Annotated in this window: 58 protein-coding genes and 1 other annotated feature (2 of these 59 only partly in view); of the genes, 40 read left to right on the forward strand and 18 right to left on the reverse strand. The window is 58.3% G+C overall.

Annotated features, from left to right (window positions below):
- A protein-coding gene (locus tag ACOMDU_RS01195; protein WP_421128663.1) for a putative DNA modification/repair radical SAM protein crosses the window boundary here: on the reverse strand, positions 1-529 show its 5' portion. 752 nt of this gene lie to the left of the window's left edge; only the first 529 of its 1,281 coding nucleotides appear in the window; the start codon lies at positions 527-529; its stop codon lies off the left edge, out of view.
- Positions 530-817: 288 nt separating this feature from the next.
- On the opposite strand from ACOMDU_RS01195, the gene ACOMDU_RS01200 reads away from it, so the two are divergent.
- Entirely contained in the window at positions 818-3,280 is a 2,463-nt protein-coding gene (locus ACOMDU_RS01200; protein WP_421128664.1) for an ATP-dependent helicase, read from the forward strand.
- Positions 3,281-3,317: 37 nt separating this feature from the next.
- Complete coding sequence (locus ACOMDU_RS01205; protein ID WP_421128665.1) at positions 3,318-3,791, forward strand: DUF2500 domain-containing protein; 474 nt, start codon at positions 3,318-3,320, stop codon at positions 3,789-3,791.
- A gap of 116 nt (positions 3,792-3,907) precedes the next feature.
- On the opposite strand, the gene rpmB is transcribed toward ACOMDU_RS01205, so the two are convergent.
- Positions 3,908-4,096: a 50S ribosomal protein L28 gene (gene rpmB, locus ACOMDU_RS01210; protein ID WP_421128666.1), complete on the reverse strand. Its 189-nt coding sequence runs from the start codon at positions 4,094-4,096 to the stop codon at positions 3,908-3,910.
- Positions 4,097-4,295: 199 nt separating this feature from the next.
- Here rpmB and hprK point away from each other — a divergent pair, with 199 nt between their 5' ends.
- From hprK to ACOMDU_RS01260, 10 genes are all read left to right on the forward strand, one after another.
- Positions 4,296-5,270, forward strand: coding sequence for an HPr(Ser) kinase/phosphatase (gene hprK, locus ACOMDU_RS01215; RefSeq protein ID WP_022135926.1), 975 nt, complete (start codon positions 4,296-4,298; stop codon positions 5,268-5,270).
- Positions 5,267-6,229, forward strand: a complete 963-nt coding sequence (locus ACOMDU_RS01220; protein WP_421128667.1) for an ROK family protein — start codon at positions 5,267-5,269, stop codon at positions 6,227-6,229. Before hprK ends, ACOMDU_RS01220 begins: the two co-directional genes overlap by 4 nt.
- 62 nt (positions 6,230-6,291) lie before the next feature.
- A complete protein-coding gene (gene murB, locus ACOMDU_RS01225) occupies positions 6,292-7,209 on the forward strand; it encodes a UDP-N-acetylmuramate dehydrogenase (protein ID WP_421128668.1) in 918 nt (305 codons plus the stop codon).
- Between the two features lie 192 nt (positions 7,210-7,401).
- Positions 7,402-8,256 (forward strand): RNase adapter RapZ, encoded by an 855-nt coding sequence (gene rapZ, locus ACOMDU_RS01230; RefSeq protein ID WP_421128669.1) that lies wholly within the window; start codon positions 7,402-7,404, stop codon positions 8,254-8,256.
- Between the two features lie 44 nt (positions 8,257-8,300).
- Positions 8,301-8,510, forward strand: coding sequence for a hypothetical protein (locus tag ACOMDU_RS01235; RefSeq protein ID WP_022135930.1), 210 nt, complete (start codon positions 8,301-8,303; stop codon positions 8,508-8,510).
- Positions 8,511-8,521: 11 nt separating this feature from the next.
- Positions 8,522-9,427, forward strand: coding sequence for a DNA-binding protein WhiA (gene whiA / locus ACOMDU_RS01240; RefSeq protein WP_421128670.1), 906 nt, complete (start codon positions 8,522-8,524; stop codon positions 9,425-9,427).
- Positions 9,424-9,852, forward strand: a complete 429-nt coding sequence (locus tag ACOMDU_RS01245) for a C-GCAxxG-C-C family protein (protein WP_421128671.1) — start codon at positions 9,424-9,426, stop codon at positions 9,850-9,852. Before whiA ends, ACOMDU_RS01245 begins: the two co-directional genes overlap by 4 nt.
- 12 nt (positions 9,853-9,864) lie before the next feature.
- Complete coding sequence (locus tag ACOMDU_RS01250) at positions 9,865-13,359, forward strand: DNA polymerase III subunit alpha (protein ID WP_421128672.1); 3,495 nt, start codon at positions 9,865-9,867, stop codon at positions 13,357-13,359.
- Between the two features lie 98 nt (positions 13,360-13,457).
- Complete coding sequence (locus ACOMDU_RS01255) at positions 13,458-14,294, forward strand: hypothetical protein (protein ID WP_421128673.1); 837 nt, start codon at positions 13,458-13,460, stop codon at positions 14,292-14,294.
- Between the two features lie 107 nt (positions 14,295-14,401).
- The gene (locus ACOMDU_RS01260) at positions 14,402-14,923 is read left to right on the forward strand and encodes a DUF4364 family protein (protein WP_022135935.1); all 522 of its coding nucleotides are present in this window, start codon (positions 14,402-14,404) and stop codon (positions 14,921-14,923) included.
- Positions 14,924-14,999: 76 nt separating this feature from the next.
- Here the strand turns inward: ACOMDU_RS01260 and ACOMDU_RS01265 are convergent, their stop codons facing one another.
- The 3 genes from ACOMDU_RS01265 to gltX form a co-directional block, all read right to left on the reverse strand.
- Positions 15,000-17,102: a glutamine synthetase III family protein gene (locus ACOMDU_RS01265; RefSeq protein ID WP_421128674.1), complete on the reverse strand. Its 2,103-nt coding sequence runs from the start codon at positions 17,100-17,102 to the stop codon at positions 15,000-15,002.
- Positions 17,103-17,175: 73 nt separating this feature from the next.
- Positions 17,176-17,778: a stage II sporulation protein M gene (locus ACOMDU_RS01270; RefSeq protein WP_421128675.1), complete on the reverse strand. Its 603-nt coding sequence runs from the start codon at positions 17,776-17,778 to the stop codon at positions 17,176-17,178.
- Positions 17,775-19,256 carry a glutamate--tRNA ligase gene (gene gltX / locus ACOMDU_RS01275; protein ID WP_421128676.1) on the reverse strand — a complete coding sequence of 494 codons (1,482 nt, stop codon included), beginning with the start codon at positions 19,254-19,256 and terminating at the stop codon, positions 17,775-17,777. The genes ACOMDU_RS01270 and gltX overlap by 4 nt, the downstream gene beginning before the upstream one ends.
- A 229-nt stretch (positions 19,257-19,485) precedes the next feature.
- On the opposite strand from gltX, the gene ACOMDU_RS01280 reads away from it, so the two are divergent.
- Both ACOMDU_RS01280 and ACOMDU_RS01285 read left to right on the forward strand, forming a co-directional pair.
- On the forward strand, positions 19,486-20,178 hold the full coding sequence (locus ACOMDU_RS01280) for an iron-sulfur cluster assembly scaffold protein (protein WP_321044869.1): 693 nt from the start codon (positions 19,486-19,488) through the stop codon (positions 20,176-20,178).
- An 18-nt stretch (positions 20,179-20,196) separates the two neighbouring features.
- On the forward strand, positions 20,197-21,195 hold the full coding sequence (locus ACOMDU_RS01285) for a GGGtGRT protein (RefSeq protein ID WP_022135940.1): 999 nt from the start codon (positions 20,197-20,199) through the stop codon (positions 21,193-21,195).
- Positions 21,196-21,417: 222 nt separating this feature from the next.
- On the opposite strand, the gene ACOMDU_RS01290 is transcribed toward ACOMDU_RS01285, so the two are convergent.
- From ACOMDU_RS01290 to ACOMDU_RS01300, 3 genes are read right to left on the reverse strand one after another with little or no spacing between them, the layout of a single operon-like run.
- The gene (locus ACOMDU_RS01290) at positions 21,418-21,732 is read right to left on the reverse strand and encodes a hypothetical protein (RefSeq protein ID WP_421128677.1); all 315 of its coding nucleotides are present in this window, start codon (positions 21,730-21,732) and stop codon (positions 21,418-21,420) included.
- Entirely contained in the window at positions 21,689-22,060 is a 372-nt protein-coding gene (locus ACOMDU_RS01295) for a hypothetical protein (RefSeq protein ID WP_421128678.1), read from the reverse strand. Before ACOMDU_RS01295 ends, ACOMDU_RS01290 begins: the two co-directional genes overlap by 44 nt.
- Before the next feature lie 18 nt (positions 22,061-22,078).
- Positions 22,079-22,327 carry a hypothetical protein gene (locus ACOMDU_RS01300; RefSeq protein ID WP_421128679.1) on the reverse strand — a complete coding sequence of 83 codons (249 nt, stop codon included), beginning with the start codon at positions 22,325-22,327 and terminating at the stop codon, positions 22,079-22,081.
- A 433-nt stretch (positions 22,328-22,760) separates the two neighbouring features.
- Here ACOMDU_RS01300 and dxs point away from each other — a divergent pair, with 433 nt between their 5' ends.
- The 21 genes from dxs (at position 22,761) to ACOMDU_RS01405 (ending at position 41,308) form a co-directional block, all read left to right on the forward strand.
- On the forward strand, positions 22,761-24,608 hold the full coding sequence (gene dxs, locus ACOMDU_RS01305) for a 1-deoxy-D-xylulose-5-phosphate synthase (RefSeq protein WP_421128680.1): 1,848 nt from the start codon (positions 22,761-22,763) through the stop codon (positions 24,606-24,608).
- Complete coding sequence (locus ACOMDU_RS01310) at positions 24,605-25,423, forward strand: TlyA family RNA methyltransferase (protein WP_421128681.1); 819 nt, start codon at positions 24,605-24,607, stop codon at positions 25,421-25,423. Before dxs ends, ACOMDU_RS01310 begins: the two co-directional genes overlap by 4 nt.
- Complete coding sequence (locus ACOMDU_RS01315; protein ID WP_421128682.1) at positions 25,420-26,298, forward strand: NAD(+)/NADH kinase; 879 nt, start codon at positions 25,420-25,422, stop codon at positions 26,296-26,298. Before ACOMDU_RS01310 ends, ACOMDU_RS01315 begins: the two co-directional genes overlap by 4 nt.
- Entirely contained in the window at positions 26,288-26,740 is a 453-nt protein-coding gene (gene argR, locus ACOMDU_RS01320) for an arginine repressor (RefSeq protein ID WP_421128683.1), read from the forward strand. The genes ACOMDU_RS01315 and argR overlap by 11 nt, the downstream gene beginning before the upstream one ends.
- A gap of 15 nt (positions 26,741-26,755) precedes the next feature.
- Entirely contained in the window at positions 26,756-28,432 is a 1,677-nt protein-coding gene (gene recN, locus ACOMDU_RS01325) for a DNA repair protein RecN (RefSeq protein ID WP_421128684.1), read from the forward strand.
- A 72-nt stretch (positions 28,433-28,504) separates the two neighbouring features.
- Positions 28,505-28,753, forward strand: a binding site (T-box leader).
- 73 nt (positions 28,754-28,826) lie between these two features.
- On the forward strand, positions 28,827-30,053 hold the full coding sequence (gene tyrS / locus ACOMDU_RS01330; protein WP_421128685.1) for a tyrosine--tRNA ligase: 1,227 nt from the start codon (positions 28,827-28,829) through the stop codon (positions 30,051-30,053).
- Positions 30,054-30,223: 170 nt separating this feature from the next.
- Complete coding sequence (gene queA / locus ACOMDU_RS01335; protein ID WP_421128686.1) at positions 30,224-31,249, forward strand: tRNA preQ1(34) S-adenosylmethionine ribosyltransferase-isomerase QueA; 1,026 nt, start codon at positions 30,224-30,226, stop codon at positions 31,247-31,249.
- 15 nt (positions 31,250-31,264) lie between these two features.
- The gene (gene tgt, locus ACOMDU_RS01340) at positions 31,265-32,401 is read left to right on the forward strand and encodes a tRNA guanosine(34) transglycosylase Tgt (RefSeq protein WP_421128687.1); all 1,137 of its coding nucleotides are present in this window, start codon (positions 31,265-31,267) and stop codon (positions 32,399-32,401) included.
- A gap of 67 nt (positions 32,402-32,468) precedes the next feature.
- Positions 32,469-32,918 (forward strand): preprotein translocase subunit YajC, encoded by a 450-nt coding sequence (gene yajC / locus ACOMDU_RS01345; RefSeq protein ID WP_421128688.1) that lies wholly within the window; start codon positions 32,469-32,471, stop codon positions 32,916-32,918.
- Between the two features lie 128 nt (positions 32,919-33,046).
- A complete protein-coding gene (locus ACOMDU_RS01350; protein WP_421128689.1) occupies positions 33,047-33,481 on the forward strand; it encodes a hypothetical protein in 435 nt (144 codons plus the stop codon).
- Between the two features lie 351 nt (positions 33,482-33,832).
- Positions 33,833-34,426: a stage II sporulation protein M gene (locus ACOMDU_RS01355; RefSeq protein ID WP_421128690.1), complete on the forward strand. Its 594-nt coding sequence runs from the start codon at positions 33,833-33,835 to the stop codon at positions 34,424-34,426.
- 22 nt (positions 34,427-34,448) lie between these two features.
- Entirely contained in the window at positions 34,449-35,333 is an 885-nt protein-coding gene (xerD, locus tag ACOMDU_RS01360; protein WP_421128691.1) for a site-specific tyrosine recombinase XerD, read from the forward strand.
- A gap of 96 nt (positions 35,334-35,429) precedes the next feature.
- Positions 35,430-35,942 carry a crossover junction endodeoxyribonuclease RuvC gene (gene ruvC / locus ACOMDU_RS01365; protein WP_421128692.1) on the forward strand — a complete coding sequence of 171 codons (513 nt, stop codon included), beginning with the start codon at positions 35,430-35,432 and terminating at the stop codon, positions 35,940-35,942.
- 1 nt (position 35,943) lies between these two features.
- A complete protein-coding gene (ruvA, locus tag ACOMDU_RS01370; RefSeq protein WP_421128693.1) occupies positions 35,944-36,549 on the forward strand; it encodes a Holliday junction branch migration protein RuvA in 606 nt (201 codons plus the stop codon).
- 13 nt (positions 36,550-36,562) lie between these two features.
- Positions 36,563-37,603: a Holliday junction branch migration DNA helicase RuvB gene (ruvB, locus tag ACOMDU_RS01375; protein WP_022135956.1), complete on the forward strand. Its 1,041-nt coding sequence runs from the start codon at positions 36,563-36,565 to the stop codon at positions 37,601-37,603.
- A 126-nt stretch (positions 37,604-37,729) separates the two neighbouring features.
- Entirely contained in the window at positions 37,730-38,353 is a 624-nt protein-coding gene (locus ACOMDU_RS01380) for a sigma-70 family RNA polymerase sigma factor (RefSeq protein WP_022135957.1), read from the forward strand.
- Positions 38,354-38,389: 36 nt separating this feature from the next.
- Positions 38,390-38,668 carry a zinc-ribbon domain containing protein gene (locus tag ACOMDU_RS01385; RefSeq protein ID WP_321044474.1) on the forward strand — a complete coding sequence of 93 codons (279 nt, stop codon included), beginning with the start codon at positions 38,390-38,392 and terminating at the stop codon, positions 38,666-38,668.
- 156 nt (positions 38,669-38,824) lie between these two features.
- Complete coding sequence (locus ACOMDU_RS01390; RefSeq protein ID WP_022135959.1) at positions 38,825-39,037, forward strand: DUF1858 domain-containing protein; 213 nt, start codon at positions 38,825-38,827, stop codon at positions 39,035-39,037.
- A 58-nt stretch (positions 39,038-39,095) separates the two neighbouring features.
- Positions 39,096-39,788 carry a class I SAM-dependent methyltransferase gene (locus ACOMDU_RS01395; protein WP_421128694.1) on the forward strand — a complete coding sequence of 231 codons (693 nt, stop codon included), beginning with the start codon at positions 39,096-39,098 and terminating at the stop codon, positions 39,786-39,788.
- Positions 39,785-40,570, forward strand: a complete 786-nt coding sequence (locus tag ACOMDU_RS01400; RefSeq protein ID WP_421128695.1) for a Nif3-like dinuclear metal center hexameric protein — start codon at positions 39,785-39,787, stop codon at positions 40,568-40,570. The genes ACOMDU_RS01395 and ACOMDU_RS01400 overlap by 4 nt, the downstream gene beginning before the upstream one ends.
- Positions 40,571-40,573: 3 nt before the next feature.
- Positions 40,574-41,308, forward strand: coding sequence for a YebC/PmpR family DNA-binding transcriptional regulator (locus ACOMDU_RS01405; protein WP_022135962.1), 735 nt, complete (start codon positions 40,574-40,576; stop codon positions 41,306-41,308).
- Between the two features lie 196 nt (positions 41,309-41,504).
- Here ACOMDU_RS01405 and ACOMDU_RS01410 read toward each other — a convergent pair whose 3' ends face one another.
- Complete coding sequence (locus ACOMDU_RS01410; RefSeq protein WP_421128696.1) at positions 41,505-42,077, reverse strand: TetR/AcrR family transcriptional regulator; 573 nt, start codon at positions 42,075-42,077, stop codon at positions 41,505-41,507.
- A 190-nt stretch (positions 42,078-42,267) separates the two neighbouring features.
- Here ACOMDU_RS01410 and spoIVA point away from each other — a divergent pair, with 190 nt between their 5' ends.
- From spoIVA to ACOMDU_RS01425, 3 genes are all read left to right on the forward strand, one after another.
- Positions 42,268-43,746: a stage IV sporulation protein A gene (spoIVA, locus tag ACOMDU_RS01415; RefSeq protein ID WP_421128941.1), complete on the forward strand. Its 1,479-nt coding sequence runs from the start codon at positions 42,268-42,270 to the stop codon at positions 43,744-43,746.
- A gap of 283 nt (positions 43,747-44,029) precedes the next feature.
- On the forward strand, positions 44,030-45,070 hold the full coding sequence (gene gap, locus ACOMDU_RS01420) for a type I glyceraldehyde-3-phosphate dehydrogenase (protein WP_421128697.1): 1,041 nt from the start codon (positions 44,030-44,032) through the stop codon (positions 45,068-45,070).
- 125 nt (positions 45,071-45,195) lie between these two features.
- Positions 45,196-45,972 carry a type III pantothenate kinase gene (locus ACOMDU_RS01425; protein WP_421128698.1) on the forward strand — a complete coding sequence of 259 codons (777 nt, stop codon included), beginning with the start codon at positions 45,196-45,198 and terminating at the stop codon, positions 45,970-45,972.
- 93 nt (positions 45,973-46,065) lie between these two features.
- Here the strand turns inward: ACOMDU_RS01425 and ACOMDU_RS01430 are convergent, their stop codons facing one another.
- Complete coding sequence (locus tag ACOMDU_RS01430) at positions 46,066-47,304, reverse strand: 6-phosphofructokinase (RefSeq protein WP_022135967.1); 1,239 nt, start codon at positions 47,302-47,304, stop codon at positions 46,066-46,068.
- Positions 47,305-47,474: 170 nt separating this feature from the next.
- Between ACOMDU_RS01430 and fba the strand changes: the two genes are divergently transcribed.
- On the forward strand, positions 47,475-48,443 hold the full coding sequence (fba, locus tag ACOMDU_RS01435; RefSeq protein WP_421128699.1) for a class II fructose-1,6-bisphosphate aldolase: 969 nt from the start codon (positions 47,475-47,477) through the stop codon (positions 48,441-48,443).
- 82 nt (positions 48,444-48,525) lie between these two features.
- Here fba and ACOMDU_RS01440 read toward each other — a convergent pair whose 3' ends face one another.
- The 4 genes from ACOMDU_RS01440 to ACOMDU_RS01455 form a co-directional block, all read right to left on the reverse strand.
- A complete protein-coding gene (locus ACOMDU_RS01440; RefSeq protein WP_421128700.1) occupies positions 48,526-49,269 on the reverse strand; it encodes a zf-HC2 domain-containing protein in 744 nt (247 codons plus the stop codon).
- Positions 49,259-49,753: an RNA polymerase sigma factor gene (locus tag ACOMDU_RS01445; protein WP_421128701.1), complete on the reverse strand. Its 495-nt coding sequence runs from the start codon at positions 49,751-49,753 to the stop codon at positions 49,259-49,261. Before ACOMDU_RS01445 ends, ACOMDU_RS01440 begins: the two co-directional genes overlap by 11 nt.
- A gap of 141 nt (positions 49,754-49,894) precedes the next feature.
- Positions 49,895-50,821: a transketolase family protein gene (locus ACOMDU_RS01450; RefSeq protein ID WP_421128702.1), complete on the reverse strand. Its 927-nt coding sequence runs from the start codon at positions 50,819-50,821 to the stop codon at positions 49,895-49,897.
- Positions 50,822-50,824: 3 nt separating this feature from the next.
- A complete protein-coding gene (locus ACOMDU_RS01455) occupies positions 50,825-51,634 on the reverse strand; it encodes a transketolase (RefSeq protein ID WP_421128703.1) in 810 nt (269 codons plus the stop codon).
- A 151-nt stretch (positions 51,635-51,785) separates the two neighbouring features.
- On the opposite strand from ACOMDU_RS01455, the gene ACOMDU_RS01460 reads away from it, so the two are divergent.
- A complete protein-coding gene (locus ACOMDU_RS01460; protein WP_421128704.1) occupies positions 51,786-52,289 on the forward strand; it encodes an amidase domain-containing protein in 504 nt (167 codons plus the stop codon).
- A 191-nt stretch (positions 52,290-52,480) separates the two neighbouring features.
- Here the strand turns inward: ACOMDU_RS01460 and ACOMDU_RS01465 are convergent, their stop codons facing one another.
- The 4 genes from ACOMDU_RS01465 to ACOMDU_RS01480 form a co-directional block, all read right to left on the reverse strand.
- The gene (locus ACOMDU_RS01465; RefSeq protein ID WP_421128705.1) at positions 52,481-53,974 is read right to left on the reverse strand and encodes a recombinase family protein; all 1,494 of its coding nucleotides are present in this window, start codon (positions 53,972-53,974) and stop codon (positions 52,481-52,483) included.
- A 43-nt stretch (positions 53,975-54,017) separates the two neighbouring features.
- Complete coding sequence (locus tag ACOMDU_RS01470) at positions 54,018-54,167, reverse strand: hypothetical protein (protein ID WP_418505937.1); 150 nt, start codon at positions 54,165-54,167, stop codon at positions 54,018-54,020.
- A gap of 153 nt (positions 54,168-54,320) precedes the next feature.
- Positions 54,321-55,646: a relaxase/mobilization nuclease domain-containing protein gene (locus ACOMDU_RS01475; protein WP_421128706.1), complete on the reverse strand. Its 1,326-nt coding sequence runs from the start codon at positions 55,644-55,646 to the stop codon at positions 54,321-54,323.
- 5 nt (positions 55,647-55,651) lie between these two features.
- On the reverse strand, positions 55,652-55,664 hold the 3' end of the coding sequence (locus tag ACOMDU_RS01480; RefSeq protein ID WP_421128707.1) for a MobC family plasmid mobilization relaxosome protein. The gene runs 293 nt beyond the window's last position; 13 of the gene's 306 nt are visible here — the last part of the coding sequence; the start codon falls outside the window, past its right edge; it ends in the stop codon at positions 55,652-55,654.

Raw genomic sequence — 55,664 nt, forward strand, 5'->3', positions numbered from 1 at the left:
GCAAACCCTGCTGACTGGGCAGCTCGATGTTCACACTGAGCCGGTCGGCCAGCAGTCCCAGCTGATGCACCAGCTCCGGCGCCGCACCGGGGATAGCTTTGGCGTGGATGTAACCGTTGAAACGATACTCCTCCCGCAGGATACGCAGGGCCCGGATTATCTGTTCCATGGTGTAGTCCGGATCGCGCAGTACGCCGCTGGAGAGGAACAGACCTTCTATGTAATTCCGCCGAAAGAAGCCGATGGTCAGTTCCGCCAGTTCACGGGGCGTGAAGGCGGCGCGGCGCGTATCATTGCTGCGTCGGTTAACGCAGTACTTGCAGTCGTACACGCAGGCATTGCTCAACAGCACCTTCAGCAGCGTGATGCACCGCCCATCGGCCGAAAAGCTGTGACAGCAGCCGGCGATGGAAGAGGAGGTGTTGCCGATCATACCCGGCCGGAATCCGCGGCGCACGCCGCTGGACGTACACGCCGCGTCATATTTGGCCGCATCCGACAATATCGCCAGCTTGTCCAGCAGCTCCATGCTTTTATGCCATGCGGCGGCGCCGGGGCGCCGGCCTGTCAATACAGTCGATGAGCCGCAGTACATTGGCGGCGATGGAACCCGCGCCCAGCAGCGTGATAATGAGACCAAAAGTTGTCATAGTTGTGTCCTCCTTGCTCGAACTGTTGTTCTGGTAATAGTATAAATCGAACAAGCGTTCTTGTCAAGTGAAATCGAACAAAAATTCTATAAATTTCATTTGCGGTTGACCGGGCGCGGAAGTTGTATTAAAATGAGAGCAACGAACGAGAAAGACGAGGCCCCTCTATGACGGATCTGGAAAAACGCTTTATCAAGGCCCGGCGCGATGCGATCGCGGTGGATTATCAGAATTTGAACGACTGCCAGCGCCAGGGCGTGCTGGCCACGGAGGGGCCGCTGCTTCTGTTGGCGGGCGCTGGCTCCGGTAAGACGACCGTGCTGATCCACCGGGTGGCCAATCTGCTGCGGTATGGTCGTGGCAGTGATACCGAGGAGATACCGATTCCCATCAGCGAGGACGAGGTATCGTTTCTGGAGCAGTATGCCAAGGTGCCGGACTCGGCGCAGCACGCTCTCGTGGAGTATCTCTGCGCGGTGGAACCGGCCCGTCCCTGGGAGGTGCTGGCTATCACCTTCACCAACAAGGCTGCTAACGAGCTGAAGGATCGCCTGGGGCGGATGCTGGGGGAGGAAGCTGCCGCCGATGTGTGGGCGTCCACGTTCCACTCCGCCTGTGTGCGTATCCTGCGGCGAGACATCGACCGCATCGGTTTCGACCGCAGCTTTACCATCTATGACAGTGATGACAGCAAGCGTGTGGTCAAGGACATTCTCAAGGAGCTGGGGCTGGAGGAGAAGTCGTTTCCGCCCCGCGAGGTGCAGTCGGTCATCTCCCGCGCCAAGAACGATATGCAGTCGCCGGAGGAATTTCTGGAGCAGTGGCAATCGATCAACGACTGGCGGAAAATAAGGATGGGTAAAGTATATACACTTTACAATAAAAAGCTTCGTGAGGCCAATGCGCTGGACTTTGATGACCTGCTGTGGCACACGGTGCGCCTGCTGCAGACGGCGCCGGATGTGCGGGAGTACTACCAACGGAAGTTCCGCTATGTCCTCATTGACGAGTATCAGGACACCAACGCGCTGCAATACGAGCTGGCCAAGCTGCTGACGGGCCCCGCCCGGAACATCTGTGTGGTAGGTGACGACGACCAGAGCATTTACCGCTTCCGGGGCGCGGATATCACCAATATCCTCAGCTTTGAGCGGCAGTTCAAGGGCGCGCGGGTCATTCGGCTGGAACAGAATTATCGCTCTACGCAGAATATCCTGGACGCGGCAAACGCGGTCATTCGCAACAATCAGGGCCGCAAGGGCAAGACCCTGTGGACGGAGAACGGCTGCGGCGAGCTGGTGACGGTAAAGACCACCTTCAACGAGAGCGACGAGGCCAACTTTGTCCTGGGGCAGATCATGATGTACTACCGCCGGGGCGGCAGCTGGGGTGACTGTGCGGTGCTGTACCGTACCAACACCCAGTCCAACGCGCTGGAATACGCCTGCAAGCGCAGCGGCATCCCCTATAAGATCTACGGTGGTCTGAAGTTTTTTGACCGGGCCGAGGTCAAGGATATGCTTGCCTATCTGTGCGTCATCAACAACCCCACGGACGATCTGCGCCTGCGGCGCATCGTCAACGTTCCCGCCCGCAAGATCGGCCAGGCCACCGTGGACAAGGCCCAGATTATTGCCACACAGCACGGCCTGACGCTCTACGACGTATTCCGCCGTGCGGAGGAATTCCCCGAGCTGAAAAATGCAGCTGGCAAGCTGAATACCTTTACAGAGATGATCGAGGAAATGCGCCGCCGCCTGCCGGAGAGTGAGCTGCCGGAGTTCTACGATTACGTCTGCGAGCGAAGCGGCTACGCGCCCGCCCTGCGGGAGAAGGACGATATGGAGAGCCGGGGCCGGCTGGAGAACGTGCAGGAGCTGCGCTCCAGCATCCTGGCCTACCTGGAAAACGCCGAGGGCGCGGAGACGAGTCTCTCCGGCTTCCTGGATGAGATCGCGCTGTACACCGACCTGGACAGCCGGGTGGACGGCGACAACTGCGTGACCATGATGACCATGCACGCCGCCAAGGGCCTGGAATTCCCCCAGGTATTTGTGGTGGGCATGGAGGAGGGGCTTTTCCCCGGAAATCGCGCCATGGGCGATGGCGACGAGATGGAGGAGGAGCGCCGGCTGTGCTATGTGGCCATGACCCGCGCCAAAGAGAAGCTGACGCTGACCAACGCCCGCCAGCGCACGCTGTACGGTAAAACAACACCCTGTATGCCCTCCCGGTTCCTCAGTGAGATCCCGGAGAACAACATGGAGTGGCTGTCCAAGCCGGTACCCCGCAGCGACACCTGGGAGGACTCTCGGGACGATGATGGCTGCGCTTACGGTTACGGCGGCTATACACGTCAGGGTACCACAGCACCGACGCGCCGCGAGGTACCTGCCGCGTCTCGTCCCGGCTCGCTGCATACGGCCAGAACGGCGGCAAAAGCACCGTCTACCGCCTCTTACATACAGCTGCAGGCAGGGGAGACGGTGGAGCACGACGCTTTCGGCAGAGGCCTGGTGCTCTCCGTGCGGCCTATGGGCGGCGATGCACTGCTGGAGGTAGCCTTCGATACGGTGGGTACCAAGAAGCTTATGCTGAAGGCCGCCTCCCATCATTTGAAGAAGGTGTAAAGCAAAGTAATTTTATAAATACGGAAGGAGAACGGATATGGGGTTTTGGTTCGGCTTTGACACAGGGTTCGACATCATGCAGGTATTTGTTTTCGCGATATTTGCCATCGTCATCGTCTGCTTCATCGCCTTAGCGGTAAAGGGCATTGGCACCTGGCACAAGAACAACAACTCTCCGCGCCTGACGGTGCAGGCGGCTGTTGTCGCCAAGCGGCAGAATACCGATGTGCACCACCACAGCAATAACAATGGCGGTATGCACACCAGCACCTCCACTCACTATTACGTAACGTTCCAGTTTGACAGCGGCGACCGGCTTGAGCTGCACGTTCCCGGAAGGGAATACGGCATGATGGCGGAGGGCGACGTGGGCGATCTGACGTTCCAGGGTACCCGTTACCTGGGCTTTGACCGGCACACCGCAGGGGCCGTTCCCGAGGCCGGACCCGTCACAGCAGAGGACGTCCCGCCGCGGTACACGGAGAAGAAAAGCTGGGACCCAGAGCTGTGAAAATCATTAAAAAAGCACAGACACCCTGCTTAAAAGGCAGGGTGTCTGTGTTCTCCGGAAACGCAAAAAGCTCTGCGATACATCGCAGAGCTTTTAACTGTGCAGTTCAGACGCGATCAGATCGTGCGGGTAACCTTGCCGGAACGCAGGCATCGGGTACAAACATACACATGGCGAGGCGTACCGTTGATCACAGCCTTCACGCGCTTGACATTGGGCTTCCAGGGGCGGTTGGAACGCCGATGAGAGTGGGACACCTTGATACCAAAGGTCACGCCCTTGTCGCAAAATTCGCACTTTGCCATCCGTTGCACCTCCTTGCTGTCATAACATACCTCTTGCATCGCAAGCAGTTGATATAATAACAGATGTGCGCCGAAATTGCAAGTATTATTTGACAAAAAAACGAATTTTTTTTGCATGGGGAAAGTGTTGCGAAAAAGCGCGCCGCAAGATATAATTAAAAGAAGTATATTCGCCCGTTTCCGGGCAGGAGGAGCGCCCATGGAAAAAGTGAAACGCACACCCGCCAGCCTGAAAAAAATGGTAGAGACCTTCGGTATGGAAATACTGCACCGCGGCAGCGACTATGACAGCGCGGTGATCACCATTTCCGACGTGAATCGGCCCGCCCTGCAGCTGGTAGGCTTTTACGATTATTTTGACGACAAGCGCCTGCAAATATTGGGACGGGGCGAGATACGCTATCTGGAGCGCATGACCGAGGCAGAGCGTCTGCGGGTGTTCAACCAGCTGATGAGCTATCCGTTCCCGGCAATGATCGTGGCGCGGAATATGGAGGCGCCGCCTGAGCTGGTGCAGATGGCGGACAAGCACGACCGCACGCTGCTGCGGGCGGTGGACTCCACGGTGGATATCACCAGCCGGCTCATTGACTACCTGAACCGGGTAACGGCCCCGCAGATCACGCGGCACGGCGTCTTGATGAATATCTACGGACAGGGCGTACTGATCCTGGGCGACAGCGGCATCGGCAAGAGCGAGACGGCCATTGAGCTGCTCAAGCGCGGTCACCGGCTGGTGGCGGATGACGCGGTAGAGATCCGCCGGGTGTCCAACTCTCTCTACGGCACGGCGCCGGAGATCATCCGGCACTATATCGAGATACGCGGCGTGGGCGTCATCGACGTGCAGCAGCTGTTCGGCATGGGCGCGGTGCAGTTCGACACGGAGATCGACCTGGTGATCCAGCTGGAACAGTGGGAAGACGGGAAGTTCTATGACCGGCTGGGCCTGGGCGAGGAGAAATACACCATGCTGGATGTGAGCCTGCCCATCGTGACCATCCCGGTGCGGCCGGGGCGTAACCTGGCAGGCATCGTGGAGATCGCCACCATGAAGAACCGGCAGATGAAGTACGGCTACAACGCGGCACGTGACTTCGTGACGCAGTTTGACAGCAAGGTGGACGCCATGCTGAAGAAAAAGAGCACAACGGGCGAGGCGGAGAACAGATGAAATACGTTGGCGTAGACATTGGCGGCACCAACCTCAAGGCGGGGCTGGTGGACGAAAGCGGAACGCTGCTGGCGACACAGAAGATGAAGGTCGCGTCCATCGTAGACCGTGAGGGGCTGGCGTGGACAGTGGCGTCACTGGTGCAGGAGCTGGCAAAGGCGGCCAATATTCCGGTCAGTGATGTGGCGTCGGTAGGCGTCGGCGTTCCCGGAACGGTGGATATACGGGCGGGTTCTATCGCGTATACCTGCAACCTTCCCCTGCGGGACGTGCCGCTGCGAAAGCTGTTTCACAAATATCTGAATATCCCGCTGTACATCGAAAACGATGCTAACTGCGCGGCGCTGGCGGAGTTCCATGTGGGCGCGGGACGCGAGAGCAAGCGCTTTGTGACCATCACGCTGGGTACCGGCGTGGGCGCGGGTATCATCCACAACGGGAAAATATACCACGGCGCCAACGGTATGGCCGGTGAGGTGGGTCACATGGTCATCGAGCAGAACGGCCTGCCGTGCCCCTGCGGGCGGCGCGGCTGCTGGGAGCAATACGCCAGCGCCACGGCGCTGAAGCGCATGACGGCAGAGGCACTGGCGGCCTACCCGGACAGTATTCTGGCGCGGGTCATCACGGAGAATGACGGACACGTGTCCGGACAGTCGGCGTTTATCGCGGCCCGCGAGGGTGACCCGGTGGGACAAATGGTGTGCGACCGATACGTGGACTACCTGGCCTGCGGCGTGGTGAACGTGGTGAATATCTTTCAGCCGGATACACTGGCCATTGGCGGCGGCGTCAGCAATGAAGCGGACGAGCAGCTGCTGCTCCCCGTGCAGCAGCGGGTGGCCAGAGAGAGCATTCCCTGCGGCAAGGACCGGCGGACGCGCATCGTCAAGGCGCAGCTGGGCAACCGGGCGGGTCTGATCGGCGCGGCCCTGCTGGGAAAGAATAAGCGTATCTGACAGGGGCATATACTACCGCTGGCAGTGTAGGGAACCCCTTATTTTCAAAGCTTGGAGGCATTATGAGCTGGTACGAGGAGCTGGACAAATGGGCGGCGGACTATCTGCCGGATATGGAATATGAGAAGGACGCGCCGCTGGATCGGTATACCTCCTTCCGCATCGGCGGGCCGGCGCGGCGCATGGCCTTTCCCCGCAGCGGGGAGGCGGCGGTACTGCTGGTGAGCCATGCACTGGAGCTGGGCGCGCGGCCCTTTGTGCTGGGAAACGGCACCAACGTGCTCTTCCCGGATGAGGGCGTGGAGCGTCTGGTGATCTGCACCCGGGACATGGCGTGTGTGGCGGCTGGTGCGGTCGCAGGTGAGATCACGGCAGAGTGCGGCGCATCACTGGCAAAGATCGCTGTTTTCGCGCAGAAGGCAGGGCTTTCCGGGCTGGAGTTCGCCCACGGGATACCGGGAAGCCTGGGCGGCGCAGTGTGCATGAATGCCGGTGCCTATGGCGGGGAAATGGCACAGGTGGTAAAGGAAGTGACCGTGCTGTTCCCCGAGGATGGTGTCAAGACCCTCAGTGGAGAAGAAATGGCGTTTTCCTATCGGCACAGCCTGCTGACAGAGCAACCCGACACGGTGGTGCTGCGGGCGACGCTCCGCTTGCAGGCCGGTATCCCCGGGGAGATACGGGAGAAAATGGACGAGCTGATGGCCCGGCGTAAGGCGTCACAGCCGCTGGAGTATCCCAGCGCGGGCAGTACCTTTAAGCGCCCGGCGGGCCACTATGCTGCGGCGCTGATTGATCAGTGCGGCCTAAAGGGACTGACCGTGGGCGGCGCACAGGTGTCGGAGAAGCACGCAGGGTTCGTCATCAACCGGGGCGGGGCGTCCTGCGCTGATGTGACAGCTCTCATGGCAGAGATACAAAAGCGCGTGCGGGAGCAAACCGGCGTTGTGCTAGAGCCTGAGGTCCGGGTCATTACTTGAATTACGACCGCATCGATCACAGGTGTTTCAATGGCCTTGATAGAAGGTATATAAAATGTGCCAGTAAGTATACAAAAATGTTACAGTAAAGGTAATAAAAAAGAACGCAAAAGTGCAGCAAAAATAACGCCGTACCGGGCTTGTTTTTGACGGGATTCCGAATCACGCTTGACGGCGGGGGAGGATACTGAATTGGAAATACTCATTATTTCGGGAATGTCCGGTGCGGGAAAGAGCCGCGCCGCCATCTGTCTGGAGGACAGCGGCTACTACATCGTGGACAACCTGCCGGCGGAGATGATGGTCAAATTCGCCGAGTTCTGCGCGGCCGCCGGCGGCCGGTATGACCGCTTGGCTTTCGTGTACGACGTGCGGGCCGGGGAGCCCTTTGACCGGCTGACCGGCGCGGTGGAAGAGCTGCGGCGGCAGGGCCTGCGATGTCGACTGCTGTTTTTGGAGGCGGACACCAAGACCATTATCAACCGCTATAAGGAGACACGGCGGAGCCATCCTCTGTGCGGTGACGGGGCCTCCATTGAAGAAGCGGTAGCGCGGGAACGGGCGATGCTGGCACCGGTGCGGGCGCAGGCGGACCTGGTGCTGGACACGTCGGCATTTTCTACGGCCAAGCTGCGTAGCACACTGCTGACGCTGCTGGGCGGCGGCAGCGGTGGAGGACTGCATGTGACGGTGCTGTCCTTCGGGTTCAAGAACGGCCTGCCACCGGAGGCAGACCTGGTGCTGGACGTGCGGTTTTTGCCAAACCCCTACTATGTGCCGGAGTTAAAAAGGCTGACCGGGCTGGATGTGGCGGTGCGCGACTATGTGATGAACGCGGCGGCCACGGAGGAATTCTGGCGGCGTCTGACGCCGATAGTGGATTATTTACTGCCCCAGTACCGACAGGAGGGGCGGACGGAGCTGGTGCTGGCTGTAGGCTGTACCGGCGGTCGGCACCGATCTGTAGCTGTGGCGCACCGGCTGGCGGCATACATTGACGCGTTGGGCTTTTCCGTGGCGGAAAGCCACAGGGATATGGGGCGGTAAGTGTGTTCCGCACCTGCGGTCGGAGCAAAAACAGGAGACGATGTATGAGCAAATACGATAAACTCTGGGAATATGTGTTTAAGGATGGACGGGATCAATTTACGCTGTCGTTCGAGGAAATAGGACGTATTGCCGGTGTGCCCATCGACCACGCCTTCCTAACGTATAAAAAGGAGCTTGCGGCATACGGCTACCGGGTGGAAAAGATATCCATGAAGGCAAAAACGGTGGCTTTCCGCCGTGCGGAACAGTGAGGTGAAGGGTCATGATCTCATTTGCGGGAAAGGTAAAAAATGAGCTGTGCCGCGTGGGGATAGGCCGCCAGTGCTGCGCCCGGGCCGAGGGCTACGGTGTGCTGCTGTACGGCAACACGTTCACGCCCGGAGAGATACGGATCATCACGGAGAACGGAGACTTCGCCGCGCGGCTGCCAAAGCTGTTTCAGAAGGCTTTTGGGGTGAAATTCGACCGGGTACCGGAGGAAACGAACGGCAAAGGAAAGCTGATCTTCGGCATCACAGCGCCGGAAAAGTTGGAAAAGATCATCAACACACTTGGCTATGATGCGAGGCAGTTGACGGCGCTGCACGTGAACTTCGGAATACTGGAGGAGGACTGCTGCCGGACGGCGTTCCTGCGGGGGGCATTTTTGGCGGGAGGCAGCGTCACCGACCCAGAGAAGCGGTACCATCTGGAGCTGGCCACCAGTCATGTGCCGGCCAGCCGGGAGGTACAGGCGCTGATGGAGGAGATGGGGTTCCTGCCACGTTCCATACGGCGCGGCGCGGATGCACTTCTGTACTTCAAGCAGTCAGAGCATATCGAGGACTTTCTGACGAAGATCGGCGCACCGGCGGCGGCCATGGACATCATGACGGCGAAGGTGGACAAGGAGATACGCAACGGCGCCAACCGGGCCATGAACTGCGATATGGCCAACGTAAACAAGACGCTGGACGCGGCGCAGGAGCAGGTGGGCGCCATCGAGAAGCTGCGCCGCAGCGCCCGGTGGGACAAGCTGCCGGAAAAGCTGCGGCAAACCGCGGCGCTGCGGCTGGAATATCCGGAGCTGTCGCTGGTACAGCTGGCAGAGAAGTGCGACCCGCCGGTAACAAAGTCGTGCATGAACCATCGAATGAGAAAGTTGATGGAGGAGGCTAAGGAGCTATGAACATGAGAGAACGGTGCGAACGCGCGGAGGCGTACAGAAAAAACGGGGCCAACTGCGCCCAGGCGCTGCTGGCGGCATTCGCAGATGTAATGGGTATTACGGAGACCCAAGCGCTGGCTGTCGGTGCGGGGTTAGGCGGCGGCGTGCGAAGCGGGAACATCTGTGGGGCGGTAAACGCGCCTGTGATGATCCTGGGCTGCGCGTTTCCGGAAATGGCCGCCAGCAAGGCGAAATCCGCGGAGATCACCAAGGAATACCAGCGGCGGTTTATGGAGAGATTTAAGCATCTCAACTGCCGGGAACTGCTGGCGGAGAAGGAATTGCAGCCCACTGACACGGCCATGGCACTGGCGGCAGGGGACCACTGCGGGCTGCTTATTCTCAGCGCGGCGGAGATACTGTGCGGGATGATAGGGGAGAAGTAAAGGAGAACAGGTATGGGATTTGTGCATCTGCATGTACATACGGAATACAGTCTGCTGGACGGTGCGTGTCGGATACGGGACCTGCCGAAGCTGGTAAAGGAGCTGGGGCAGACGGCCTGCGCCATTACCGACCACGGCGTCATGTACGGCGCAGTGGACTTTTACCGCGCCTGCAAGGCGGAGGGCATTCATCCCATCATCGGGTGCGAGGTATATGTGGCGCGTCGGACACGGTTCGACAAGCAGCATGAGTTCGATGCGGAGTCTCGGCATCTGGTGCTGCTGTGCAAGAACGAGACGGGGTACCGAAACCTATCATACATGGTGTCGCAGGCGTATATCGAGGGGTTCTATATCAAGCCGCGTATCGATATGGAGCTGCTGCGCGCCCATTCCGACGGGCTGATCGCCCTGTCGGCCTGTTTGGCAGGAGAAATTCCCAAGCGGCTGATGAATGGTGACTACAACGGAGCCAAGGCATATGCACTGGAGATGCGGGGAATTTTCGGTGAGGACTTTTACCTGGAATTACAGGACCACGGCATCGCCGAGCAGACCGAGGTGAACCGGGGTCTTTTGCGGCTGCACAACGAAACGGGGATACCCCTGGTGTGTACCAATGATGCCCACTATCTGCGGAAGGAGGATGCAGAAAACCACGACGTGCTGCTGTGTATCCAGACCGGCAAGACGGTGGATGACGAGAACCGAATGCGGTATGAGCCGCGGAATTTTTATATCCGTTCCACAGAGGAGATGGAGACGCTGTTCGCCGGATATCCGGACGCGGTGGCCAACACGGAAAAGATCGCGGAGGAGTGCCAGCTGGAATTCACCTTCGGCAAGTACCACTTGCCGGAATTCAAGCTGCCGGAGGGGTACGACTCGCCTACATATCTGCGGAAACTATGTGATGAGGGGTTTGCTCAGCGGTACGGTCAGGCAAAGCCGGAATACCGGAAGCAGCTGGATTATGAGCTGGACATGATCGAGAAAATGGGCTTTACGGACTATTTCCTCATTGTGTCGGACTTTGTGCGGTACGCCAAGAGCCGGGGAATACCGGTGGGACCAGGGCGCGGCAGCGCGGCCGGATCTATGGTGTCTTACTGCCTGGAGATCACGGACATCGACCCCATGAAGTACGATCTGTACTTTGAGCGGTTCCTGAACCCGGAGCGTGTGTCTATGCCGGATATCGACATGGACTTCGGCGACACGCGGCGGGGTGAGGTGGTGGAATATGTCCGCAAAAAATATGGCGACGACCATGTAGCCCAGATCGTGACCTTCGGTACCATGGCCGCCCGAGCAGCCATACGGGATGTGGGCCGGGCGCTGAACATGACCTACGCCGAGGTGGATGTTGTGGCGAAGCTGGTACCGGCAGGGCCGGGGGCGCTGCATATTACCTTGCAGGAGGCGCTGAAGCTATCGAAGCAGCTGGCAGATATGTACCGGGAGGAGCCAAAGGTCAAAAAGCTCATCGACACAGCCATGGCACTGGAGGGAATGCCGCGGCACGCATCTACCCACGCGGCAGGCGTGGTCATCACAAAACTGCCGGTATACGAATATGTGCCGCTGGCGCGGAACGACGATGCGGTAGTATGCCAGTATGTGATGACGACTCTGGAGGAGCTGGGCCTGCTGAAAATGGACTTTCTGGGGCTGCGGAACCTGACGGTGCTGGATGACGCCGTGAAGATGGTGCAGCAGCGGGAGCCAGAGTTCGCGCTGAGCAAAATACCGGACGACGACGCGGAGACCTATGACATGATCTCCCGAGGACAGACGGCGGGCGTGTTCCAGATCGAGTCCACGGGCATGACCGGTGTGTGCGTGGGGCTGAAGCCACAGAGTATTGAGGATATCACCGCCGTGATCGCGCTGTACCGTCCGGGACCAATGGAGTCCATTCCGAGGTTTATCGCCTGCAAGCACGACCCGAAGCTGGTGACGTATAAGCACCCAAGGCTGGTGCCTATACTGTCGGTCACCTACGGGTGCATCGTGTACCAGGAGCAGGTTATCCGCATTTTCCAGGAGCTGGGCGGCTTTTCGCTGGGGCAGGCGGACATGGTGCGCCGGGCCATCAGCAAGAAGAAGGCCAAGGAGATCGAGAAGGAGCGTCAGGCCTTCGTATACGGCGATGCGGAACGAGGAATCAAGGGCTGTATCGCCAACGGTATCGACGAGAAGACAGCGCAGGCCATCTACGACGAGATATACGACTTTGCCAACTATGCTTTCAACAAGGCTCACGCGGTGAGCTACGCGGTGGTGGCGTATCAGACGGCGTATTTCAAGTGCCATTACACCAAGGAGTATATGGCCGCGCTGCTGACCAGCGTGCTGGACAACAGCGACAAGGTGGCGGGGTATATCGGGGAGTGCCGCGACTGCGGCATCGCGCTGCTGCCGCCGGACGTGAACCGGTCCAGCGATCGGTTCACCGTGGAGCCGGGCGGCATACGGTTCGGCCTGGTGGCCATCAAGAACATCGGACGGGGCTTTATCCAATCGGTGGTCCGGGAGCGGGAGCAGGGCGGCAGCTTTACGTCTTTGCAGGATTTCTGCGACCGGATGTACGACTGCGGCGACATGAACAAGCGGGCGGTGGAAAACCTGATCCGCAGCGGCGCCTTCGACAGCATGGGGGCGCGGCGGTCGCAGCTGCTGGCGGTGTATGAGAAGGTGCTGGACGGCATCGGCAACGTGCGGCGGCGGAACGTGGAGGGCCAGATCGATTTCTTCGGCATGAGCGCCGCCAACAGCACCGTGGAGACGGTGGTGATGCCGGACATTCCGGAGTTTACCGCCACGGAGCGGATGCACATGGAGAAGGAGACCACAGGGCTGTATCTGTCCGGGCACCCCATGGTGGACTATCGCGCCACGGCGCGGGACAGCGGCGCGGTGACGCTGAACGAGGTATTGGAGGACGTGAACGGCGAGGAGGGCCCCACGCGGTTCGCCGACGGGATGCCGGTGACGGTGGCGGGCATCGTGGCGTCCAGCAAGACCAGGCCCACCAAGAACGGCTCGCTGATGGCCTATGTGGTGCTGGAGGACGAGACGGCATCCATGGAGCTTCTGTGCTTTTCTCGGGTGCTGGAACGATGCGGCAGCTATCTGGCAGTGAACAGCCCGGTACTTATCAAGGGACGGCTGAGCCTGCGGGACGAAAAGCCGCCGCAGATCGTGCCGGACGTGGTATTCCCGCTGGAGAGTTGCGGCGTGGGGGCGCTGCAGGACAGCAAGGCCGCGGAGAGCGACACGGCGGCGGTGTATCTGCGGGTGAAGAGCATCGATGACCCGGCGTTCAGCCATCTGCTGTTGGTGGCGACCATGTTCGAAGGGAAGGTGCCGCTGAAGATACGGATCGCCGACACAGGAAAGCTGTGGGGCGGCTTCTGCATGGACCATCCGGCGTTTTTGAAGGAGTGCCGGGAATGGCTTGGGCCGGAGAACGTTGTGGTGCGGAGGAAGGAAAAGAGCGAATGAGTGTCAGAGTGCGGCCTGCGGGCCGCACCCTTTTTGCCTTTTGGGCATAGAGTGGAATGAAAGAGGCCGTCTTTCACTACTTATTGGGAGGTCATTCTATGCCTGAAAATGTAATGCCGGGACCGGTCTGCGACCTGGGGAACGTCCGGGAGGCTGTGTGCATCCATACGCGGAAGATATTTGACTCATGCAGGGATAAGGACTGCGTGGAGGATCTGCGCTTTTACCCCACGGCGGCGGCGCAGGAGGTGCTCAGCGCGTCGCAGATGATCAAGGGCGGCACAGCGGAGCTGCTATACGTCTACACCGATGTGGAGCCGGTGACGTTCAACCGGGGGTTCTATTCGGTGGATATGCGCTTCTACTACCGGGTGACTTTACAGGTGTGTACCGGCACGCCGCGATACACTGAGGTGGAAGGGCTGTGCGTGTTCGACAAGCGGTGTATCCTGTTCGGCAGCGAAGGAAACGCCAAGATATTCTCCTCGGACACGGTGTTCGACGAGTTGGATGTGCCGGGACGGATACGGACCAATCTGCCTATCGCCGTGGTGGAGGCCGTGGACCCCATCGTGCTGGACACCCGTGTAGCGGAGGTACCGGTCCCTGTCTCGACAGGCAGTTGTTTGTCGGAGATCCCGTCCTTTGTGGCGCAGAGCTTCGGTGGAGAGCTGGTGTTCGACGACAGCGCAGCGCGGCGGCTGTACGTGACGTTGGGACAATTTACACTGGTGCGGCTGGAGCGCGATACGCAGCTGCTGGTGCCGGTATATGACTACTGCGTGCCCCAGAGCGAGTGCGACTGCGGCAGCCAGGAGGATCCCTGCGGGCTGTTCCGCAGTGTGGCGTTCCCCATGAACGAGTTTTTCCCGCCCAACGCGGTGGAGACGCCCTGTGACTATAACAGCACCAAGAACTACTGTGCGTGCCATTGAGAAGCAGAACAGAGGACGGCTATCGCCGTCCTCTGCTTTTTTTCGCGGGGTTTCGCTTTACAAGCGGGTAAAAATTGCGTATAATACCAAAAAAGGAGGTGGGCGATGTGGGTATCGCGTTCATTCAGGACAAGCTGGAGATCAAGTTCCTGATCCTGTACATTGTGTCGCGGCTGACGGAACCGGTGGACGGAGCCGACTTGCAGGACATGACCATGTGCGACGAGGGCATCGACTACTTTGATTATGCGGAGTGTCTGGGTGACCTGGTGAAGACAGAGCATCTGCGTGTCACGGAAGACGGACAGTACATCATCACGGAAAAGGGACGGAGAAACAGCGGTATCTGCGAGAGCAGCCTGCCATATTCCGTAAGGCAGCTGTCAGACAGGCATATCGCGGCTTGGAACAAGGCGGCGGTGCGGCGGCAGCAGGTGCAGGGACGGGTGACGCCGCGTGAAAACGGGACGTTCACCGTGGAGCTGCGGCTGCGGGACGATGTGGATAGCCTGATGACGTTGGATCTGATGGTGGCCGATAAGGCCGACGCCGAGGCGTTGGCGGAACGGTTCCGGAGGGAGCCGGAGAAGGTATACACGCAGATCGTTGCGGCGCTTCGCGGAAAATAAGAAAGAAAAAGCCTCCCCGACCGGGGAGGCTTTTTGCGAGGAGAGTGAGTTCTGTACAGAATTACAATGTTTTGGATCACACGCTGAAAAGAATATCCGCATAGGTGGGATACGGCCACGCCTTGGCGTCCACCAGCGATTCCAGCCGGCCGATCAGCTCGCCGGCCTTCTGGGTGCGGGTAACGATCTCGCAGCGGTAGTACCGTGCGGCGTCGATACCGCCATCCGCGGCGGGAGCATCGCTGAGGGCAGCGTGCAACGCCTCGCAGGTATCAAACAGCTTCTCACCCAGGTCGGTAACACGCTGGGCCAGAGTCTTTTCCATGCGGGCGGACAAGGCCGGGACACTGTTCTCCTTGTGAAAGGCCGTCTGGGTTAGGCGGTCGGCGTAAGCACTGGCGGCGGGGAGAATATGACGCTGGACCATGTCCAGCAGGGTGCTGGCCTCAATGGCAGACACCTTGCAGTAGTTTTCCAGGTGGATCTCGTACCGGGCGCGCATCTCCGTCTCGGTGAGGATAGCGTGCCTGGTGAAAAGCTCTACATTCTTCCGGTCGATGTAGGCAGGCATACAGTCCACCGTGTCCCGCAGGTTAGCCAGGCCCCGGCGCTTGGCCTCCTGTACCCAGGCGTCATCATAGCCGTTGCCGTTGAAGATGATGCGCTGGTGGGCGGTGAAGATGTCGTGCAGCAGCTTCTGGAGGGCGGACTGGAAGTCGTCTGCCTTTTCCAGAATATCGGCGAACTGGCGCAGCTCCTCGGCCATGATGGTGTTCAGCACCACATTGGGGCTGGCGATGGACTGAGAGGAGCCCAGCATACGGAACTCGAACTTATTGCCGGTGAAGGCAAGGGGAGATGTGCGGTTGCGGTCTGTGGTGTCCTGGGGTATCTCCGGCAAAGTGTCCACGCCGATGGTGAGCTTTTTCTTGGTGATGTCCACATACTCAGTGCCCTGAATGATGGCATCAAGAATAGCCGTTAATTCATCGCCCAGAAAGATGGAGATGATGGCGGGAGGGGCCTCGTTGCCGCCCAGACGGTGGTCGTTGCCGGGATAGGACACGCAGCAGCGCAGCATTTCCTGGTACTCGTCAACGCCCTTGATAAAAGCGGCTAGAAACAGCAGGAACTGGGCGTTCTGGCTGGGGGTGCTGCCAGGCTTCAGAAGGTTTTCGCCGGTGTCAGTGGCCAGGGACCAGTTGTCGTGCTTGCCGCTGCCGTTGACGCCCGCAAAGGGCTTTTCATGGAGCAGGCACACCAAACCGTGGCGGGCGGCTACCTTTTTCAGCAGTTCCATGGTCAGCTGGTTTTTGTCACAGGCGCTGTTGGCATCGGAGTAGATGGGCGCGATCTCGTGCTGGGCAGGCGCAACCTCGTTGTGCTCCGTCTTGGCCAGCACGCCCAGCTTCCACAGCTCCTGATCCAGCTCCCGCATGAACGCGGCTACCCGGGGTTTGATGGCGCCGTAATAGTGGTCGTCCAGCTCCTGCCCCTTGGAGGGACGGGCGCCGAACAGCGTGCGGCCGCACAGCTTCAGATCCTCCCGCTGACGGTATACCTTCTCGTCGATCAGGAAGTACTCCTGCTCAGGGCCTACCTGCGGCGTGACATGCTGCGCCTCGGTGTTGCCGAACAGCCGCAGGATACGGATGCACTCCCTGTCCAGCACACGCATAGAGCGCAGCAGAGGCGTTTTTTTGTCCAGCGTCTGCCCACTGTACGAACAGAAAATGGTAGGGATATACAGCGTCTCGTCCTTGACGAAAGCGTAAGATGTGGGGTCCCAGGCGGTGTAGCCGCGGGCTTCGAATGTAGCGCGGAGACCGCCGGAGGGGAAGGAGGAGGCGTCTGCCTCGCCCTTGCTGAGTTCTTTGGCGCTGAGCTCCATGACCACGCCGTCTTTGCCGTCGCGGGTGATGAAGCTGTCGTGTTTTTCGGCGGTAACGCCGGTCATAGGCTGGAACCAGTGGGTGTAATGGGTAGCACCCTTCTCAATGGCCCAGTCCTTCATGGCGTTGGCGATCTCGCCGGCGGTGGTACGATCCAGCGGCGTTCCCTGGGCCAGGCATTGCTGCCATTTCTGGTAGGCGGCGGCGGGGAGACGCTGCTGCATCTGCTGCTCACCAAACACCATTTTGCCAAACAGAGCGGGAACGTTCGTGGTCTTTTCACACATTGCGGGATCAATCCTTTCAAAATCAAGTACGCGGCGGCGCCGCGGGAAAAACAAACCGTATGGGAAACGGGGCTTACATGAACAGCTGCATAGCCAGCGGAGTGACATAGGCCTCCATCACAGCGGCCAGGGTCAGCAGTGGTACCACCAGCAATCCCACCACGCGAAGCAGGTCCAGAAGCAGGGGCTTCATCATACCTTTTTCGTTGCAGCGGATGTATCGATTGATATTTCTGCACAGGCAGAGTCCGGCGGCCAGACTGAGCAGCAGGGCGGGGACCTCAAAGATGCCGTGAGGCACAAGACCGGCCAACAACAGAAGCCACTGGCCATCCATCAGTGCGGCAAGCATACCGATGATCGCAGCGTTGAGTCCCAGAGACAGTGCCGGCAGATACAGGAATGGTATAAAACCATAAAGCACGGTCATCACCATAGCCCGAAGGTTGTTGCCGAACAGGGCCAGCGCGCTGAAGCTGCCATCATCGCGGATAATACCGGCGTCTGCAATGCTCTCGTTGAAGGTGCGTATAATGGTTACGGGAACATTGGGGACAAGTCTTCCGACAATGTAAGCCAGCACGGTCAGTGCCAAAAAAGCAAGGGCAGTTATGCCGACAAATCGGCCGTATTCCCTGTGCCAGAACGCGGCGATGGCACAAAGCTGTTTTTTCATGCCAGCTTCTCCAGGCCGGCGCGGAGACGGCGGAGCGTTTCATCACGGCCCAGGATGCGGCAGATCTCCACTGCGCCGCCGGGGGTGACCAGCTTGCCGGCAGCAGCGATACGTACCGGCCACATGAGGGTGGCATTCTTGACACCCAATTGTTCAGCTAAGGCGATCAGGCCATCGTGGATGGCCTCGTCCGTCCACCGGGGCAGCGCCGCCAGCATGGGAATAGCCGCCTCCAGCATGGCCTTGCAGACCTCCGGGTTCGTCTTGGATTTCTTGTTGGTGAAGAATTCCACGTCGTACTCCGGGCACGCATCGAAGAAGTCCACCTTCTCCGGGATATCTGTAAGACGCTCGCAGCGCGCCTGCAGCAGCGCGGCGATGGCCGCCACGTCAAAGTCGCCCTTGACGCTCTGGCGGATGTAGGGCTCGGCTGCCTTGGCGAAGTCCTCCGGGGACATGGCACGCAGGTAGACGGCGTTGAAATGATCCAGCTTGGCCTTGTCGAAGATGGCGGGAGATTTGGAAATACCGGTCAGATCAAACGCCTTGACAAGCGCATCAAGAGAGAAGATCTCCTGCTCCGCCAACTCACCCCTGGGACTCCAGCCCAGCAGAGCAACGTAGTTGAGAATGGCATCGGTCAGATAGCCCTCTGCCTTCAGGTCCTCATAGCTTGGGTCGCCGTGGCGCTTGGACATCTTGTTCTGCGCGTCCCGCATGACGGGGGAGCAGTGGACATAGGTGGGTACCTCCCAGCCGAAAGCGTGGTAAAGAAGGTCGTACTTGGGCGCGGAGGACAGATACTCGCTGCCGCGTACCACATGGGTGATGCCCATCAGGTGGTCGTCGATGACGTTGGCGAAGTTGTAGGTGGGCAGGCCATCCCGCTTCAGCAGCACCTGATCGTCCAGCGTGCTGTTTTCCACGGTGATGTCGCCGAAAACGGCATCGTGAAACGTGGTGGTACCCTCCTTGGGGATGCGCTGGCGGATGACGTAAGGCTCGCCGGCGTCCACGCGCTTCAGCGCCTCGGTGAGCGGCAGGTCGCGGCAGGGGTCGTCGGCCCGGTCGAAGTCGCCGGTGTCCTCCTCGGAGGCGCACTTTTCGCAGAAACAGTAATAGGCGCCGCCCTTTTCCGCCAGCAAGCGGGCGTATTTGCCGTAGGTATCCCGACGTTGGGACTGGATATAGGGAGCCACGGGACCGCCGATGTCGGGGCCCTCGTCATGGTTCAGATGGCACTCGGCCATGGTGCGGTAGATGACGTCGGTAGCTCCCTCCACCAGCCGTCCCTGGTCGGTATCCTCGATGCGGAGGATAAACGTGCCGCCGTTACTGCGGGCAATGAGCCAGGTATACAGGGCAGTACGCAGATTACCGATGTGCATATAACCGGTAGGGGACGGTGCAAAGCGTGTGCGGACCTTGCCCGTGGGGATCTTGGCTTCCATCTCGGTAAAATAAGCGGCGTCAGACATAGGGGTGGACCTCCGTTACTTGTTAAAAATACTATAATAGTATACTGGTTTTACGGGAAAAGTCAATGCTTACGGACGATTTCGCAGAATGTCCAAATGTTTGGAATGTTTCTTGCAATTTGTGGGGAGATTTGGTATAATAACTGCGAAGCGGCCATGATACATGGATCGCCATTTCGTTTTACCCGCCGCAAGGCACGACTATAACACAGAAAGGAACATCGTCACTATGATCTACACGACGGAAGTACAGCATATGTGTCCTGTCGCCAAGGGCGCTTATCACGGTCCGGCTCCCATTCCCGAGGAGGGCAAGTGGGTACAGGCCAAGCAGATCGGGGATATTTCCGGCTTTACCCACGGTATCGGCTGGTGTGCACCCCAGCAGGGTGCCTGCAAGCTGACGCTGAATGTGAAGAACGGCGTTATCGAGGAGGCGCTGGTGGAGACCATCGGCTGCTCTGGTATGACCCACTCCGCCGCCATGGCTTCCGAGATTCTGATCGGCAAGACTATTCTGGAGGCGCTGAACACCGACCTGGTGTGCGATGCCATCAACACCGCCATGCGCGAGCTGTTCCTGCAGATCGTCTATGGCCGCACTCAGTCCGCTTTCTCCGAGGACGGTCTGGCTGTGGGCGCGTCTCTGGAGGACTTGGGCAAGGGCCTGCGCTCTCAGGTGGGCACCATGTTCGGCACCCGCGAAAAGGGTCCCCGCTATCTGGAGATGGCCGAGGGCTATTGCAGCAAGCTGGCTTTGAACGACAAGGATGAGATCATTGGCTACGAGTTCATCAGCCTGGGCAAGATGATGGACGCCGTGAAGAAGGGTGTGGATGCCAACGAAGCCCTGAAGAACGCCACCGGCCACTACGGCCAGTGGGACAACGCGGCGAAGTATATCGACCCGCGCCAGGAATAAGAGAAGGAGGACGACAAAATGGCTCTGTTTGAAAGTTACGAAAGACGTATCGATAAGATCAACGGCGTCCTCGCGCAGTACGGCATCGGCTCCGTGGAGGAGTGCCGCGAGCTCTGCAAGGCGAAGGGCTTCGACCCCTATGAGATCGTCAAGGGCATTCAGCCCATCTGCTTTGAGAACGCCTGCTGGGCGTATACCGTGGGTGCGGCCATCGCGCTGAAGTCCGGTGTCAAGACCGCTGCCGACGCCGCACGGAAGATCGGTGAGGGATTGCAGTCCTTCTGCATCGACGGTTCTGTGGCCGAGGACCGCAAGGTAGGCTTGGGCCACGGCAATCTGGGCGCCATGCTGCTGAGCGATGAGAGCAAGTGCTTCGCGTTCCTGGCCGGTCACGAGTCCTTTGCCGCTGCCGAGGGTGCTATCGGCATCGTTCGCAACGCAAACAAGGCACGTAAGGAACCTCTGCGGGTCATCCTGAACGGTTTGGGCAAGGACGCTGCGCAGATCATCAGCCGCATCAACGGCTTCACTTATGTGCAGACTCAGTTTGACTATTTCACCGGCAAGCTGAACATCGTCCGCGAGATTCGCTATTCCGAGACCGAGCGCGCCGATGTCCGCTGCTATGGCGCCGATGATGTCCGCGAGGGTGTGGCTATCATGCACCATGAGGGCGTGGACGTGTCCATCACCGGCAACTCCACCAACCCTACTCGCTTCCAGCACCCTGTGGCCGGCACCTATAAGAAGGAGTGCATCGAGCAGGGCAAAAAGTACTTCTCCGTGGCCTCCGGCGGCGGCACCGGCCGTACGCTGCACCCGGACAATATGGCCGCCGGTCCCGCTTCCTACGGCATGACCGACACCATGGGCCGTATGCACAGCGACGCGCAGTTTGCCGGCTCCAGCTCCGTCCCTGCGCATGTGGAGATGATGGGCTTCCTGGGCATGGGCAACAATCCTATGGTCGGCGCGACCGTGGCCGTGGCTGTTGCGGTGGCGGAGGCTGTGAAGTAATTTCATTTTACACGCAAAACATCCCCCGACAGACTGTCGGGGGATGTTTTTATGTGTGTATATGCGTCAGCACTTGCCGAAAAAGCCGCACAGCAGCTTCAGCAGGGAAGCGCAGTCGAAATTGCAGAACATAGTTGCTGTACCTCCTTGTGGTATTTGCCTTGCAAGACTGGGTACATTGTAACCGTTTTGTAACCATTTTGCAAATGTAAATACTGGAAGTCACAGGATCAGCAGTAGGCCGATGGCGATAAGCAGTTCCTCGTCGGCTTTCTGCCTGGAGAGATAGAACAGCAGGAACAACAGCAGCAGATCACCGGCGTCTAAATCGCCGAGGTGCAGCTTTTCCAGCAGGTCGTTGAAGAAGCTGCGCTCCGGTGCACCGTGCTCCGGTGGCGGCGGAGGAGGACCTTTCGGCGGCGGATTGGGGCGCGGCGGCGCTTCGTCCACGGGAACACGTGTATAGACGCCATCGTCGCCGCGAATGTAGCGGTTATACAGGGAAACCGCCCCCTTCCGAAAGAAATCGCTTGCCAATGGTGATGAGCCGCGCCAGCCTTGCGGCGCGGGCAACCTTGTCCTGTTTATCGTCCTTCAGGAAAGGACGCAGCGCGTAGAGAAGTTGGGTGGTTTGGCTGGTGTCGCGGGTCAGCTCCTGCAGCAGTGGCAGGTATTTGGCGATGACCTGGGGATCAATGGCCGGCAGTGGCGCAGGTGATGGGACCGCCTGAGGAGGTGACGGAGGAGATGGCGGTGTGTTCTCGCCACCCATGGAGCCAGAGAGCTGCTGCGCCAACTGCATGATCTGCGCCATGCTGCCGGGGTCGGACAGCAGCGCGTTGAGTTTTTCGTTGACGTCGTCCACGCTGTGTCCTCCTTTCCGTTACTGTTGAAGCTTGTTTTCCAGACGCTGCACCAGCTCCGCGCCCTGTGGGCTGGACAGTACACGAGAGAGCATGGCGCTCAAAGCTGCCGTGTCACCGGAGGCAGCCTGGCGCGCTGCTTGACCCAGTGCGGCGCTGTTGCCGCCGGAGAGCATATTCAGCAGTGCTTGGCCGTCCTGTGACTGCATGACAGACTTCAATGCACGGGGGTCGCTTTTCAGCTTGTTGACAATATCCTGTTCATTCATGGAATGACCTCCTTATAGGGTTCGTTACAGGTATATCCTATGTGCGCGGGACGAAAAAAGTGCCTGTCAGCCTTGGCTGACAGGCATAACGTTTTCATTTTACAGGGCGATACAGGAGCGGAGATAGACGTGCCCCGCGTCCTGCTCCGTCTGCCCAAGGACGAAGCCGATACCTGCCTTCGCCTTAGATCGTATCGCGGAGCACCTGATACATTTTTGGCGTACCAACTTGGGGTATTGAGCAATGCCTGGTGACAGCTGGACAAAGGCGGCTGTTTATGCAGGATGCTTTGCATAAACAGTTGGAAATACAGTTGTAAATCAGGTACAAATGTGATACAATAATGTGCCAATTAAGATTAGGAGTATAGGCGTTTATGCCTGCCTGTATAATACCTGTATGATACCTGTGTGATAAAGGACGGAGACAGATTTGATTTTAGAGACGATCAACAGCCCGGCAGACGTGAAATGTCTGTCCGAGGAGCAGACGGCTACGCTGTGCCGGGAGCTGCGGTGCTTTCTGGTGGAGCAGGTATCCCGCACCGGCGGGCACCTGGCATCCAACCTGGGTGTGGTAGAGCTGACGGTGGCGATCCACAGGGTGTTCGACACAGCCACGGACCGGCTGGTGCTGGATGTGGGGCACCAATGCTACGTGCACAAGGCACTGACCGGCCGACGGGAGTTGTTCGATACGCTGCGGCAGTTTGGCGGACTGTCAGGCTTTCCCAAGCCCTATGAGAGTGTGCACGACGCCTTTATGGCGGGGCACGCGTCGGATTCGGTGTCGGTAGCGCTGGGCATGGCACGGGCGCGGACGCTGCTGGGGCAGGACTACCATGTGGTGGCCGTTATCGGCGACGGTGCGCTGGGCGGCGGGCTGAGCTTTGAGGGGCTCAACGACGCCGGCGGCAGCGGCGAACCGCTGGTGGTCATTCTGAACGATAACGGAATGTCCATCGACCGGAATGTAGGCGGGCTGTCCAAGCAGCTGTCGAAGATGCGGACGGACCCGGAGTATTACGAATTCAAGAAGCGTTACCGCAAGGCACTGGAGAAGCTGCCGGCGGGCCGAACACTGTATGAGTGGAGCCACGAGGTAAAAACAGCGCTGAAAAAGACGCTGCTGCCGCCGGTGAGCACCGTGTTCGAGGATATGGGCTTTGCGTACATGGGTCCGGTGGGCGGCCACGACGTACAGCGGCTGACAGCGGTATTGCAGGCGGCCAAAGAGGCCGGGCGCCCGGTGCTGGTACACGTCCACACCGTGAAGGGCAGCGGATACGACTATGCACTGCGGGAGCCGGAGAAGTTCCACGGCGTAGGGCCCTTTGATCCGGCCACCGGAAAGGTACGGCAGGCAGGCAAAGAAACGTTCTCCCATGTGTTCGGCGAGACACTGCGGCAGCTGGCGCGGGAGGACAGGCGCGTGTGCGCCATCACCGCCGCCATGGCCGACGGCACAGGTCTGACAGGCTTTGCACGGGAGTTCCCGCGGCGGTTTTTTGACGTGGGCATTGCGGAGGGCCACGGTGTGGCTATGGCCGGCGGTATGGCCAAGCAGGGGCTGATACCGGTGTTTGCCGTGTATGACAGCTTTTTGCAGCGGGGCTACGATATGCTGGTGCAGGATATGGCGCTGGAGAAGCTCCATGTGGTGCTGGCGGTGGATCGCTGCGGCATCGTGGGCGCAGACGGCGAGACACACCACGGCTGTCTGGACTACCTGAGCCAGATACCGGGCATGACGGTGCTCGCGCCCGCCAGCTTTGCCGAGCTGCGGCAGATGCTGCGGCGGGCGGTGCTGGAGATGGACGGACCGGTGGCGGTGCGGTATCCCCGGGGCGGCGAGGACGGCTATGACGGCGACTGCGGCGATGAATCAGTGACGGTGCTCCGTCAGGGGACAGACGCGGCTATCGTGACCTACGGTATCCTGACGCAGCAGGCGCTGCGGGCAGCGGCGCTGCTGGCGGGGGAGGGCGTTTCCGCCCGGGTGGTAAAGCTGAACCGGGTCGCGCCGCTGGACAGCAGCGGTATTTGCCGGGCGCTGGCCGGCGTAAAGCGCATAGTGGCCGCGGAGGATCAGCTCCGCGCCGGCGCGGTGGGCGAACGGCTGGGCGCGCTGCTGCTGGAGCAGGGTGCGGGCACGGAAAAGCTGGTACTGCGAAGCGTCGGCACGACGCTCCCGAGCCAGGGGTCCACGGTAGAGCTGCGGCACGCCCTCGGTCTGGACGCAGAGGGAATCGCACAGGCGGTGCGGGAGGTATTGGCATGAGCAAAAAAATACGGCTGGATGTGCTTGTGACAGAACGCGGGCTGTGCGAGAGCCGCCAGAAAGCCCAGGCCACCATTATGGCAGGTTTGGTATTCGTGGACGGACAGCGGTCGGACAAGCCCGGGACACCGGTGACGGAGGACGCCAGTGTGGAGGTACGGGGTCACGCCCTGCGGTATGTGAGCCGGGGCGGACTGAAGCTGGAAAAGGCCATGCAGACCTTTCCCATCACATTGGAGGGCAAGGTGTGCGCGGACATCGGCGCGTCCACCGGCGGGTTTACGGATTGTATGCTGCAAAATGGCGCGGCAAAGGTTTATGCTGTGGATGTGGGCTACGGACAGCTGGATTGGAAGCTGCGGAGCGATGCACGGGTGGTGTGTCTGGAACGGACCAACGCGCGGTATCTCTCCACGGAGCAGATACCGGAGGCGTTGGATTTTGCGTCCATCGACGTGAGCTTTATCTCACTGAAGCTGATCTTTCCGGCACTATATACGCTGCTGTGCGAGGGCGGTGAGGTGGCCTGCCTCATCAAGCCGCAATTTGAAGCCGGGCGGGAAAAAGTAGGGAAAAAGGGCGTCATCCGTGACCCGGCAGTACACCTGGAGGTGCTGGAGAGCTTCTTGCGTCATGCAAAGGAAAATAACTTTACAGTTCTTGGTATTACATATTCTCCTATCCGCGGGCCGGAGGGAAATATCGAGTACCTCGGCTATCTGAAAAAGGGCGGGGAAGCGGACTGCGTCCCTGACCTGCGGGCGTTGGTGGACGCCTCACATTCTGCGTTGAAGGAAGGTCATGGGGAGATATGAAACGTGTGATCCTTTGCCCAAATCCCTATCGGGACAGCGAGCTGACCGTGGCCAAGCGGTCCAGGGAGCTGCTGGAGGGGCTCGGTTTTGAAACGGTGGTATGTCTGCCCTTCAGTCGGGAGGGGTATGACGATCAGCTGGGTGTGCCCATCCGGCAGTTACAGCAGGAGATCAAGCGGGCGGATATGCTCATCGCCTTCGGCGGCGACGGTACGATCCTGCATCTGGCCCGGACAGTGGCGCTGCACAATGTGCCGGTGCTGGGCATCAATCTGGGGAGCCTTGGCTTTATGTCCGAGCTGGAGCCAAATGAGCTGGAACGGCTGCGTGACCTGAAAAGCTGGGATTTTGCCGTGGAGTCCCGGATGATGCTGGACGTGACCGTGCTGCGGGAGGGTAAGCCCGTATACAACAATATCGCGCTGAACGACGCGGTGATCTCAAAGGGCAGTGTGGCCCGGGTGGTGCGGCTGGATGTATCCACGGAGGAGGGCCGGCTGACCAGGATCACCGGCGATGGGGCCATTGTGTCCACGCCCACCGGATCCACGGGGTACTCTATGGCGGCCGGCGGGCCCATCGTGGAGCCCACGGCTCACAATCTGCTGCTGACGCCCATCTGCCCCCACTCGACCCGGGCGGGCAGCTACGTGCTCTCGCCGGAGCACACGCTGCTGGTGGAAACGGCAGACGCCAATCGGAAGTTCGTATATCTGTCTGTGGACGGCGGGAAGGCGTTTTCGCTGAAAAACGGCGATGTGGTGCGGACACGGCAGTCCAAGTTCGTGACGAAGCTGGTGCGGCTGAGTAAAAAGAGCTTTTGTGAGATACTGGATTCAAAGATGGGGATGGAGGCGCTGAAGCATGAAAAATGACCGGCAGACAGCGGTATTGCAGATCATTGAGGAGACAGCTGTGGAGACACAGGAGCAGCTGATGCAGCTGTTGGCGGTACGGGGTTTTGCCTGCACGCAGGCCACTGTTTCCCGGGACATCAAGCAGCTGCACCTGATGAAGGCACCGGACGGCAAGGGTGGGTATCGCTATGCCGTGTCGGCGCAGATGCCCAAGCTGAATTTTGAGGAGAAGCTGCAGACGATCTTTCGGGAGTGCGTCGTATCGGCGGAAAACGCCCAGAATTTGGCGATCATCAAGACGATGAACGGCATGGCCAACGCCGCCGCCTTTGCGCTGGACAGCATGCAGGATACGGATATCGTGGGTACGCTGGCCGGCGACGACACGGTGCTGCTGGTATTTCACGACAGTGCCCACGCGGCGGATTTCTGCGAACAGGTGCGGCAAATGCTGCGCTGAGGAGGGAAGATCGGTATGCTGGAGCTGCTGCATATTGAGAATATCGCTATTATCGAGGCGGCGGATATCGAATTCGCACCGGGGTTCAATGCCCTGACCGGTGAGACCGGCGCGGGCAAGTCCATTGTTATCGACAGTCTGAGCGCTGTACTGGGGCAGCGGACCAGCCGGGAGCTGATCCGCACCGGAGCCGAAAAGGCGTTTGTCAGCGCGGCTTTTTCCGGCACGGTACCAGAGCTGACGGAGACGCTGGGCATCCAACCGGAGGCGGATGGGACGCTGCTGCTGCAGCGGGAGATCCAGACCGACGGTAAAAACGTATGTCGGGTCAACGGCCGTCCGGTAACAGTGGGACAGCTGCGGGCGCTGGGTGCCCAGCTGCTGAACATTCATGGACAGCATGACGGGCAGCAGCTGCTGGACGAGGAGCAGCACATTGTGTATCTGGACAGCTTTGGCAGGGCGGGAAGCCTTATAAATACATATGCTGAGAAGTATAAGCACTTTACAGATATACGGCGGCAGATCGGGGCGCTGCAGATGGATGAGGCAGAAAAAGCCCGGCGGGTGGATACCCTGCAATATCAGATCGAGGAGCTTCGTCGGGCAAAATTGAAGCCCGGAGAAGAAGAGGAATTGACAGCGCGGCGGGGGATGCTTCGGAACGCGGAGAAGTTCCTGGACGCGGTGGCCGGGGCGGACTATGCCCTGAACGGCGACGACAGCGGCGGCGGGGCGCTGAGCGCCCTGCGGCAGGCCCAGGACGCGCTGGGTGGCGTACGCCATTTGGATGACGCTTTCGGCCAGCTGTATGAACGGTTGGGGGAGGCGTACAGCGAGGTCTACGACATCGCGGCTACCGTGGAGGACAAGCGGGGCGAGCTGGATGTGTCGCCCGGTGAGCTGGACCGGGTGGAGAGCCGGATGGACCTGCTGTACCGGCTGAAAAAGAAGTACGGCGCGACCGTGGAGGATATGCTGGACTACCAGGCCCGGTGCGAGGCGGAGCTGGCGCAGATCGAGGATGCCGGTGACACGCTGGCGCGGCTGGAGCAGGCGCTGTCCAAGGCGGAGAAGGAGGCACGGCAGGCGGCGCAGGCGCTGTCCGACGCGCGAAAGGCGGCGGCGGAACAGCTGACGTCGCAGATACTCGCCGAGCTGCAGCAGCTGGACATGGGGAAGATACGCTTTGCGGTGGACTTTGCAGAAAAGCCTCTGGACAGCGACGGCATGGACACGGTACGGTTTTTGATGTCTGCCAACGTGGGCGAGGAGCTGCGTCCCATCCACAAGATCGCCTCCGGCGGCGAATTGGCCCGGATCATGCTGGCTATGAAGAACGTGCTCAGTGAGCAGGATCACGTGGGGACGATGGTGTTCGACGAGGTGGACACCGGCGTTTCCGGCCGGGCGGCCCAGAAGGTGGCGGAGAAGATGGCGCGTATCAGCCGCAGAAAGCAGGTGCTGTGCGTGACCCATCTGCCGCAGCTGGCGGCTATGGCGGACACGCACTTCTCCGTAGAGAAGGGCGAAAGAGGCGGCCGTACCTATACAGAGGTGCGGCGGCTGGACAGAGATCAGCGGCGGCGGGAGCTGGCGCGGCTCACCGGCGGCAGCCATGTGTCCCAGACCATGCTGGACGGGGCAGAGGAGCTGCTGGTACAGGCGGAGAAATTCCGGGCGGAGCTGTAGCTGTTTTTCGCAACATGAAAATAGTGGTTGACAAACGAAAAAAATCTGCTACAATAACCTCAACTTGATACTGTAACAGCGATGAAGGGAATAAGTAGCGCATTTCAGACCTGCAAAGAGAGCCTCCGGCCGGTGTAAGGAGGAGAGGAAGAAATGGGTGAATACATCCCGGAGCAGCCTCCCGAACGTTCGCGTGAGCCAGTAGGGATGTGTCGGGTCCGCCCGTTACAGCGGTAGGGTGTGTCTGCACCCAACGAGGTCGTGTCTGCGAGGGCATGGCGAATATGAGGTGGTACCGCGAGCGTCTGCATCGCCCTCTGTCGAGATGACAGGGGGCGTTTTTTATTCCCTGTCACAAGAAAACAAATGAACATACAGAAAGGAAATTGAAGCTATGGGTATTTATGAGGAACTGGTGGCCCGCGGTTTGATCGCACAGGTCACAAATGAAGAAGAGATCCGCGAGATGGTCAACAACGGCAAGGCCACATTCTACATCGGCTTTGACTGTACGGCGGACAGCCTGCACGTGGGCCACTTTATGGCGCTGTGCCTGATGAAGCGTTTGCAGATGGCGGGCAACAAGCCCATCGCCCTGATCGGCGACGGTACGACCCTGATCGGCGACCCCTCCGGCCGCACCGACATGCGTCAGATGCTGACCGAGGACGCCATCAAGCACAACGCGGAGTGCTTCAAGCGCCAGATGGAGAAGTTCATCGACTTCTCCGACGGCAAGGCGCTGATGCTGTACAACTCCGAGTGGCTGAAGCCCCTGAACTACATCGAGATGCTGCGTGAGGTGGGCGGCTGCTTCTCCGTGAACAACATGCTGCGCGCCCGCTGCTATGAGCAGCGTATGGAGCGTGGTCTGAGCTTCCTGGAGTTCAACTACATGATCATGCAGAGCTATGACTTCTACTACATGTTCCAGCACTACGGCTGCAATATGCAGTTTGGCGGCGACGACCAGTGGAGCAATATGCTGGGCGGCACCGAGCTGATCCGCAAGAAGCTGGGCAAGGACGCCCACGCCATGACCATCACCCTGCTGATGAACTCCGAGGGCAACAAGATGGGCAAGACCGCCAAGGGCGCTGTGTGGCTGGACCCCAACAAGACCAGCCCCTTCGAGTTCTTCCAGTACTGGCGCAACGTGGATGACGCCGACGTGCTGAAGTGCATCCGTATGCTGACCTTCCTGCCGCTGGAGGAGATCGACAAGATGTCCACCTGGGAGGGCTCTCAACTGAACGAGGCCAAGGAGATCCTGGCCTACGAGCTGACCAAGCTGGTGCACGGCGAGGAGGAGGCCGAGAAGGCCAAGGCCGCGTCCAAGGCGCTGTTTGCCGGCAGCGGCGACACGGAGCATATGCCCACTACCGAGCTGACCAACGATGATTTCGGCGGCGGCAGCATCGACGTGCTGACCCTGCTGGTGAAGTGCGGTCTGGCGGCCTCCAAGGGTGAGGCGCGCCGGCTGGTGCAGCAGGGCGGCGTCTCCGTCAACGATGAGAAGGTGGCGGCCATTGAGACGACCTTCGGCTGCGAACAGTTCACCGGCGACGGCGTGGTCATCAAAAAGGGCAAAAAGATGTTCCACAAGGCTGTTTTGGTGTAAGCTGTGCGCTGCATCTGTAATTATTGCCATCGTTTTTTGGAAAAGCCGCGGTATGACCGCGGCTTTTCCCTATGCAAAGGAACTTTTCCCGGGAAAAACGTTGCATAAAGGCGGGAAATATACTATAATATCCCGCGGTGTGCAAATTTTGAATGAATGAGTGATACACGATGAAAACACACGATTTTTACTTTGACCTGCCGCAGGAGCTGATCGCGCAGACACCGTTGGAACGGCGGGACGGCTCACGGCTGTTGGTGCTGGACAAGAAAACAGGGGCGGTAGAGCACCGGCATTTTTACGATCTGCCGGAGTATCTGCGTCCGGGCGACTGCCTGATCCTGAACAACTCCCGGGTACTGCCGGCGCGTCTGCTGGGGCACCGATTGCCCGGCGGCGGAGCCTGCGAAATTTTGCTGCTTATCGACCGGGGCGACAACATCTGGGAATGTTTGGTGCGGCCGGGGAAGAAGCTTCGGAAGGGCGCACAGGTCATTTTCGGCAGCGGTGAATTGACGGCGGAGGTGGTAGACGAGCTGCCCGACGGCAACCGGCTGGTAAAGTTCTCTTATGAAGGCATCTTTCTGGAGGTGCTGGAGCGGCTGGGTAAGATGCCCCTGCCGCCGTACATCAAGGAGGAGCTGCAGGATCAGGAGCGCTATCAGACGGTGTACTCCAAGGTCAACGGCTCGGCGGCGGCGCCCACAGCGGGGCTGCACTTTACGCCGGAGCTTCTGGAAAAAGTACAGGCAATGGGTGTAAAGGTAGGATACGTTACACTTCATGTGGGACTTGGGACCTTCCGCCCGGTGAAAGAGGACGAGATCACCGACCACACCATGCACAGTGAATACTGTGTGATCCCCCAGGAGACGGCCGATCTTATTAACGAGACGAAGAAAAACGGCGGGCGTGTCATCTGCGTGGGTACCACCAGCTGCCGCACGATAGAATCTCAGGCAGCGGAGGACGGCACCATGCGCGCCAGCGCCGGATGGACAGATATTTTCATCTATCCGGGGTACAAGTTCAAGGTGCTGGACGCACTGGTGACAAACTTTCATCTGCCGGAGTCCACACTCATCATGCTGGTATCGGCATTAGCGGGACGAGAGCACGTGCTGGCTGCCTATCAGCAGGCGGTGGAGGAACGGTACCGCTTCTTCTCGTTTGGCGATGCGATGTTCATTCAGTGAAAGCAGGAGAGAGAAATGTTCAAGGTTATCAAAAAAGAGGGAAAAGCCCGGCGAGGTGTGTTTACTTGCGCCCACGGCGGCGAGGTGCAGACGCCGGTATTCATGAACGTAGGCACCCAGGCCGCCATCAAGGGCGGCGTCAGCGCTATCGACCTGAAGGAACGGCTGGGGACGCAGATCGAACTATCCAACACCTATCACCTGCACCTGCGCCCCGGCGACGATGTGGTGCGGCAAATGGGAGGACTTCATAAGTTCATGCGCTGGGACGGACCGATCCTGACCGACTCCGGCGGCTTCCAGGTATTCTCGCTGTCGGGGCTGCGAAAGATCAGTGAGGAGGGTGTGACGTTTGCCAGCCACCTTGACGGACACCGCATCTTCATGGGTCCGGAGGAGAGTATGCGTATCCAGAGCAATCTGGGCAGCGACATCGCCATGGCCTTTGACGAATGCGTGGAAAACCCCGCACCCTATGACTACGCCAAGGCCTCCTGCGAACGGACGCTGCGGTGGCTGGAACGCTGCAAGAAGGAGCACGACCGGCTGAACGCTTTGCCGGACACGGTAAACCCCGGACAGATGCTTTTCGGCATCAACCAGGGCGCCACCTACGCCGATCTGCGGATATGGCATATGCAGCAGATCGCCAAGATCGACTGCGACGGCTATGCTATCGGCGGACTGGCGGTGGGTGAGCCTACGGAGGTGATGTATGAGATCATCGACGCGGTAGAGCCGTATATGCCGGCGGATAAGCCGCGGTATCTCATGGGCGTGGGCACGCCCAGCAACATCATTGAGGGCGTGGCCCGGGGCGTGGACTTCTTCGACTGTGTGATGCCAGCGCGCAACGCGCGGCACGGAAAGCTGTTTACCTGGAAGGGCACGCTGAACATCAAAAACGCCAAATACAAGCTGGATGAACAGCCTATCGACCCTGAATGTGACTGCCCGGTGTGCCGGCAGTTCAGCAGGGCATATCTCCGGCACCTGTTTACAGCGGAGGAGATGCTGGGGATGCGCCTGGCGGTGATGCACAACCTGTATTTTTACAACAAGCTGACGGAGCGTATCCGTGACAGCCTGGACAACGGGTGCTTTGACGCATTCCGGGAGGAATACAGTAAAAAACTGGCGGAGAAGATATAAACCTCTTGCCAAAAGCAAAAGAACTATGTATAATAGTATCACTTTGTTGTTAAAGGAGTAATGTTCCATGATTCAGATCGCTTACGCTGATGCTGCCGCTGCCACCACCACCGGCGGCATGGGTTCCACCATTCTGATGATCGTCCTGATGATCGCCATCTTCTACTTCCTGATGATCCGCCCCGAGAACAAGCGGAAAAAGCAGGCCGAGGAGATGCGGAGTTCTCTGAAGAAGGGCGATTGGCTGACCACCATCGGCGGCGTGTACGGCCGCGTCGTGGCTATCACCGACCGTACTGTGGTCATCGAGACCAGCGAGGACCGCGTTCGCGTGGAGTTCCTGAAGTCCGCTATCGGCCAGGTAGGTACCCTGGACGAGCAGGCTGCCGCCCAGCAGCGTCCGGTGAAGAAGGCTAAGAAGGAAGAGGCCGCGGAGGAAACTCCCGCTGTGGAGGAGAAGGCCTCTGATGAGGTCACCGAGGCTCCCGCTGAGGCTGACAAAACCGACGCCGAGTAATACAGACCGAGAGGAGCGCTGCCCGGAGGGCGGCGCTCTTTTTGCGCTGACAGCGATCGGGATCGGTGTATCATGTGATGCAGACCTTCCGCATAAGCTGAAGCAAAGCTGATGCGGGAGGTATTCTTATGTCTTGGAAGCAACTGGCCGGCAAAGGAACGTGGCTGGGCACCGCCACAGCGGCAGTCGTGCTGCTGGCAGCACTGGGCGTATCGTCACTGCTCCTGCTGCGGGGCATCGTGCCGGAGCGCGCGATGGGTCCGCTGGTATGGGGCAGCAGCGTTCTGGCGTGCTTCTGCGGCGGACGTATGGCCATACGGCAGGGCGGCGATGGTCCGCTGCCTCGGGCGCTGGCAGTATCCGCCTGCGTATATGGTGCAATGTGGATCGCGGCGCTGACAGGAAACGAGGCGATACATTTTACCGGCAGCGGTATTGCCCAGACCTGCGCCGTGTGGGGCGGCGGCCTTTTGGCGGGACTGATCGGAACGAAGCAGAAGCGGAGGAGACCCCACAGCGGTCACAGAAAGAGCGGTGACCGTCGAAAACGGGCGGTAACATAAAGCGGCGCATGGTTAAAATAACGAAAACGTGTTTTTGCGGCATTTTTTATCCGACGGTGCGGCGGGCGGCAGGGGAGTCGTTCGCCGCATCACGCTTTTCAAGATATGGTGCAGGGATTTTCGGCATTTCCCCGGATATTGGGATTTCGGCATTTTTATAAACCGTGTCAGTACCCCGGTATACCTTGTTTACATAATTAAGTTGACATAACATTTTGACATAATTTACAAAAAATATGTTTTTGCGGAAAACCTCTTGCGGTTTTGTGAATTTTGCCATATATTTATTATTACGTTTTGGCACGTCTATCGAGAGGGCTTGGCTCATACACTGTGGACGAGGTGAGCCCTATGAAGCTGCGTCGACGCCGTATGCCTGTTCTCCAGCCGCCGAAGGCGCGGCTGTACATACTGTGCCTGTTTCTTGCCGCCGGGATCCTGGCGGGCTTTTTAGCGGGTCGGACTGTGGCATCGGAGGACCTTCTGTCGTTGAGCCGCTATGTGACAGGCTATGCGAGGCTGAATGCAGAAGAACCGCGCAGCGCGGGGCTGTGGCAGGTCCTATGGACCTATCTGCGCTATCCGGCCGCGGCGTTTCTGCTGGGCTGTACAGCCTGGGGCGTGATGCTGATCCCGCTGACGTGCGCGGCCCAGGGCTTCTTCCTGTCGTTCGCGGTGCAGTGCTTTGCCGCTGCACTGGGAAAGCAGGGCGTGGTATTGGCGCTGGCGGCGCTGGGACTGCGGTGTCTGTTCACCATACCATGTCTGCTGACGATAGCGGCGGACAGCTTTGCGTGTGCGTGGCGCCGGGCAGAACGTCAAAAGCCGGAGGTGAGAGACCGGCGGAGCGTGATCATCTGTGTGTTTGTATTGCTGACCGGGACAGTGGCGGAGTGCGCCCTGGTGCCGCGGCTTTTTGCATGGCTGATGCCAGGCTTGACTTGAAAGAGAGAGGAGTGAGGGACACATGACGGACTTTATCGCGGCATACCGCGACTATCTGACTGAGGAGAAGCACGCCTCCGCCAATACCCTCAGCTCCTATATACGTGACCTGACCCAGTTTCACAGCTGGCTGCTTTCCGTGGGCGTAACGGATATGCGGAAGGTGAAGAAAGAGACGATCAATGAGTATCTGCTGCATATGACCCACAGCGGCAAAAGCCCCGCCACAGTCACGCGGTCCACAGCGTCGATCAAGTCATTTTATGCCTATATGATGCAGTGCGGCGCTGTGAAGAGCAACCCGGCCAAGAGCGTGGTGGCCATGAAGGTGGAGAGGAAGTATCCGGAGATCCTCTCCAACCGGGAGGTAGAGCTGTTTTTGGAGCAGCCCAAATGCGTGGACGAAAAAGGCTTCCGTGACCACGCCATGCTGGAGCTGCTGTATGCCACCGGAATTCGAGTCAGTGAGCTGATCGGTCTGGATGTCAGCGATGTCAATTTGTCCGCCGGCTTTATCCGCTGCCGCAGCAAGGGAAAGGAGCGCATCGTGCCGCTGTACACCGCTGCGGTGAAGGCTCTGGAGGACTATGTGCGGGATATTCGTCCCCGGCTCATCGCCGATGAGGAAGAGCATGCGCTGTTTGTGAATATGAGCGGCGAACGCATGAGTCGCCAGGGCTTTTGGAAGATCATCAAGTACTATCAGGAAAAAGCGGGCATCGAGAAGGATATCACCCCCCACACCCTGCGCCATTCCTTTGCCGTACACCTGCTGGAAAACGGCGCCGATCTGCGATCCATTCAGGAGATGCTGGGTCACGCGGATATCAGCTCCACGCAGATATATACACACGTTATCAAAAAGCAGCTGAAGGATGTATATAATAAGGCCCATCCCCGTGCATAACAGCCTATCAAACCGCCCGGTTTTCCGGGCGGTTTTTGTTGCTATTTTTATTCCAGTTTGCTATAATAGAACAAATGTTGGGAGGTGGGCGCAGCTATGCGGATACTGGGCATCGACCCCGGCATCGCCATTGTGGGCTTCGGGCTGATCGAATCGAACCGGGGCAGTGTGCGAATGCTGCAATACGGCGCTGTGACTACCGAGGCGGGACTGCCGCTGGCGACACGTCTGGTGCAGATCGAAAACGACATGACCGCGCTGATCGCCCAACTGAAGCCTGATGAGATCGCCGTTGAGGAGCTGTTTTTCAGCAAAAACATCACCACAGGTATCGCCGTGGCCCACGGGCGGGGTGTGATCCTGTGTACGGCGGAGCGACTGGGCGTACCCATATTCGAATATACCCCCATGCAGGTGAAGCAGGCGGTGGCCGGCTACGGCCTGGCGGACAAGAAGCAGGTGATGGACATGACAAAGCGGCTTTTGAAGCTGAAGACAGTGCCGAAGCCGGACGACGCGGCAGACGCGCTGGCCATCGCCATATGCCATGCCCGCAGCGCTACCAGCCTGCTGCGGCGTAAGGACCCCGACGTGAAGGAGACTGTCTGATATGTATTATTATGTGAACGGCACCGTGGCGGAGATCGATGCGGGGCTGGCGGTCATCGACTGCAGCGGCGTGGGCTACGCCTGTGCCACGACGAACTATACGCTCTCCCAGCTGAAAAAGGGCGCACCGGCCAAGTTGTACACTTATCTGAATGTACGCGAGGACGCCATGGAGCTGTTCGGCTTCGCCGATCAGAGTGAGCTGCGGAGCTTCAAGCTGCTGATCGGCGTATCCGGCGTAGGCCCCAGGGCGGCGTTGTCTATCCTGTCCGCCGTAACACCGCAGCAGCTGGCGCTGGCGGTGGTGACAGAGGATGAAAAAGCACTGACTGCTGCCAACGGCATCGGCAAAAAGATTGCTCAGCGGGTGATACTGGAACTGAAGGACAAGCTGGCACGGGAGGAAGCGCTGGGCGGCACATCCGTTAAGGGCGGTGCGCCCGCGATGGCTGCGGTGCCCCACAGCAAGAAAAGTGAGGCGCAGTCGGCATTGGCGGTGCTGGGCTACGGCAGCGCGGAGATCGCCGCAGCACTGAAAGATATCGACATGGAAGCGCTGACGCTGGAGAACATCATCCGGCAGGCGCTGAAGCGCATGATGAAGTAGAGGAGGGGCGCACATGAGCATTGATTTCGGGGCGGACCTGTACGAGGAGCCTATCGTCGCCAAAACGTTTCTCAGTGAGGATGCCAACGAAGGTTCTCTACGGCCCCACACACTGGCGGAATACATTGGGCAGGAGAAGGCCAAGCAAAACCTGTCGATCTTCATTGAGGCGGCGCGGCGGCGGACAGAGTCTCTGGACCATGTGCTGCTGCACGGCCCTCCGGGACTGGGCAAGACCACACTGGCGGGCATCATCGCCCAGGAGATGGGCGTGAATATCCGCATCACCTCCGGACCGGCTATCGAGAAGCCCGGGGACCTGGCGGCGCTGCTGACGAACCTGAGTGAGAACGATATCCTGTTCGTGGATGAGATACACCGGCTGAACCGGGCGGTGGAGGAGATCCTGTACCCGGCCATGGAGGACTACGCCATCGATATCATCATCGGCAAGGGACCTTCTGCCAACTCTATCCGGCTGGATCTGCCGAAATTCACACTGATCGGCGCCACAACACGGGCAGGGTCGCTGTCTGCACCGCTACGGGACCGCTTTGGCGTGACGCTGCGGCTGGAGCTCTACACGCCTGAGGAGCTGGCAAAAATCGTGACGCGCAGCGCCGGCATCCTGAACGTGTCTATTGAACCGGAGGGCGCTATGGAGATCGCGCGGCGGTCCCGGGGCACGCCCCGTATCGCCAACCGGATGCTGCGGCGGGTACGGGACTTCGCCCAGGTGATGGCCGACGGCGTTATCACCAAGTCCGTAGCGGACAAGGCGCTGCTGGCGCTGGAGGTAGACTATCTGGGTCTGGACAACGTAGATCGACGGATGCTGCAGGCCATTATTGAAAACTATGGCGGCGGCCCGGTAGGTCTGGACACGCTGGCGGCCACCATCGGCGAGGAGTCGGTGACGCTGGAGGATGTGTATGAGCCATACCTGATGCAGATCGGCTTTTTGACCCGAACGCCCCGAGGGCGCTGCGTCACGCAGAAGGCCTATGCACATCTGCACATTGCGTTTACGGGCCAGCAGCAGCTGGAATTGTAGTGCGCAGAGACGGTTCGATGGAATTTTTCGGTTGTTCTCCGCAAGAAAGCCGTCAAATTTGAGTTATTTTTGACAAAGTTACACGATTGACTTGACAAATTATTTTGTAAAAAGGTATAATAGCGTATGGTGAATGATACAAGGGCTGAATATGACCATCTGCAGACGCTGAGCGACGAGGCGCTGTGCGCTCTGGTAAAGCAGGGCAGCCGCGACGCCGAGGAGATCCTAGTAGGGCGTTACCACCGTTTGGTGCGCTCCTGCGCCCGTCCGTACTTTCTGGCGGGAGGGGATAGCGAGGACCTTTTGCAGGAGGGAATGTTCGGGCTTATCAAGGCAATACGGGAGTACGAGCCAGGACACGAGGCCTCTCTGTGCACTTTTGCCGAGACCTGCATTCGTCGGCGGCTGTATTCTGTGCTGCGTGCTGCCGCCTCCGGGAAGCATTCACCTCTGAACCAAGCCGTTCCTTTGGATACCTCTTTCTTTGACGCGAATCTCTCCTTTGCCCACGTCGATCCCGAGGGTTGGGTCATCGACTGCGAAAAAACTGCCGCTCTGCTGGAAAACGCGCGCAAGCTGCTGTCCGAATTCGAGGTAAAGATTTTAGGGTATTATCTGGACGGTCTCACCTGCCGTGAGATCGCAGAAACTGTGGGCCGGTCCCCGAAATCGGTGGACAACGCCGTGCAGCGTTTGCGCCGCAAAATAGCGCGGCAGCTTCTATCCGGCGATATCAGCAAAGGCTGAGCGCAATATATTTTTTCTCAAAGAGAGGGTAAAATCATGTACGAAGACAAGACCTTAGTGTGCAAAGAGTGCGGCAACGAGTTCGTTTTCACCGCCGGTGAGCAGGAGTTCTACGCTGAGCGCGGCTTCCAGAACGAGCCCCAGCGCTGCAAGGCCTGCCGTGACGCGCGCAAGAACGCTGCCCGTGGTCCCCGCGAGTATTTCACCGCTGTCTGCGCTGCCTGCGGCGGCGAGGCCAAGGTGCCCTTCGAGCCCAAGAGCGATCGTCCTGTGTACTGCAGCGACTGCTTCGCCAAGATGCGTGAGAACGGCTGATCTGCTGACTGCACACTGTTAAGTAGATAGAATAGACCGCCTTCCGGTATGCCGGAGGGCGGTTTTTTATAGCGCAGGATGAGAAAAATCCTGTTGAAAGTTCCGGCATTTTGGGGTATACTATCAGCACAATATTGTATTTGGAGGTTTTCCAACATGATCGAGATCACGAAAGACACCATTATCGGTGATATTTTGGACGTTGCGCCCCAGACCGCGCCCATCTTCCTGTCCATTGGTATGCACTGCCTGGGCTGCCCGTCCTCCCGCGGCGAGACGGTGGAGGAGGCCTGCGCCGTTCACGGCATCGATGTGGATAAGCTGCTGGAGCTGGTGAACGAGGAAGCCAACAAGCCCATCGCCGAGTAAACAAAAAAACAAAGCCACGCATACGCAAGCGTATGCGTGGCCATTTGTGTAGGGAAATATGGAGAGACGACTGCAATTACAACCGCGGCTCCAACTGCTGGCGGACATGACACCGGCGGGCTGCCGTCTGGCGGATATCGGCACGGACCACGGGTATCTGCCGGTGTGGCTGCTGCAAAGGGAGCGTATCCAAAGCGCTATTGCTGCGGACATCGGCGCAGAGCCTCTGGCGCACGCGCGGCGGACTGCGGAGGAATATGGCGTGGAGGGTATCAGCTTCCGCCTGTGTGACGGGCTGGCTAATATCTCTCCGGAGGAAACGGATACAGTGATCATCGCCGGCATGGGCGGAGAGACCATCATCGCCATCCTGGAAAGTGCGCCATGGACGAAGGACGGTGCGCATACGCTGCTGCTTCAACCCATGACAAAGGCCGCAGAGCTGCGCCGATGGCTATCTGTAAATGGGTACACCTTTACAGATGAGCGGCTGGTGTGGGACAAGAATTACCTGTATCCGGTGCTGCGCGTGAACGGCGGCATTTGTCCGGCGCTGACTGAATTACAGACGCTGACCGGTGTTCTGCTGGACGGCGACCCGCTGTATGCGGACTATCTCACCCAGCACATCGAAAAGATGCTTCATATCGCGGAAGGTCTGCGCCGCAGCGGCAGAGAGGACGCTCTGCGTCGGGCGGAGGCCGCGGAAGCATTGGCACAGCAGATAGAAGAAAAGAGGAAAACCCTATGACAACGGTACGGGATATCGAACAGTATCTGTACGCCTGGGCACCGCGGGAATTGGCGGAGAGCTGGGACAATGTGGGTCTGCTGGTGGGTGACCCGGAAGCGGAGGTGCGCCGCGTTCTGGTCGCGCTGGACGTAACGCCGCAGGTGGTGGACGAGGCCATTGAAAAAGACTGCCAGCTGATCGCGGCACACCATCCGGTGATGAACTGTGCGTGGCACCAGGTGCAGACCGTCCGCACCGATGACCGGCAGGGAAGGGTACTGACAGAGCTGATACGCCACGGCATCGCCGCCATCTGTATGCACACCAATCTGGACGCGGCGGCCGGTGGCGTCAATGAGGTTTTGGCGCAGAAGCTGGGCCTTTCCGACCTGAAAATGCTGACGGAGGAAAAAATAGGGCGGATCGGCACGTTAAAATGTGAAATACCCCTTGTGGAGTTCACCCATTCTGTGATAGAATTATTGAAATGCAATGGTTTGCGCTATGTGGACGCGGGACGGCCGGTACACCGGGTGGCGGTGGGCGGCGGCGCCTGCGGCTGCTATATTCCGCAGGCTATTGCCGCAGGCTGCGACACCTTTGTGACCTCCGACCTGAAATATAACGACTTTTTGGACACGGAGGGGCTAAATTTGATCGATGCGGGTCATTTTCCCACGGAGAACGTGGTATGTCCCGCACTGCGAGACCGGTTGGCAGAGGCATTCCCCGCAGTCGACGTCTTATGTTCGACCTCGCACAGCCGCGAGATCATCCAATACTGCATAAAGGAGAAGTAAACCATGTCAGGACATTCCAAGTGGCACAATATTCAGAAGACCAAGGGGGCGGCCGACGCCAAGCGCAGCGCCGCATTCACCAAGATCGCCAAGGAGATCATCGTGGCCGTCAAGCAGGGCGGCAGCGGCGACCCCAACAACAACTCCCGCCTGGCCACTGTTATCGCCAAGGCCAAGGCAGCCAATATGCCCAATGACAACATCAAGCGCACCATCGACAAGGCACTGGGTTCCGGCAATACCGATAACTATGAATCTGTCACCTACGAGGGCTATGGCCCCTGCGGCGTTGCTGTCATCGTGGAGGCGCTGACCGACAACCGTCAGCGCACTGCACCCGAGATCCGCCATTATTTTGACAAATTCGGCAAGGGCATGGGTGCTCAGGGCTGCGTCAGCTGGTCCTTTGACCGTAAGGGTGTGATCGTCATCGACAACGAAGAGGGCGAGCTGGACGAGGATACCGTGATGATGGACGCGCTGGATGCCGGCGCCGAGGATATGCAGGCCGACGGCCCCGTGTTTGAGATCACCACCGATCCGGACAGCTTCAACGACGTGGTCAAGGCGCTGGAGGAGAAGGGCTATTCCTTCGAGAGTGCGGAGATCGAGATGGTTCCCCAGAACTACATTGTCATGACCAGTGAGGACGATGTCCGCAGCATGACGAAGCTTCTGGATATGCTGGACGACAATGAGGACGTGCAGAACGTCTGGCATAACTGGCAGCAGGATTGATTGGAGAACATACGAAAGGCGGCCTCGCGGCCGCCTTTATCTATGGGGAGAGTGATTATTTGACAATAGAACGGATCGAGCGTGATGGAAAAGCGTGTGCCGCGATACGCGGCACAGAAAAGGTCATCATCGATGCACAGTCTGCGATGGAACTGTATAAAAGAGACAGGGCAGACGCCCTGTCTCTTTGCATATATCACAGTGTCCGGACGCCGTCCATGATGATGGCGCCGGCCAGGGCGGCCATCTCTTCCGGCGTCTCCTTTGCACCGCCGGAGAGCCACTCCAGTGTCAGCGTCAGATTGCCGGAGACAATGAAGGAACAGAAATAGTCCAGACGGTCGCTGCTCCCGGAATAGAACCGGGCCAGGAAGTCACGCAGGAAATAACTGCGTAGGATTCCGCAGATACGCTCGGTATACGCCCGATCGCCGTTGGGCCCCAGCAGCACCAAACACAAATCGGCGTTGTCCTGGGCGAAGCGATACAGCTCCGTCAGGTAGGGAAACGCATCGACTTCGCCGGTGGAGTAGGCGTATTTCTTACAGACCAGGATCAAACGCTCGGCCATTTCGTCCTCCAGCCGCTGCAGAAGATCGCTGACGTCCTTATAGTGGATATAGAAGGTCCCGCGGTTGATGTCGGCACGCTCAGCCAACTCGCGGACGGAGATGGATTTGGAGGGCTTCTCAGACATGAGATCCATCAGTGCCTGCCGCAGCTGCCGCTTTGTCTTTCTGACGCGCCGGTCAATACCTCTCTCTTCCATACCAATACCCTCCGCACTCTTTTTGATCTGCCGAATAGTTGACCTTGTGTTGATTTTAGCACAAAAAGGCAGAAAGAACAAGGCTTTTTTACAAAACCGCCTTACTCTTGTGGAAGATCAGGCACTTCTAAACCACGGAGACAGCGCATAGAAATAAGGCAACAGACAGCATTCGGAGGATGGCATTATGATGGAGACAACGTCTATTTATCAGGATATGGCTCAGCGAACCGGCGGCAGCGTGTATATCGGCGTTGTGGGACCGGTCCGCACGGGAAAATCCACCTTTGTCAAACGATTTATGGAGACGCTGGTGCTGCCGCACATCGAAAACAGCTACCGGCGTGACAGGGCACAGGACGAACTGCCGCAAAGCGGCTCCGGGCGCACCATTATGACGGCGGAGCCGAAATTCGTTCCGGAGGAGGCCGTGGAGCTCCGGCTGGCGGAGGGCGCGGCCTTCTCGGTACGGCTGGTAGACTGCGTGGGGTATATGGTGGACTCCGCCGTAGGGCAGTTTGAGGACCTGTCGCCGCGGATGGTGATGACACCCTGGTTCGATCATGAGATCCCCATGACCGAAGCGGCGGAGATCGGTACCCGCAAGGTCATTACCGACCATGCCACAGTGGGTATCGTGGTGACCACCGACGGCACGATCACGGATATTCCTCGAGAGGACTACCGCGAGGCGGAGGAACGCGTCATACGAGAATTGCAGGACATCGGCAAGCCCTTCGTGGTGCTGGTAAATTCTGCCCAGCCGGAGGACCCCAGGGCAGCTGCTGCCGCAGCGGAAATACAGACACGGTACGGCGTGACCTGCCGCTGTGTCAACTGCCTGACACTGACGGAGGAAGACATCGGCGATATCCTGCAGGATCTGCTGTATCAGTTCCCTTTACGGGAGCTGGATGTTTTTCTTCCCGAATGGGTAGATGCGCTGCCGGGTGAACACCCCATCCGCAGCGGACTGTACCAGGAGATCGGCGAGGCTGCGTCCCAGCTGACACGTATCTGTGCACTGCCGCCATGCTTGGCAGCGCTGTCCCAAGGCGAAAATATTGAGAGTGCGGCAGCCAGCACTATTGATCTGGGAAACGGCGTGGCACAGGTGGAAATACGGCTGCCGCGGCGTTTGTTCTTTGAAACGCTGAGCCAGCGCAGCGGCTTGCAGGTGACCGATGACGGCGACCTGATGCAGATCATCGGTGAGCTGGCGGAGGCCAAGCGGGAATACGACAAGGTGGCGCCGGCCCTTCGATCCGCCAGGGAGACTGGTTATGGCATCGTAATGCCCGGCGTGGAGGAGCTGAACCTGGAGGACCCGGAGATCGTGCGGCAGGGAGGACGCTACGGCGTGCGGATGCGAGCCAGCGCGCCGTCTATCCATCTGATCCGTGCGGATATCGAGACGACGGTTTCCCCCATCGTAGGCAACGAGAAGCAGTCAGAGGACATGGTAAACTATCTGCTGCAGGAATTCGAGGGCGATACGGGAAAGCTGTGGCAGTCCAACATCTTCGGCCGCAGCTTCCATGAGATCGTAGGAGAGGACCTGCAGGCAAAGCTGAAGCGTATGCCGGCAGACGCTCAGGCAAAGCTGCGCCAGGCGCTGGAACGCATAATCAACGAGGGCGGCGGCGGACTTATCTGCATTATTCTGTGACACCGGATATATTCTCCATAACAGAGCAGCCGGGCAAACGCCTGGTTGCTCTGTTTAAGGCGGTATATCGTAAGAAGCTGCACGTTTACAAGGTTTGAAACGTATGGAACATTTGGTTTTGATTTCATTGTTTTTTGAATTTTTCGGTAGAAAAACAGGTGTAAAACCTCAATTATTGTGAAATATTTTTTACTTTTATAGTGACAAATTTATGTAAGCTGGTATAATGTACTTGGAACAAATACGGCCGCCCCGGGCGGTGGAACAAAGGAAGGACAATCACATGGGAATCAAGATCGGTATCAATGGCTTCGGCCGTATCGGACGGGTGGTGCTGCGTATACTTGCAGACGACCCGGAGCGCTTCGAGGTATGCGGTATCAACCTGCGGAAGGCGGACGTGGACTACATGGTCTATCTGCTGAAATATGATTCTGTGTTCCGGAATTTCCCCGGAATTGTGGAGCACGCCGGCGGTGACCTGATCGTCAACGGCCGCAAGATCAAGGTATACAGCGAGTCCGATGCCGCCATGATCAACTGGGCAGACTGCGGCGCGGAGTACATCATCGAGTCCACCGGCGCCAACAACACCACCGATAAGGCCTCCCGCCATTTCAAGGGCGGCGCCAAGAAGGTCATCCTGACGGCCCCCGCCAAGGACGATGCCACGCCTACCTTTGTCTTCGGCGTCAACAGCGATGAATACCGCAGCGATATGCGCGTCATCTCCAACGCCAGCTGTACCACCAACTGCCTCGCGCCGCTGGCCTATGTCATCCACAAGGAGTTCGGTATCGAGCAGTCCCTGATGTCCACCATCCACGCATCCACCGCCAAGCAGAAGGCCGTGGACTCTCGCGGCGGCAGTGACTGGCGTACAGGCCGTTCCATCCTCAACAACATCATCCCGACTACCACCGGCGCGGCCAAGGCCGTGGGTCGCGTGATCCCCTCCCTGAAGGGCAAAATGACCGGCATGGCCTTCCGCGTACCCACCGCAGACGTATCCGTGGTGGACCTGACGGCGCGGCTCAGCAAGACGGCGTCCTACGCGGACATCTGCTACGAGGTCAAGCACGCCTCCGAGACGTATATGAAGGATATTATCGGCTATACCCGCGACCAGGTGGTATCCACCGACCTGATCGGCAATCCCTGCCCCTGCATTTTTGACGAGACAGCGGGTATTTCTCTGGATCAGGACTTCGTGAAGCTCATCGCCTGGTATGACAACGAGTGGGGTTACAGCAACATGGTGGTGCGTATGCTGGAGCATATGCACACTGTGGACGAAGCGGACGCCTTTGTGGCGCAGGAATAAGCGGCATATATACGATCTCCCCCGGCCCTGCCGGGGGAGATTTCTTGCGTCCGTACCCTTGTCAAGCGGTTCGCCGCGTGGTATGATAGCACCAGTAGGAAAGGTGGATAGGGAGGAGGACATATATGCTTTTGGCCATCGATATCGGCAATTCCAATATTTCCGTAGGGCTGTTTGACCGGGAGAAAACGCTGAAATTTCTGGCATCTATAGACACGGACAGCCGCAAGACAGCAGACCAGATCAGCATTGATCTGATGAATTTGTTTACACTGTACGGCTGTGATATCCACGATGTCAGCGGGGCGATCTTATCCAGCGTGGTACCGCCTATGAACTTCATGATGGAAAAGGCGCTGACGCGCCTTCTGGGCAAGCCGCCCATGGTGGTGGGCGCAGGCATCAAGACCGGGCTGAACATCCGCATGGAATTCAACAGCCAGCAGCTGGGCGCGGACATTGTGGCTAACGCGGTATCGGCATTGGAAAAATACCCGGTGCCCATCATCATGATCGACATGGGCACAGCCACCATCATCTCCTACATCTCAGAGAAGCGCACCTACGAGGGCGGACTGATGTTCCCCGGCGTGCGGCTGTCGCTGGATGCGCTGTCCCATCATACGGCGCAGCTGCCCAATATCTCGCTGGAGCACCCCCGGCAGCTCATCGGCAAAAACACCGAGGACTGTATGCGAAGCGGCATCGTCTACGGCACCGCCGCCATGCTGGATGGGGTCATCGACCGTATCCGTGAGACGCTGGGCGGGGCGGAGCCCTCTATCGTGGCCACCGGCCCAAACGCACCGGTGATCGCCCGATACTGCCGCAACCACGTGGTGTACGACAAATATCTGCTGATGGAGGGACTGTACGCCATCTATCAGAAAAATGCAAAATGACATACGCGCCCTCCGGCGATACCGGAGGGCGTACCTTTATGTAAAAACAGCTGGAAAGCAAAAATACTTTCCAGCTGTTTATGTATAACGTTTTTACTTAGCAAGCACCTTTTTCAGCTTGACAAAGCGGGGCAGAGAGTCCTGCTTGGGCAGCTCCGGCTCACCCTGGATCAGCGGCAGCGCATACTCGATGAACTGGTGGTTCACGCCATTGCCCTCCTCATTGATCCACTCGCGGGGAATTTTCTTCTCCACGTTGGCGACCTCCACCAGCGGAACGAGCTTGGTGCGGCAGGCATACTTCCCGTTCTGGATACCGCGCTCAAAGCCGATCATGCGGCCGTTGATGCCGTTGACCGCGTTCTCCACGGCCACCTTGCCGGCCATGTAGGACTCTTCGATATCCGTCTCGCTGGCCAGATGGGCGGCGCAGCGCTGAAGCAGGTTCAGCTCGATGCCTCGGACCTTGGCGCCGGTCTCCTCCTTCAGCACTTCGGCCAGAATAGTGGCCAGACCACCCAGTTGGGCGTGGCCGAAGCCGTCGTTGGCGGCCACCTTGGCCTCGGAGACGAAACCGCCGTCCTCATAGTGGATACCCTCGGACACGGCCACAATACAGTTGCCCGTGGCATTGTAGACCTTCTTGACGTCCTCGATGAATTTGGGCATACTGAAATCCGTCTCAGGCAGATAGATCAGATCCGGACCCGCGCCATATTCGCTGGCCAGGGCGGAAGCTGCGGCCAGCCAACCGGCGTGACGGCCCATGATCTCCACCACCACGATCATTCCCTTGTCGTACACGTGTGCGTCCTGATAGACCTCCATAATGGAGGTAGCGATGTACTTGGCGGCAGAGGCATAGCCGGGGCAATGATCCGTGCCGAACAGATCGTTGTCAATGGTCTTGGGCACGCCCATAACGCGGCACTCGTAGCCCACAGACTGCATATACTGGTTGATCTTATTGCAGGTGTCCATGGAGTCGTTGCCGCCGTTATAGAAGAAATAGCGTACATCGTGCTTCTTGAAGACCTCAAGGATACGCTTGTAGTCCGTATCATCTAGCTCCGGATCGGCGATCTTATAGCGGCAGGAGCCCAGTGCGGAGGAGGGGGTATACTTCAGCAGGCGCAGCTCCTCGGGATCCTCCTGCCCCATGTCGAACAGCCGATCGTTAAGTACACCCATGATGCCGTGTTCGGCACCCAGCACCTGGGTAATGGCGCCGGACTTCAGCGCCGTGTCGATCACGCCGTAGGCACTGGCATTGATAACGGAAGTGGGGCCGCCGGATTGACCGATAATACACGCGCCGCGCAGTTCTTTCATATTCGCATACCTCCAAAAGCGGAATTTTTGTGTTTACAACGGGTATTTTACCATGTAGAATAGCCGTTGTAAACAGTTTGTGCTTGCAAATCCGTAAAAATATGATACAATAGGAACGTTCCATACAACAGGTGCATACTTGCAAAATTTATCATAAAGGAGACTTTGACATGGCACTGGTAACTTCCAAGGAAATGTTCGCCAAGGCTTATGATGGCGGCTACGCCATCGGCGCGTTCAACGTCAACAACATGGAGATCGTACAGGGCATCACCGAGGCCTGCCAGGAGGAGCACGCTCCCGTGATCCTGCAGGTCAGCAAGGGCGCCCGCGCCTACGCCAACCACACCTATCTGGTGAAGCTGGTGGAGGCGGCGGTAGCGACCTGCCCCGATATCCCCATCGTGCTGCATCTGGATCACGGCCCCGACTTTGAGACCTGCAAGAGCTGCATCGACGGCGGCTTCACCTCCGTGATGATCGACGCCTCCTCCAAGCCCTTCGCCGAGAACATCGAGATCACCCGCAAGGTGGTGGAGTACGCCCATGACCACGGTGTCGTCGTGGAAGCGGAGCTGGGTACGCTGGCCGGTATCGAGGATGACGTGAAGGTGGCTGACCACGCCGCGTCCTACACCCGTCCCGAGGAGGTGGAGGAGTTCGTATCCAAGACTGGCTGCGACTCCCTGGCTATCGCCATCGGCACCAGCCACGGTGCGTATAAGTTCAAGCCCGAGCAGTGCACCGTCAATGAGAAGGGCATCCTGGTGCCGCCTCCCCTGCGCTTCGACGTGCTGGAGGAGGTCAGCAAGCGCCTGCCCGGCTTCCCCATCGTGCTGCACGGCTCATCCTCCGTGCCGCAGGAGTATGTGAAGATGATCAACGACCACGGCGGCAAGATGCCCAACGCCATCGGTGTGCCCGAGGAGCAGCTGCGTCAGGCCGCCCGTCTGTCCGTCTGCAAGATCAACATCGACTCCGATCTGCGTCTGGCCATGACCGGCACCATCCGGCAGTTCATGGACGAGCACCCCGACAAGTTCGATCCCCGCGAGTATCTGAAGCCCGCCCGCGCCAACATCAAGGAGCTGGTACGCCACAAACTGGTGGACGTGCTGGGCTGCGCTGGCAAGGCGTAAACGACTGTACAAAAAATCTCCCGGCTCCGCAGAGCCGGGGGATTTTTTCAGTTGTATGCGCTGTCAAGAAAGCACCATATTGTTATACGACCTCTACCACGCGCCAATAGCCGTCACCGTATTTTTCCAGTTTCCAGAGTACGATATGGTCTATTGCGCCCGTACCGGTGCATGTGCTGAGGTCATCTGTCTTATCAAAGCGCTGGTATCCGTATTTGACCCACATTTTCCCGGAATCTCCGCTGAAATGTGCCGACAGCAGGTCGATGTGATAGATGGTCAGCATTTTGCCGGCGTCCATCTCCGGAACGCAGTAACGTACCAGCGCGCCCATGGCATAGGCAGCCTCGTCCCTCGGCATCGCCAGAACATTGTTGTATATTTCCTCCTCTGAATACTCAAATACGATGTGTGCGTTGCTCAGAACAGCCTCTGCCTTGTCCTGGTCGGAATAATCTCCCTTGAACAGCAGCGCCATGCGGTCGCTGAAGGTATACTGTTCGGCAGAGCTGATGGCCGCCAGATAGTCGATGGAGTTGATCCGCAGCATCAGCGTCACCAGCAGCACCACCGTCGCGGTGATGGCGATGGCGCACCAGGTCTGCTTCCGCAGCTTCTTTTTCAGCGTCCGCAGAACGCCGGCTTCACCGGTGCGTTGCTCCGTGTCCGCGTCAGTGGGAGCGGACGGCTCTTCACCGGCGGACAGTGCGCGGCATTCTTTGCATGTATCCAGATGCTCTTTGACAAAGGCGGCGCTGTCCTCGCTGAGCATGCCCTCCGCATACAGCGGCAGCAGGTCGCGGACGATACTGCATTCATTTTTCATTGTTGCTGTCCTCCAATCTGTTTTTTATCATGTTTCTGGCACGGTGGTAGGTGACGCATACCCAGTTATCCGACTTGGCGAACAATTCACCGATCTGCTTATAAGACAGCTCGGCGTATACCCGCCACATGAACACCTCCCGGTACGGCTCCGGCAGGTCATGCAGAATAGCCTGTATCTGCCGGGCTTCCTCCCGTGCGCCGATCAGCTCCTCGGGGGTATCCGCACTGCCCACAGACTCCGGCAGTTCTTCCAGCGGAGTGGTATGCTTTTCCTTCCGCAGATAGGTATAATAGCAGTTCTTGGCGATCTGGCACAGCCATACCCGCATGTCGCAGCTGCCCCGGAATTTTCCGATGGATCGCAGTGCCTTGAAGAATGTGTCGCTGGTGATCTCCTCAGCCACATGCTCGCTGCCGGATAGCTTCAGAATATAGCGGTATACATCCCGGAAGTACAGGTCATAGACCTGCTCAAATTCCATCTGCTGCCACCTCCTTTGTCTATATGACGCGCGGCTCGGCGGAATCTTACAAATTATTTCGATTATTTTGGACAGCGAAAGCGGCGGCGCGGATGATATCCGTGCCGCCGCTGATAACAACAGCTGTAAATTATATCTACTTTACAGTGTCTCTTTGATTTTGACCGCGATCTGATCGGCGGTCAGGCCGTATTCCCGCAGCACGTCGGCAGCCTTGCCGGACTGACCGAACCGGTCGTTGACGCCGATCTTGCGGAATTTGCAGCAGACCTTGCCCATCAGTACATCGGCCACAGCGTCACCCAGACCTCCGATGACGCTGTGCTCCTCCACGGTAATGACATTGCCGCACTTTTCGGCGTACTTCGTCACGCACTCCGCGTCAATGGGCTTGATGGTGTGTACGTTGATGACGCTGATCTCGATACCCTCGGCGGAGAGCAGCTTGGCGGCCTCCAGCGCCTCGTTGACCATCAGACCGCAGGCGAACACCGCCGCGTCCTTGCCCTCGCGCAGCACATTGGCCTTGCCGATCTCAAAGGGATAGTCCTCCTCGAATACCGGGGTGGCCAAACGCGCCAGACGCATATAGGCGGGACCCTGAAACTCCGCCAGGGCAAAGGTGGCCTTCTTTGCCTCATTGGCGTCAGCAGGGACGATGACGGTCATGCCGGGGATCAGCCGCATAAGACCGATGTCCTCGATGGCCTGGTGGCTGCCGCCGTCCTCGCCCACAGACACGCCGGCATGGGAGCAGCATATCTTCACATTAAATCTGGGATAGGCGATGGTGTTGCGGATCTGCTCATAGGCGCGCCCAGCGCCGAACATGGCGAAGGTGGAGCAGAAGGGGACAAGCCCCATAGTGGACAAACCGGCGCCGATATTCATCATATTGGCCTCGGCGATGCCGCAGTCAAAGAAGCGCTCGGGATGCGCCGCCTTGAAATACTTGGTCATAGTGGCACCAGCCAGGTCGGCATCCAGCACTACGACGTTCTTATTCTGTTCACCCAGCTCTACCAGCGCCTTGCCGTAGGCTTCACGGGTGGCGATCTTTTCACTCATGGCTCAGTCCTCCAATTCCTTCAATGCCTGCTGCCGCTGTTCCTCGTTGGGCGCCTTGCCGTGCCAGCCCACCTGGCCTTCCATGAAGGATACGCCCTTACCCTTGACCGTGTGGGCCAAGATAGCCTTGGGCCTGCCAGGCGTCACAGGCGCGCCCAGCGCTGCTTCAATGGCGTCCAGGTCATGGCCGTCGATCTCGTGCAGATCAAAGCCAAAGGCCCGCAGCTTGGCGGGCATATCGCCCAGGGACATGACCTCGTCGTTGCTGCCGTCGATCTGCAGGCCATTGTTGTCCACGATCACGGTCAGGTTGTCCAGCTTATAGTGGGCAGCGGACATGAGGGCCTCCCAGATCTGGCCCTCCTGACACTCGCCGTCGCCCAGCAGCGTAAACACCTTGGTGTCCTTGCCCTGCACCTTGGCGCCCAGCGCCATACCCACGGCAATAGAGCAGCCCTGACCCAGGGAGCCGGTGGAGGCGTCCACACCAGGGACCTTCTTGCAGTCCGGGTGGCCCTGCAGGATGCTGTGCAGCTGCCGGAAGTTCTTGAACTCATCGCGGCTGATAAAGCCCAACTCTGCCAGAACCGCGTAGTAACAGGGGGCAGCGTGGCCCTTGCTGAGCACAAAACGGTCACGGTCCACCCAATGCGGATTTTTGGGGTCGATACGCATATGGTTATAGAATACGCTGGCCACCAGCTCCACCGCGGACAGGGAGCCGCCGGGATGACCGCTGCCGGCGTTGGCGGTCATGTTGATGATGTCACGGCGCATCTGACGGCACACGCCGGACAATTCTGCTTTATTCATGGGAAACCTCCATTCCATGTTCTTCTGACCTAATAGGATATAGTATTTCCCATATAAAGTCAATGCAGGACAACAGAAAAGTCACAGAAAAGTAACGGAAAATATCACATCAGCAGGGGAGGGCACATACAATAGGGCGGAGGGATGCCAGATGCTTTTTCGTCCGTATGACAGACTGGAGGCCGTGATCTACGCCCATCGCTGGGCCTATGGCCGCAATCCGGCCTTTTACGATTATGAGGAGATCGGCGGCGACTGCACCAACTATGCCTCACAGTGCATCTACGTCGGCACCGGTGTAATGAACTATACACCTACCTTCGGCTGGTACTACATCAACAGCAATGACAAATCCCCCTCCTGGACGGGTGTTGAGTTTCTGCGTGACTTTCTGGTGCGCGAGGAACGCTCTGCCGGGCCGGTAGCCCAGGAGACGCAGGACCTCTCCCGGGCACGGCTTGGAGATGTGATACAGCTAAGGTTCAGTGGGGATGTATTCCAGCATTCTCCGGTGGTGGTACAGCCCAACTCTGACGGTGATCCGGCCAAAATACTGGTAGCCGCCCACAGCGCGGATGTGGATTGGCGGCCGCTGAGTACCTACGACTATCAGGCGTACCGGGTCCTGCACATACTTGGTGCATTCGTGCCGTAAATGAACATCCCCCGGGGAAACCTGGGGATGTCGTACAATAAGCTGTCCCCGGCAGAGCCGGGGACAGCTTATTATTGCGGCACTATTTATCAAAGGATGGGTTCATAAAATATACGTTCTTTTCGTTCAGCCGGTCTTTGGCCAAGCGCAGACCTTCGCCGAAGCGTACAAGATGGAGTAACTGTACTTGCTTAAATGCGCCATTCGATCTTGATGGACTCGCTGGTCGCATAGATGACACGGATGAGCTGGTCTACCGTCTGTCGCTTATCATCGAAGCTCAACTCGTCCCACATAGTCAGGTGATTATAGATCTCCGTATAGTCCGCTTCCTTGTGCAGCTTCAATTCAGAGATACGCTTCATCAGCTCTTGCTTTTTCCCATCCAGTTCTTTGACGCGCCCACTGATGTAGCGAAACAGGGTATCGTCCGCAGCCGACAGGCGATCCATCAGCGAGCCAATCTCAGTCTCAACTTGCGTAAGTTGAACATTCAACGCCGTTAGCTCGGGGTTAACGTAATTTCCTTTACACCTTCTGAGCGTTTTGAACTGAGCCATCTTTTTGCGCATTTCATTGTAGATGATTTGCTCAAACTCGTCGGTATAAATCGTTCCGGGACCCTTGCAGGCTTTGGAGTTCATTTTGTTCGAACAGAGGAGATAGCGGGAGCGTGTGGTCGAGTAGTGCTTATCCACCAAAGCGTACCCGCAGATGCCGCATTTGATCTTTCCCGCCAGCCATGTGTTCTTGGCTTTCTGATATGGCTTGATCTGCTGCGCTTCCAGACACTTTGCACGGCATTTCAGCCATAGGTCGGAGGGAATGATGCCCTCGTGTGGCGCCAGCACCAAATGGTTGCCTTCTAAATTCATTTGCTTGCGTCCTACGGAGTCCTGTCCCTTGTAGTAGTAGCATCCGTTCGTGCCGATAAAGTCACTCGGATCGTTTGCCATGATCGCGCCTTGGTCACGATAGAACTCATAGACGGATAGATCCGCGCGGACATAGATGGGATTCCTGAGAACATCCGCAAGTCGTGTGCGTCCCCACGGCTTTCCGTTTTTGAGAATGCCGTGGGCTTGAAAGTAGCGGATAATGTCACCGTAGGAGCATTCCGGCTTGGAGTAGAGCTCATAGATCAACCGCACCTGTTCCGCTTCCTCCGCGTTGATCTCATACATAGAGGTCTTAATACCCTCGATGGTCGTCGGGATCAGCCGGAATCCATACGGAACTCTGCCGCCCATATAGAAGCTCTTTTGACTGCGGGAGTAGTAGGCATCCGCCACGCGCTTTTGAATAGTTTCCCGTTCCAACTGCGCGAATACAATGCAGATGTTGAGCATGGCGCGTCCCATGGGCGAGGAAGTGTCGAATTTTTCTGTCGTGGATACGAACTCGACCCTGTGCTTTCCGAATTTCTCCATCATATTAGAGAAGTCGAGGATAGAACGGCTGATGCGGTCCAGCTTGTAAACAACGACCTTACCAATCACTCCGTTTTCGATGTCGTTCATCATTTCCGCAAAGGCGGGACGGTCTGTATTTTTACCGCTGTAACCTCTGTCGGTATAAACCTTATACTGTTCACCTCTCATTTCGTACTGGCAGAACTCGATCTGGCTTTCGATAGAAATGCTATCGGCTCTGTCAACGGATTGTCTTGCGTAGATTGCGTTCATTTTGTAGCTCCTTCCTCACAGAAAAGAGCTGCTGACAGGTACATCATACCGCAGCAGCTCCTAAATAGCTATCATTTTCATTGTGTTTTTCATACTTTATAAAGACCTCGAAAAGACCTTCCTCGATACATCGCCGCTGTTCCATGCACTCCTCGGCGGTAAGCTGTGGGGTAAGGTTTTCAATTCTGATCATATTTTTTCTGCCGGAAATAATGTGCGCATCACTATCGTAAGTGAAAGGGCGGACAATAATAACTATCACCTCCCGCGGTGCTATCATTTTATTTGCGAGAACCTTGTCCTATGCAGAAAGGGAGAGTCGAAATCCTTCAACTCTCCCTTTGCGTCACATGGTCTGCTGCCAGTCATAACTCACCTCGTCCTCGTGGTCATCAGCCTTGTGACCGAGGGCGATTTTCTTTTCCCGTTCTTTTTGCAATGCCTTTCTGTCGGTGTAGTGCTGTACGGGCATCACAGGGGCAGTAGGCTGGAGCTGCTCCAGACGGTGCCCAAGCCCCACCAGAGCAGAAGCAGTGCTGCCGCCGCCATTAGCAGAGAGATCAATGCCGGAATACCGACTTGTGGTAGATGCAGTCTGGGAAGTCTGATTCTGCGCAGAGAAAAAGAGTTCTCTTTCGGCTTCCCAGCCTGTTCGCTCATCTGCTCCAGATGGCGTACCGTCTTCAGAAGATCGTCCAGCTGCGTCCGCGTGGGAAGCTGCGACATCTGCCTGCTGATGCTCTCCAACAGATCCGTCTGCCGATCCGCATGGTACCACAGTGTATCCAGATCGTTCATCATTTGCTCCCAGTCCGCTTTTGAGGGACGCGCTTCGGGAGGTGGTGCCTGCACCGGCAGCGCTGTCTGCTGGGAGTTGCGCTGCTTGAGTTCTTGCAGAGACAACCTCTGCCCGTATTCTGAATTCATGCTCCATGGCCTCCTTGCAATACTTTTCCTCGTGTAATTTGTTGTCGCGGCACTTCGTGCCGTCCGGCGTGGTGTAGGTGATGTACTTGCGGCTGCTCTCCCAGCGGACGGCGTAGCCCTCGGACACCATCAGGGAAACGAAGGCGTCCTTGTCGGCGGCGTATTTCATACACTCGTCGATGGTGTTCATGAGCCGCAGCTTCCAGCTTTGACCCTTCAACGCCGTGTGGTACTCCGCGCCGCCCATGCCGCGGGCCTGTTGCGTTGGCGCATCAAAGACAGGAAGACCCATCTCCAGACAGATCGCATCGTTGCGCCGCATCAGCTCTTGGATCTGCGCTTTCGCCATGTGCAGCTTTTTGCCGGTCTCAAAGTTGACAGAGTTGATGACGCAGTGGGAGTGGATGTGCTCCCGGTCTACATGGGTGCAGACCAGCACCTCGCAGCCGTCGAAGTATTCTGCCAGCCGCCGCGCGGCTTCGTGGGCCTGCTGTGGATCGACCGCCGCGCCTTTTGGGAAGCTCTGCACCATGTGATAGAACATCACGCCGCCATCCTTGTGATAGAGCAGCTTTGTATTGATGAAATCATCGTAGACGCTCTGCGGCTGGCAGTTGATGCCGCTGACGAGCGGCCCGCCCTCCCATGTGGTTTTCTTTTCCTGCATGACGTAAAGCATCACGCCGCGCATGGCGGCGCGGGACTGTGTGCCCTTTTTGTAGTTCACGAAATGTACGATGGCCATACGGCTCACCGTCCTTCC

The organism is Vescimonas sanitatis, from assembly GCF_049060325.1.
GTDB lineage: Bacteria > Bacillota > Clostridia > Oscillospirales > Oscillospiraceae > Vescimonas > Vescimonas sanitatis.

What these genes read in the sequence shown, in the direction of transcription:
- ACOMDU_RS01200 (WP_421128664.1), top strand. Translation starts at nt 818, where the DNA reads ATGACGGATCTGGAAAAACGCTTTATCAAGGCCCGGCGCGATGCGATC.
- ACOMDU_RS01205 (WP_421128665.1), top strand. Translation starts at nt 3,318, where the DNA reads ATGGGGTTTTGGTTCGGCTTTGACACAGGGTTCGACATCATGCAGGTA.
- rpmB (WP_421128666.1), bottom strand. Translation starts at nt 4,096, where the DNA reads ATGGCAAAGTGCGAATTTTGCGACAAGGGCGTGACCTTTGGTATCAAG.
- hprK (WP_022135926.1), top strand. Translation starts at nt 4,296, where the DNA reads ATGGAAAAAGTGAAACGCACACCCGCCAGCCTGAAAAAAATGGTAGAG.
- ACOMDU_RS01220 (WP_421128667.1), top strand. Translation starts at nt 5,267, where the DNA reads ATGAAATACGTTGGCGTAGACATTGGCGGCACCAACCTCAAGGCGGGG.
- murB (WP_421128668.1), top strand. Translation starts at nt 6,292, where the DNA reads ATGAGCTGGTACGAGGAGCTGGACAAATGGGCGGCGGACTATCTGCCG.
- ACOMDU_RS01235 (WP_022135930.1), top strand. Translation starts at nt 8,301, where the DNA reads ATGAGCAAATACGATAAACTCTGGGAATATGTGTTTAAGGATGGACGG.
- whiA (WP_421128670.1), top strand. Translation starts at nt 8,522, where the DNA reads ATGATCTCATTTGCGGGAAAGGTAAAAAATGAGCTGTGCCGCGTGGGG.
- ACOMDU_RS01245 (WP_421128671.1), top strand. Translation starts at nt 9,424, where the DNA reads ATGAACATGAGAGAACGGTGCGAACGCGCGGAGGCGTACAGAAAAAAC.
- ACOMDU_RS01250 (WP_421128672.1), top strand. Translation starts at nt 9,865, where the DNA reads ATGGGATTTGTGCATCTGCATGTACATACGGAATACAGTCTGCTGGAC.
- ACOMDU_RS01255 (WP_421128673.1), top strand. Translation starts at nt 13,458, where the DNA reads ATGCCTGAAAATGTAATGCCGGGACCGGTCTGCGACCTGGGGAACGTC.
- ACOMDU_RS01265 (WP_421128674.1), bottom strand. Translation starts at nt 17,102, where the DNA reads ATGTGTGAAAAGACCACGAACGTTCCCGCTCTGTTTGGCAAAATGGTG.
- ACOMDU_RS01270 (WP_421128675.1), bottom strand. Translation starts at nt 17,778, where the DNA reads ATGAAAAAACAGCTTTGTGCCATCGCCGCGTTCTGGCACAGGGAATAC.
- gltX (WP_421128676.1), bottom strand. Translation starts at nt 19,256, where the DNA reads ATGTCTGACGCCGCTTATTTTACCGAGATGGAAGCCAAGATCCCCACG.
- ACOMDU_RS01280 (WP_321044869.1), top strand. Translation starts at nt 19,486, where the DNA reads ATGATCTACACGACGGAAGTACAGCATATGTGTCCTGTCGCCAAGGGC.
- ACOMDU_RS01285 (WP_022135940.1), top strand. Translation starts at nt 20,197, where the DNA reads ATGGCTCTGTTTGAAAGTTACGAAAGACGTATCGATAAGATCAACGGC.
- ACOMDU_RS01300 (WP_421128679.1), bottom strand. Translation starts at nt 22,327, where the DNA reads ATGAATGAACAGGATATTGTCAACAAGCTGAAAAGCGACCCCCGTGCA.
- ACOMDU_RS01310 (WP_421128681.1), top strand. Translation starts at nt 24,605, where the DNA reads ATGAGCAAAAAAATACGGCTGGATGTGCTTGTGACAGAACGCGGGCTG.
- ACOMDU_RS01315 (WP_421128682.1), top strand. Translation starts at nt 25,420, where the DNA reads ATGAAACGTGTGATCCTTTGCCCAAATCCCTATCGGGACAGCGAGCTG.
- argR (WP_421128683.1), top strand. Translation starts at nt 26,288, where the DNA reads ATGAAAAATGACCGGCAGACAGCGGTATTGCAGATCATTGAGGAGACA.
- recN (WP_421128684.1), top strand. Translation starts at nt 26,756, where the DNA reads ATGCTGGAGCTGCTGCATATTGAGAATATCGCTATTATCGAGGCGGCG.
- tyrS (WP_421128685.1), top strand. Translation starts at nt 28,827, where the DNA reads ATGGGTATTTATGAGGAACTGGTGGCCCGCGGTTTGATCGCACAGGTC.
- queA (WP_421128686.1), top strand. Translation starts at nt 30,224, where the DNA reads ATGAAAACACACGATTTTTACTTTGACCTGCCGCAGGAGCTGATCGCG.
- tgt (WP_421128687.1), top strand. Translation starts at nt 31,265, where the DNA reads ATGTTCAAGGTTATCAAAAAAGAGGGAAAAGCCCGGCGAGGTGTGTTT.
- yajC (WP_421128688.1), top strand. Translation starts at nt 32,469, where the DNA reads ATGATTCAGATCGCTTACGCTGATGCTGCCGCTGCCACCACCACCGGC.
- ACOMDU_RS01350 (WP_421128689.1), top strand. Translation starts at nt 33,047, where the DNA reads ATGTCTTGGAAGCAACTGGCCGGCAAAGGAACGTGGCTGGGCACCGCC.
- ACOMDU_RS01355 (WP_421128690.1), top strand. Translation starts at nt 33,833, where the DNA reads ATGAAGCTGCGTCGACGCCGTATGCCTGTTCTCCAGCCGCCGAAGGCG.
- xerD (WP_421128691.1), top strand. Translation starts at nt 34,449, where the DNA reads ATGACGGACTTTATCGCGGCATACCGCGACTATCTGACTGAGGAGAAG.
- ruvC (WP_421128692.1), top strand. Translation starts at nt 35,430, where the DNA reads ATGCGGATACTGGGCATCGACCCCGGCATCGCCATTGTGGGCTTCGGG.
- ruvA (WP_421128693.1), top strand. Translation starts at nt 35,944, where the DNA reads ATGTATTATTATGTGAACGGCACCGTGGCGGAGATCGATGCGGGGCTG.
- ruvB (WP_022135956.1), top strand. Translation starts at nt 36,563, where the DNA reads ATGAGCATTGATTTCGGGGCGGACCTGTACGAGGAGCCTATCGTCGCC.
- ACOMDU_RS01380 (WP_022135957.1), top strand. Translation starts at nt 37,730, where the DNA reads ATGGTGAATGATACAAGGGCTGAATATGACCATCTGCAGACGCTGAGC.
- ACOMDU_RS01385 (WP_321044474.1), top strand. Translation starts at nt 38,390, where the DNA reads ATGTACGAAGACAAGACCTTAGTGTGCAAAGAGTGCGGCAACGAGTTC.
- ACOMDU_RS01390 (WP_022135959.1), top strand. Translation starts at nt 38,825, where the DNA reads ATGATCGAGATCACGAAAGACACCATTATCGGTGATATTTTGGACGTT.
- ACOMDU_RS01395 (WP_421128694.1), top strand. Translation starts at nt 39,096, where the DNA reads ATGGAGAGACGACTGCAATTACAACCGCGGCTCCAACTGCTGGCGGAC.
- ACOMDU_RS01400 (WP_421128695.1), top strand. Translation starts at nt 39,785, where the DNA reads ATGACAACGGTACGGGATATCGAACAGTATCTGTACGCCTGGGCACCG.
- ACOMDU_RS01405 (WP_022135962.1), top strand. Translation starts at nt 40,574, where the DNA reads ATGTCAGGACATTCCAAGTGGCACAATATTCAGAAGACCAAGGGGGCG.
- ACOMDU_RS01410 (WP_421128696.1), bottom strand. Translation starts at nt 42,077, where the DNA reads ATGGAAGAGAGAGGTATTGACCGGCGCGTCAGAAAGACAAAGCGGCAG.
- spoIVA (WP_421128941.1), top strand. Translation starts at nt 42,268, where the DNA reads ATGGAGACAACGTCTATTTATCAGGATATGGCTCAGCGAACCGGCGGC.
- gap (WP_421128697.1), top strand. Translation starts at nt 44,030, where the DNA reads ATGGGAATCAAGATCGGTATCAATGGCTTCGGCCGTATCGGACGGGTG.
- ACOMDU_RS01425 (WP_421128698.1), top strand. Translation starts at nt 45,196, where the DNA reads ATGCTTTTGGCCATCGATATCGGCAATTCCAATATTTCCGTAGGGCTG.
- ACOMDU_RS01430 (WP_022135967.1), bottom strand. Translation starts at nt 47,304, where the DNA reads ATGAAAGAACTGCGCGGCGCGTGTATTATCGGTCAATCCGGCGGCCCC.
- fba (WP_421128699.1), top strand. Translation starts at nt 47,475, where the DNA reads ATGGCACTGGTAACTTCCAAGGAAATGTTCGCCAAGGCTTATGATGGC.
- ACOMDU_RS01440 (WP_421128700.1), bottom strand. Translation starts at nt 49,269, where the DNA reads ATGAAAAATGAATGCAGTATCGTCCGCGACCTGCTGCCGCTGTATGCG.
- ACOMDU_RS01445 (WP_421128701.1), bottom strand. Translation starts at nt 49,753, where the DNA reads ATGGAATTTGAGCAGGTCTATGACCTGTACTTCCGGGATGTATACCGC.
- ACOMDU_RS01450 (WP_421128702.1), bottom strand. Translation starts at nt 50,821, where the DNA reads ATGAGTGAAAAGATCGCCACCCGTGAAGCCTACGGCAAGGCGCTGGTA.
- ACOMDU_RS01455 (WP_421128703.1), bottom strand. Translation starts at nt 51,634, where the DNA reads ATGAATAAAGCAGAATTGTCCGGCGTGTGCCGTCAGATGCGCCGTGAC.
- ACOMDU_RS01460 (WP_421128704.1), top strand. Translation starts at nt 51,786, where the DNA reads ATGCTTTTTCGTCCGTATGACAGACTGGAGGCCGTGATCTACGCCCAT.
- ACOMDU_RS01465 (WP_421128705.1), bottom strand. Translation starts at nt 53,974, where the DNA reads ATGAACGCAATCTACGCAAGACAATCCGTTGACAGAGCCGATAGCATT.
- ACOMDU_RS01470 (WP_418505937.1), bottom strand. Translation starts at nt 54,167, where the DNA reads ATGATCAGAATTGAAAACCTTACCCCACAGCTTACCGCCGAGGAGTGC.
- ACOMDU_RS01475 (WP_421128706.1), bottom strand. Translation starts at nt 55,646, where the DNA reads ATGGCCATCGTACATTTCGTGAACTACAAAAAGGGCACACAGTCCCGC.